The organism is Gandjariella thermophila (assembly GCF_005405885.1).
Classification (GTDB): Bacteria; Actinomycetota; Actinomycetes; order Mycobacteriales; family Pseudonocardiaceae; genus Gandjariella; species Gandjariella thermophila.
On sequence record NZ_BJFL01000009.1, the window covers coordinates 55,126 to 112,555 of the forward strand.

Annotated in this window: 51 protein-coding genes, 1 tRNA gene and 1 riboswitch (2 of these 53 running past the window's edge); of the genes, 27 read left to right on the forward strand and 25 right to left on the reverse strand. The window is 72.7% G+C overall.

From position 1 onward, the window contains the following. Positions 1-16, forward strand: partial view of a hypothetical protein gene (locus tag FFT21_RS11590; RefSeq protein WP_137813826.1) — the final stretch only. It extends 1,247 nt beyond the left edge of the window; 16 of the gene's 1,263 nt are visible here — the last part of the coding sequence; its start codon lies off the left edge, out of view; its stop codon occupies positions 14-16. Between the two features lie 92 nt (positions 17-108). On the opposite strand, the gene FFT21_RS11595 is transcribed toward FFT21_RS11590, so the two are convergent. Then, positions 109-1,005, reverse strand: a complete 897-nt coding sequence (locus tag FFT21_RS11595; protein ID WP_137813827.1) for a Gfo/Idh/MocA family protein — start codon at positions 1,003-1,005, stop codon at positions 109-111. Positions 1,006-1,083: 78 nt separating this feature from the next. Between FFT21_RS11595 and FFT21_RS11600 the strand changes: the two genes are divergently transcribed. Beyond that, on the forward strand, positions 1,084-1,956 hold the full coding sequence (locus tag FFT21_RS11600; protein WP_225978316.1) for an NUDIX hydrolase: 873 nt from the start codon (positions 1,084-1,086) through the stop codon (positions 1,954-1,956). Positions 1,957-1,975: 19 nt separating this feature from the next. After that, entirely contained in the window at positions 1,976-2,791 is an 816-nt protein-coding gene (locus tag FFT21_RS11605) for an MBL fold metallo-hydrolase (protein WP_137813924.1), read from the forward strand. A 24-nt stretch (positions 2,792-2,815) separates the two neighbouring features. On the opposite strand, the gene FFT21_RS11610 is transcribed toward FFT21_RS11605, so the two are convergent. From FFT21_RS11610 to FFT21_RS11625, 4 genes are all read right to left on the reverse strand, one after another. Then, positions 2,816-3,550, reverse strand: a complete 735-nt coding sequence (locus FFT21_RS11610) for a DNA polymerase III subunit beta family protein (protein ID WP_137813829.1) — start codon at positions 3,548-3,550, stop codon at positions 2,816-2,818. Then, entirely contained in the window at positions 3,547-4,857 is a 1,311-nt protein-coding gene (locus FFT21_RS11615; RefSeq protein WP_137813830.1) for an MFS transporter, read from the reverse strand. The genes FFT21_RS11610 and FFT21_RS11615 overlap by 4 nt, the downstream gene beginning before the upstream one ends. Before the next feature lie 697 nt (positions 4,858-5,554). Continuing rightward, positions 5,555-6,229, reverse strand: coding sequence for a Crp/Fnr family transcriptional regulator (locus FFT21_RS11620; protein ID WP_137813831.1), 675 nt, complete (start codon positions 6,227-6,229; stop codon positions 5,555-5,557). Positions 6,230-6,462: 233 nt separating this feature from the next. Beyond that, positions 6,463-6,723 carry a hypothetical protein gene (locus tag FFT21_RS11625; protein WP_137813832.1) on the reverse strand — a complete coding sequence of 87 codons (261 nt, stop codon included), beginning with the start codon at positions 6,721-6,723 and terminating at the stop codon, positions 6,463-6,465. 203 nt (positions 6,724-6,926) lie between these two features. Between FFT21_RS11625 and nth the strand changes: the two genes are divergently transcribed. The 4 genes from nth to FFT21_RS11645 all read left to right on the forward strand — a co-directional run bounded on the left by nth (position 6,927) and on the right by FFT21_RS11645 (position 10,520). Further along, complete coding sequence (gene nth, locus FFT21_RS11630) at positions 6,927-7,694, forward strand: endonuclease III (RefSeq protein WP_137813833.1); 768 nt, start codon at positions 6,927-6,929, stop codon at positions 7,692-7,694. Between the two features lie 109 nt (positions 7,695-7,803). Next, positions 7,804-8,433, forward strand: coding sequence for a TlpA family protein disulfide reductase (locus FFT21_RS11635; protein WP_137813834.1), 630 nt, complete (start codon positions 7,804-7,806; stop codon positions 8,431-8,433). A gap of 136 nt (positions 8,434-8,569) precedes the next feature. After that, the gene (locus FFT21_RS11640) at positions 8,570-9,349 is read left to right on the forward strand and encodes an NUDIX hydrolase (protein WP_137813835.1); all 780 of its coding nucleotides are present in this window, start codon (positions 8,570-8,572) and stop codon (positions 9,347-9,349) included. Continuing rightward, positions 9,336-10,520 (forward strand): MarP family serine protease, encoded by a 1,185-nt coding sequence (locus tag FFT21_RS11645; protein ID WP_137813836.1) that lies wholly within the window; start codon positions 9,336-9,338, stop codon positions 10,518-10,520. Before FFT21_RS11640 ends, FFT21_RS11645 begins: the two co-directional genes overlap by 14 nt. A gap of 52 nt (positions 10,521-10,572) precedes the next feature. On the opposite strand, the gene FFT21_RS11650 is transcribed toward FFT21_RS11645, so the two are convergent. The 4 genes from FFT21_RS11650 to FFT21_RS11665 form a co-directional block, all read right to left on the reverse strand. Next, a complete protein-coding gene (locus FFT21_RS11650; RefSeq protein ID WP_137813837.1) occupies positions 10,573-11,532 on the reverse strand; it encodes an alpha/beta fold hydrolase in 960 nt (319 codons plus the stop codon). A 28-nt stretch (positions 11,533-11,560) separates the two neighbouring features. Next, complete coding sequence (locus FFT21_RS11655; protein WP_137813838.1) at positions 11,561-12,061, reverse strand: phage holin family protein; 501 nt, start codon at positions 12,059-12,061, stop codon at positions 11,561-11,563. A 306-nt stretch (positions 12,062-12,367) separates the two neighbouring features. After that, entirely contained in the window at positions 12,368-14,353 is a 1,986-nt protein-coding gene (gene acs / locus FFT21_RS11660) for an acetate--CoA ligase (protein WP_137813839.1), read from the reverse strand. Positions 14,354-14,536: 183 nt separating this feature from the next. Further along, the gene (locus FFT21_RS11665; protein WP_137813840.1) at positions 14,537-15,160 is read right to left on the reverse strand and encodes an acetate uptake transporter; all 624 of its coding nucleotides are present in this window, start codon (positions 15,158-15,160) and stop codon (positions 14,537-14,539) included. Between the two features lie 349 nt (positions 15,161-15,509). Between FFT21_RS11665 and FFT21_RS11670 the strand changes: the two genes are divergently transcribed. Beyond that, positions 15,510-16,274, forward strand: a complete 765-nt coding sequence (locus FFT21_RS11670; protein WP_192909491.1) for a Fic family protein — start codon at positions 15,510-15,512, stop codon at positions 16,272-16,274. A 43-nt stretch (positions 16,275-16,317) separates the two neighbouring features. Here the strand turns inward: FFT21_RS11670 and FFT21_RS11675 are convergent, their stop codons facing one another. The 6 genes from FFT21_RS11675 to FFT21_RS11700 all read right to left on the reverse strand — a co-directional run bounded on the left by FFT21_RS11675 (position 16,318) and on the right by FFT21_RS11700 (position 24,943). Beyond that, positions 16,318-17,232 carry an N-acetylmuramic acid 6-phosphate etherase gene (locus FFT21_RS11675; protein WP_137813841.1) on the reverse strand — a complete coding sequence of 305 codons (915 nt, stop codon included), beginning with the start codon at positions 17,230-17,232 and terminating at the stop codon, positions 16,318-16,320. Then, on the reverse strand, positions 17,229-18,116 hold the full coding sequence (locus FFT21_RS11680) for a MurR/RpiR family transcriptional regulator (RefSeq protein WP_192909501.1): 888 nt from the start codon (positions 18,114-18,116) through the stop codon (positions 17,229-17,231). The genes FFT21_RS11675 and FFT21_RS11680 overlap by 4 nt, the downstream gene beginning before the upstream one ends. Before the next feature lie 287 nt (positions 18,117-18,403). Then, positions 18,404-20,140 carry a serine hydrolase domain-containing protein gene (locus tag FFT21_RS11685; RefSeq protein WP_371856774.1) on the reverse strand — a complete coding sequence of 579 codons (1,737 nt, stop codon included), beginning with the start codon at positions 20,138-20,140 and terminating at the stop codon, positions 18,404-18,406. Between the two features lie 83 nt (positions 20,141-20,223). Continuing rightward, entirely contained in the window at positions 20,224-21,513 is a 1,290-nt protein-coding gene (locus FFT21_RS11690) for an exo-beta-N-acetylmuramidase NamZ family protein (protein WP_137813843.1), read from the reverse strand. A gap of 8 nt (positions 21,514-21,521) precedes the next feature. Next, a complete protein-coding gene (locus tag FFT21_RS11695) occupies positions 21,522-23,426 on the reverse strand; it encodes a glycoside hydrolase family 3 protein (protein ID WP_225978317.1) in 1,905 nt (634 codons plus the stop codon). A 689-nt stretch (positions 23,427-24,115) separates the two neighbouring features. Then, positions 24,116-24,943 carry an HAD-IB family hydrolase gene (locus tag FFT21_RS11700; RefSeq protein ID WP_137813845.1) on the reverse strand — a complete coding sequence of 276 codons (828 nt, stop codon included), beginning with the start codon at positions 24,941-24,943 and terminating at the stop codon, positions 24,116-24,118. Positions 24,944-25,449: 506 nt separating this feature from the next. Here FFT21_RS11700 and ssd point away from each other — a divergent pair. From ssd to FFT21_RS11740, 8 genes are all read left to right on the forward strand, one after another. Continuing rightward, the gene (ssd, locus tag FFT21_RS11705; RefSeq protein ID WP_137813846.1) at positions 25,450-26,532 is read left to right on the forward strand and encodes a septum site-determining protein Ssd; all 1,083 of its coding nucleotides are present in this window, start codon (positions 25,450-25,452) and stop codon (positions 26,530-26,532) included. 94 nt (positions 26,533-26,626) lie between these two features. Further along, positions 26,627-27,796: a TadA family conjugal transfer-associated ATPase gene (locus FFT21_RS11710; protein WP_137813847.1), complete on the forward strand. Its 1,170-nt coding sequence runs from the start codon at positions 26,627-26,629 to the stop codon at positions 27,794-27,796. After that, a complete protein-coding gene (locus tag FFT21_RS11715; protein ID WP_225978318.1) occupies positions 27,790-28,608 on the forward strand; it encodes a type II secretion system F family protein in 819 nt (272 codons plus the stop codon). The genes FFT21_RS11710 and FFT21_RS11715 overlap by 7 nt, the downstream gene beginning before the upstream one ends. Next, the gene (locus FFT21_RS11720; RefSeq protein WP_225978319.1) at positions 28,605-29,375 is read left to right on the forward strand and encodes a type II secretion system F family protein; all 771 of its coding nucleotides are present in this window, start codon (positions 28,605-28,607) and stop codon (positions 29,373-29,375) included. Before FFT21_RS11715 ends, FFT21_RS11720 begins: the two co-directional genes overlap by 4 nt. Positions 29,376-29,478: 103 nt before the next feature. After that, the gene (locus FFT21_RS11725) at positions 29,479-29,757 is read left to right on the forward strand and encodes a DUF4244 domain-containing protein (RefSeq protein ID WP_225978320.1); all 279 of its coding nucleotides are present in this window, start codon (positions 29,479-29,481) and stop codon (positions 29,755-29,757) included. Next, entirely contained in the window at positions 29,757-30,185 is a 429-nt protein-coding gene (locus FFT21_RS11730; RefSeq protein WP_137813848.1) for a TadE family type IV pilus minor pilin, read from the forward strand. Before FFT21_RS11725 ends, FFT21_RS11730 begins: the two co-directional genes overlap by 1 nt. An 8-nt stretch (positions 30,186-30,193) precedes the next feature. Further along, a complete protein-coding gene (locus FFT21_RS11735) occupies positions 30,194-30,556 on the forward strand; it encodes an Rv3654c family TadE-like protein (protein WP_137813849.1) in 363 nt (120 codons plus the stop codon). A 252-nt stretch (positions 30,557-30,808) separates the two neighbouring features. Further along, the gene (locus FFT21_RS11740) at positions 30,809-31,453 is read left to right on the forward strand and encodes a bifunctional DNA primase/polymerase (RefSeq protein WP_137813850.1); all 645 of its coding nucleotides are present in this window, start codon (positions 30,809-30,811) and stop codon (positions 31,451-31,453) included. Here the strand turns inward: FFT21_RS11740 and FFT21_RS11745 are convergent. Then, complete coding sequence (locus FFT21_RS11745; RefSeq protein WP_137813851.1) at positions 31,414-33,819, reverse strand: DEAD/DEAH box helicase; 2,406 nt, start codon at positions 33,817-33,819, stop codon at positions 31,414-31,416. The genes FFT21_RS11740 and FFT21_RS11745 overlap by 40 nt on opposite strands. A 238-nt stretch (positions 33,820-34,057) precedes the next feature. Between FFT21_RS11745 and FFT21_RS11750 the strand changes: the two genes are divergently transcribed. From FFT21_RS11750 to FFT21_RS11775, 6 genes are all read left to right on the forward strand, one after another. Further along, positions 34,058-36,352 carry a sodium-translocating pyrophosphatase gene (locus tag FFT21_RS11750; protein ID WP_137813852.1) on the forward strand — a complete coding sequence of 765 codons (2,295 nt, stop codon included), beginning with the start codon at positions 34,058-34,060 and terminating at the stop codon, positions 36,350-36,352. Between the two features lie 137 nt (positions 36,353-36,489). Continuing rightward, a complete protein-coding gene (locus FFT21_RS11755) occupies positions 36,490-37,080 on the forward strand; it encodes a hypothetical protein (protein WP_137813853.1) in 591 nt (196 codons plus the stop codon). Between the two features lie 230 nt (positions 37,081-37,310). Further along, entirely contained in the window at positions 37,311-40,028 is a 2,718-nt protein-coding gene (gene topA, locus FFT21_RS11760) for a type I DNA topoisomerase (protein WP_137813854.1), read from the forward strand. A 107-nt stretch (positions 40,029-40,135) separates the two neighbouring features. Next, complete coding sequence (locus FFT21_RS11765; RefSeq protein WP_137813855.1) at positions 40,136-40,552, forward strand: hypothetical protein; 417 nt, start codon at positions 40,136-40,138, stop codon at positions 40,550-40,552. A gap of 168 nt (positions 40,553-40,720) precedes the next feature. Further along, positions 40,721-42,829 carry a bifunctional MFS transporter/dTMP kinase gene (locus FFT21_RS11770; RefSeq protein ID WP_137813930.1) on the forward strand — a complete coding sequence of 703 codons (2,109 nt, stop codon included), beginning with the start codon at positions 40,721-40,723 and terminating at the stop codon, positions 42,827-42,829. Between the two features lie 142 nt (positions 42,830-42,971). Further along, positions 42,972-44,174, forward strand: coding sequence for a DNA polymerase III subunit delta' (locus tag FFT21_RS11775; protein WP_225978321.1), 1,203 nt, complete (start codon positions 42,972-42,974; stop codon positions 44,172-44,174). Positions 44,175-44,188: 14 nt separating this feature from the next. On the opposite strand, the gene FFT21_RS11780 is transcribed toward FFT21_RS11775, so the two are convergent. Further along, the gene (locus FFT21_RS11780) at positions 44,189-44,950 is read right to left on the reverse strand and encodes an SDR family oxidoreductase (RefSeq protein WP_225978322.1); all 762 of its coding nucleotides are present in this window, start codon (positions 44,948-44,950) and stop codon (positions 44,189-44,191) included. A gap of 79 nt (positions 44,951-45,029) precedes the next feature. Next, a complete protein-coding gene (locus tag FFT21_RS11785) occupies positions 45,030-46,613 on the reverse strand; it encodes a hypothetical protein (RefSeq protein WP_225978323.1) in 1,584 nt (527 codons plus the stop codon). Between the two features lie 110 nt (positions 46,614-46,723). Here FFT21_RS11785 and FFT21_RS11790 point away from each other — a divergent pair. Beyond that, a tRNA-Thr gene (locus tag FFT21_RS11790) sits at positions 46,724-46,797 on the forward strand. A gap of 81 nt (positions 46,798-46,878) precedes the next feature. Here FFT21_RS11790 and FFT21_RS11795 read toward each other — a convergent pair. The 6 genes from FFT21_RS11795 to FFT21_RS11820 form a co-directional block, all read right to left on the reverse strand. Next, positions 46,879-47,613, reverse strand: a complete 735-nt coding sequence (locus FFT21_RS11795) for an SDR family oxidoreductase (protein ID WP_137813857.1) — start codon at positions 47,611-47,613, stop codon at positions 46,879-46,881. A gap of 690 nt (positions 47,614-48,303) precedes the next feature. Beyond that, positions 48,304-48,849 carry an RICIN domain-containing protein gene (locus FFT21_RS11800; RefSeq protein ID WP_137813858.1) on the reverse strand — a complete coding sequence of 182 codons (546 nt, stop codon included), beginning with the start codon at positions 48,847-48,849 and terminating at the stop codon, positions 48,304-48,306. Between the two features lie 558 nt (positions 48,850-49,407). After that, positions 49,408-50,226 carry a hypothetical protein gene (locus FFT21_RS11805; protein WP_192909492.1) on the reverse strand — a complete coding sequence of 273 codons (819 nt, stop codon included), beginning with the start codon at positions 50,224-50,226 and terminating at the stop codon, positions 49,408-49,410. A gap of 136 nt (positions 50,227-50,362) precedes the next feature. Next, on the reverse strand, positions 50,363-50,551 hold the full coding sequence (locus FFT21_RS11810) for a hypothetical protein (protein ID WP_137813859.1): 189 nt from the start codon (positions 50,549-50,551) through the stop codon (positions 50,363-50,365). Position 50,552: 1 nt separating this feature from the next. Further along, positions 50,553-50,792, reverse strand: coding sequence for a hypothetical protein (locus FFT21_RS11815; RefSeq protein ID WP_137813860.1), 240 nt, complete (start codon positions 50,790-50,792; stop codon positions 50,553-50,555). 192 nt (positions 50,793-50,984) lie between these two features. Beyond that, positions 50,985-51,446, reverse strand: coding sequence for a DUF4442 domain-containing protein (locus FFT21_RS11820; RefSeq protein WP_225978324.1), 462 nt, complete (start codon positions 51,444-51,446; stop codon positions 50,985-50,987). Between the two features lie 104 nt (positions 51,447-51,550). Then, a riboswitch (ZMP/ZTP riboswitch) is annotated at positions 51,551-51,637 on the forward strand. Positions 51,638-51,666: 29 nt separating this feature from the next. Between FFT21_RS11820 and glyA the strand changes: the two genes are divergently transcribed. The 3 genes from glyA (at position 51,667) to FFT21_RS11835 (ending at position 55,399) form a co-directional block, all read left to right on the forward strand. Next, entirely contained in the window at positions 51,667-52,929 is a 1,263-nt protein-coding gene (gene glyA / locus FFT21_RS11825) for a serine hydroxymethyltransferase (protein WP_137813861.1), read from the forward strand. Between the two features lie 150 nt (positions 52,930-53,079). Then, positions 53,080-53,613: a MarR family winged helix-turn-helix transcriptional regulator gene (locus FFT21_RS11830; RefSeq protein ID WP_137813862.1), complete on the forward strand. Its 534-nt coding sequence runs from the start codon at positions 53,080-53,082 to the stop codon at positions 53,611-53,613. A gap of 82 nt (positions 53,614-53,695) precedes the next feature. After that, complete coding sequence (locus FFT21_RS11835; RefSeq protein ID WP_137813863.1) at positions 53,696-55,399, forward strand: MDR family MFS transporter; 1,704 nt, start codon at positions 53,696-53,698, stop codon at positions 55,397-55,399. Between the two features lie 71 nt (positions 55,400-55,470). Here the strand turns inward: FFT21_RS11835 and FFT21_RS11840 are convergent, their stop codons facing one another. After that, positions 55,471-55,971 carry an inorganic diphosphatase gene (locus tag FFT21_RS11840; RefSeq protein WP_137813864.1) on the reverse strand — a complete coding sequence of 167 codons (501 nt, stop codon included), beginning with the start codon at positions 55,969-55,971 and terminating at the stop codon, positions 55,471-55,473. Between the two features lie 297 nt (positions 55,972-56,268). Here FFT21_RS11840 and dacB point away from each other — a divergent pair, with 297 nt between their 5' ends. Next, a protein-coding gene (gene dacB / locus FFT21_RS11845; RefSeq protein WP_137813865.1) for a D-alanyl-D-alanine carboxypeptidase/D-alanyl-D-alanine endopeptidase crosses the window boundary here: on the forward strand, positions 56,269-57,430 show its 5' portion. It continues 2,915 nt past the right edge of the window; 1,162 of the gene's 4,077 nt are visible here — the first part of the coding sequence; its start codon is at positions 56,269-56,271; the stop codon falls past the right edge of the window.

Sequence of the window (57,430 nt, forward strand, 5' to 3'; positions counted from 1 at the left end):
CCCGCCCGCCGGCTGAGGATGTCCCAGGCCGCGTGACGGGGTGCGCGCGGGGGAACTGGTGTGGCCGCCCGGGGAAGGCCGCGGGCCGCCACACCAGCATCCGTGGCATCAGTCCGCCTGCCCGGCCGCGCGGCGCGCGGCGTGCAGCAGGTGCTGCAGGTGCAGGCCGCGCCGGACGTCGCACGGGTGCGTGGTGGTGCCGCTCGCCACCATCGCGACGAAGTCGTCCAGCAGTGCGGTGAAACACTCCCGCGGCGGCGTGTTCCACCCGCCGAGCGCGCGGTGCCCGTGCTCGCCGTAGACGAAGAGCTCGGCCACCGGCGGCCGCAGCGGCAACCGCAAGGACAGCGTCACCGTGCTGGTCGCTCCGCCGGCGTGGCCGAGCACCAGGTGCCACAGGTCCTCGGGGGAGCGGTGCGCGGCCAGCACCTCGGTGATCTCGCCGAGCGCCGCGTCCAGCAGGTCGAGCGCGTGCGGGCCGACGTCGACGAGCGCGCCGTGGCGCCGCCGCCACGGCGACGCCGAGTACGGCCCGTCCAGCAGTGCGCCGTTCAGCCAGCGGGCGCCCCCACCGACCCAGGATCCGAGCCGGGCCAGCTCCTCGAGCCACCGCTGGGTCTCCGGGGCGAACCGGCGCACCAGGCCGACCAGCGACGCCACGCCGCGGTCGGCCACCGTGCCGGCGAGCCGGACGGCACCGTCCACAGTGGCCGCGATCGGCTTCTCCAGCAGCACGTGCCGCCCGGCCGCGGCTGCCTCGGTGGCCAGCTCCGCCTGCACGTCCGGTGGCACGGCGAACGCGACGGCGTCCACAGTGGACACCAGTTCGTCGAGGTCGTCGGCGACCTCGGCGCCGTGCGCGCCGGCGAGTTCCTCGGCCGCCGACCGGCGCCTGGCCCACACCGCGGCCAGCCGGGTGCCCGGATGGTCGGCGATCGACGGCGCGTGCACGGTGCGCGCCCACGGCCCGGCACCGACGAGACCCACTCGCAACTGCTCGGTCACGCTCCCATCCTGCCGAACACCGTTACCGCCATGTGGCACCGTTCCCGCGCACTTCCGGTAACGCCTAGGCTCGGTCGCGTGCCGGAACTGCCCGATGATCTCGTCCTGCCCGAAGGGTTCGCCCCGGGGCCGCCCGCCGGCGGGCCGGTGACCCCGAAAGACGCCGCCAGCGTGGTGCTGTTGCGGGACACCGCCTGCGGGCCCGAGGCGCTGCTGCTACGCCGCGCCGCCGGGATGGCCTTCGCCGCCGGCATGACGGCCTTCCTCGGCGGCGGAGTGGACCCGCGCGACGCCGACGTCTCGGTGGGCTGGACGGGTCCCGAGCCGGCCTGGTGGGCCCGCCGCTTCGGCTGCGAAGCCGGCCTCGCGACCGCGCTGGTGTGCGCGGCGGTTCGGGAGACGTTCGAGGAGGCCGGGGTGCTGCTGGCCGGCCCCGACGCGCACAGCGTGGTGGCGGACACCGCCGCCTACGGCGACGCCCGGCGGGCCCTGGAGACCAGGGAGATCTCGCTCGCCCAGTTCCTCGCTGACGCCGGGCTGGTGCTACGCGCCGACCTGCTGCGCCCGTGGGCCAACTGGATCACGCCGGAGGAGGAGGTCCGCCGCTACGACACCCGGTTCTTCGTCGCGGCCCTGCCGGACGGGCAGCGGGCCGACGCGGTGACCAGGGAGGCCGACGACGTCGCCTGGCGGCGGCCGGAGGACGCGCTGGCCGACTGGAAGCAGGGCCGGCGCTTCCTGCTCCCGCCGACCTGGACGACGCTGGCGGAGCTGGCCAAGTACCGCTCGGTGGCCGAGGCGATGGCCGCCGAGCGCACCATCACGGCGATCATGCCGCGGGTGGTGCGCCGGGGCGGCGTGCTGCGCGTGGTGCTGCCCGACGATCCGGAGTACGACGCCGCGGCGACCCACCTGGACGCCCGGCCCGATGACGACCTGGAGTCCCGATGACGCCCGCCGGGGCGACCCGATGAGCGCCGCCCGACCGCGCGGTGAGCGGGCCGAGCATCCGGCCTATGGGGTGCTGCGGCCGGTTACCGCCACGGCGTCCGTGCTGCTCGCGGACAACCCGTCGCCGATGACCCTGGACGGCACGAACTCGTGGCTGCTGCGGGCGCCGGGCAGCGCGGAGTGCGTGGTCGTCGACCCCGGCCCGGACGACGAGCGGCACCTGACCCGGCTCGCCGGGTACGGGCCGGTGGCGGTGGTGCTGCTCACCCACGGGCATCCGGACCACGCCGACGGCGCCCGCCGGTTCGGCGAGCTGGTCGGCGCTGAAGTGCGGGCGCTGGACCCGGCGCTGCGCCTCGGCGGCGAGGGGCTGACCGGCGGCCAGGTGGTGTCCGCCGCCGGCCTGGACATCCGGGTGCTCGCCACGCCCGGGCACACCGCGGACTCGCTGTGCTTCCTGGTGGAGCACGACGAGCCGGCGGTACTCACCGGGGACACCGTGCTCGGCCGGGGCACCACCGTGGTCGCCCACCCGGACGGCCGGCTGGCGGACTACCTGGAGTCGCTGCGCCGGCTCGCCGACCTGGCCCCCGGCACCGCGGTGCTGCCCGGGCACGGCCCGGAACTGCCGGACGCCGGCGTCGCCGCACGCGGTTACCTGGCGCACCGGGAGCAGCGGCTGGCGCAGGTGCGGGCCGCGCTGGACCGGCTGGGCCCGGACGCCACGGCGCGGGACGTGGTGGAGGTGGTCTACGCCGACGTGGACCGCGCGCTGTGGCCGGCCGCTGAGCTTTCCGTCCGCGCGCAGCTCGAGTACCTGCGCGAGCACGGGTGACACCGCCGCCCGCGTGCCGGCCGGTCAGCGTGTCGGCGGTGTGATCGTCTGCGCGGCCACGTACTCCAGTCGGGCGCCGGGCGCGTCCCGCTCCGCGGGCTCCTCGGCCCGGGTGAACACCGTGCGGCGGGCCTGGACGTCGAGCCGGACCCGGCCGCCGGCGAACGGGCGCAACGCGTCGGCCAGGTACCGAGCCTGGTAGCTGGGCTGGGCCCGGCCGCCCCGCACGTCCGCCTTGACCACTTCCGCCGGGGCGGGTCGGCGAGGTGGCGGCCGAGCCGTTCGCCTCGGCGCTCGCCGTGGTCGCCGCCACCGCATCGTGGGACGGCGCGCTGCCGCTGTGCACCGGGGTGCACCTGCGCGGCGACGGCGATCGGCTGGTCCTGCTGGCACCGGCACGCCAGGATGCAGGTCGACGTCCAGCAACGGCAGCGCGAACCGCGCCCCCGGGGTGCGCACCGCGAGCCTGCCGCCCTCCATCACCAGCCGCACCTGCTCGGCGTCCAGCGCGCGCAGTGTCTCGGCCAGCGGGCGGGCCGGAACCAGCACCCGACCGTCCACATGTGACACCGCGGGGCGGGCCAGCCGGACGGCGCGCTCCCGGTCAGTGCCGGCGAGTACCACGCCGTCCCGCCCCGCCGCCACGAGCATCCCGGCGAGCACCGGGTCGTACGGGCGGCCGGGCAGCAGCCGCGTCACGTCCATGGCCGCGGCCGCCAGTGCGGCCGTCGCGCCGGTCAGATCCAACTCGGGCGTCATGACCGGGACGCTAGCCGCGACCCCCGACGGAATCCCGGCGCCGATCGCGAGCGGCCAGCGCCTGCGGATCCCGCGCCGGCGGCGACCGTGTGCCGGGCCAGCCACACCGCGCCGGCGACGAGCAACCCGCAGGCGGCCGCGGCCAGGAGCGCCCAGGGCGGCCCGAACCGCTCCACGATCTGCCCGGCCAGCGACTGCCCCGCGGCCAGGCCCAGCATGATGGCCGTGATCACCCAGCCGAACGCCTCCGCCATCGTGCCGGCCGGCGCGACCTGCTCCAGCGCCGCCGAGTGCGTGGTGGTCTGCGGCGCGATCATCGTGCCGGCGAGCAGCATCGCGACCGCTAGGCCGGTGAGCGTGGTCGGCGCCGCGAGCAGCAGCACCAGCGCGGCGAACGCGGCCAGCAGCGCCGGCAGCCGCAGGTGCAGCGGCCGCGGCCACGGGCGTCTGCCGTACAGCACGCCGGCCAGTACCGAGGTGACCGACCACAGGCTGAGCAGCAGGCCGCCGGCGGCCGGCTGCCCCGCCCGGGTGGCCGCCGCGGGCACCGCCACCTCGATGAAGCCGATGACCGCGCCCATGCCGAGCGCGGCCAGCGCGACCGTGCGTATCCCGGCGCCAGCCAGCGCGCCGAGCAGCCCCCGGCCGCCGCCCCGGTGCTCACCCTGCGCCGCTGCCCGGTCCCGCTCGGTGGAGCCGCGCCAGGAACGCACCGTGCCGGTGAGCGCGAACACCAGGCTGCCGGCCGCCATGCCGGCCGCACCCACCACCACCCCGGTACCCGGCCAGGGAGCCGTGAGCAGCAGCCCGGACGCGGCGGGCCCGAGAACGAAGAACACCTCCATGCTGATCGCCTCGTAGGCGTACGCGGCGTGCCGGGCCGGCCCGGGCGGGAGCACCCGGGACCACATCGCCCGGGACGCGGAGCCGACCATCGGCTCGGTCAGGCCCTCGGCGAACGCCAGTGCGAGCAGCACCGGCTCGGCCGCCCGCGCCTCCACCGCCACCACCGTGGCCGCGACGACCAGCCCGAACAGCGCCGCCGCCACGATGATCGGCCGGCTGGGACCCAGCCGGTCCATCAGCCGGCCCTGCACGACCGAACCGACCGCGAGGCCGACCAGGCCGGCCGCGGACACCGCACCGGCGACCGCGAACGAGCCGGTGGTCCGCTGCACGTACAGCAGCAGCGACAGGCCCACCATGGCGATGGGGAATCGGGCGACCGCCGCGGCGATGACCGGGCCGCGCGCGGCCGGGGTGGTCAGCGCGGTGCGGTAGTCGGCGAGCCGGGCAGATTGGGACATGCGTACCAGTGTGGCAAACTCTGGTACGGGCGTACTAGTTGTTTTCCGCGGCCCGGCGTGGTGTCCTCTCCGGGCCGGTCGGATCCGTGCTCGCCGCCGCCAGTACAACCCCGCGCTAAGGTTGCGATTAGATAACGACGACGCGCCCTCAGCGTGCTCAGAGGCAACCCGGATGCGACTGGTGGAGTCCTAGAGGGTGACAGTCCTCGCAGGATGTGGCCGGCAAGGTGTCATCGGGGCAGGCATACCGCCAACCTGATGACCCAGCGTGTAGAAAGTCGCGCAACGCGTAGCTGTTGATCGACGGTCCAGGGCCGAGCTTTTGCCGCCCCGGCGTTTTCCCGGGAGCAAAAGAGGGGAACAATCGGAGACGACAACCACACAGGCCTCCCTCCGGTGATCAGGTCGGGGCCTTGAAGACCGGAGGAGAGCGTGGCGCCGTCGGGGGACGCGTCACGCGGAACACGAGGGGACCGGAGCGCTTTTCGGGGTGGCGCCCGGTCCTCTCGTGGCGTTCGGGGACGTTTCCGGTTGATACGCGGGCCCGCGGGCGCCGGTTCGGCCGGCCGGCGTCACGAAGGGGACCGCCCGCTGTGGTGCTCGCCGGCACGGCCGGGGGCACGCCGGGCGCACCCCGGCCGTGCCGGGCCCGTTACCTGCCTGACCTCGCCGGCGGCGTGGCGTTACGAGTCGTGGCTCAGCGCGCCCGGCGGGCCAGCCGCTCCGGGTCGAGGATGAGCACGCTCTTGCCCTCCAGGCGCAGCCACCCGCGGTGCGCGAAGTCGGCCAGGGCTTTGTTCACCGTCTCCCGGGAGGCGCCGACGTACTGCGCGATCTCCTCCTGGGTCAGGTCGTGGGTGACCCGGAGCAGGCCCGCCTCCTGGCTGCCGAAGCGCTGGGCGAACTGCAGCAGTGCCCTGGCCACCCGGCCGGGCACGTCGGTGAAGATCATGTCCGCGAGCATGTTGTTGGTCCGGCGCAGCCTCCTGGCCAGCACCCGCAACAGTTGCTCGGCGATCTCCGGCCGCTTGCCGATCCACTCGCGCAGCGCCGCCCGGTCCATGCACACCGCGCGCACCTCGGTGACCGTGGTCGCGGTCGAGGTCCTCGGGCCGGGGTCGAAGATCGACAGTTCGCCGAACATGTCGGCAGGGCCCATGATGGCCAGCAGGTTTTCCCGGCCGTCCGGGGACTTGCGGCCGATCTTGACCTTGCCGGACTGGATGATGTAGAGCCTGTCGCCGGGCTCGCCCTCGGCGAAGATCACGTGGCCGCGCGGGAACTCCACGGTCTCCAGCGACTGAGCGAGAGCTTCCGCGGCAGCCGGCTCTACGCCCTGGAAGATGCCCGCGCGGGCCAGGGTCTCGTCCACCTCGTCTCCTCCTGTCGAGACGCGGCGGCCGTTCGTGGAGCCGACCCCGCACCAGCGGGTGTCGACGCCGTGCCGCCGATCATTTGGTGCAGTCTATGACGTGCGCTACAGATCGCCCGATGGGCGGCCGCCACCGAACGCTCCGCACACGCACGGCAACGTCTCGCACAGCCCGCGGGAACGCGTCGCGCCGTGCGCCGCGCTCGCGGGCGTTCGCTCGGTGCCCGTCTCCGTCAGCCGACCGGCGCCCGCTTGCGCTTCGGGCGAACCCTACTTGCCCGCCCGCCGAGCCGCCGCAGCCGGAACAGCTCCAGGGCGCGACCGATGCCGTGGCCGTACAGAGCCTTGACCTCGTCCGGTCGAGCCTGCTCCAGGAACTCTTCCACCTCGTCCTCCTGCACGGCGACGTGCCGGAGTCGAGCCTCGACGCGCTCCATGAAGAGCGCGAAGAGCATGATCACCAGCGGTACGGCGATGACGAACCAAGGAGTCATGATGGGGCCGATCCTCGCGCATCGGGTCAGGGGTCGCACATCCGGGGTGCCGTCTCGGCTGTCCGACCGCCGGACGTCGAGCCTACGCCCGCCCGTACGCTGGACGCGTGCGACCCGTCACTCGCCGATCCGCGGGGGCTCCGTCCGCGGCCTCCTCGACCGCCCAGGAGAGTCGGACCGCGCTGGTCAGGCGCGCCCGCAGGATGGTGAGGGCACTGGCCGAGGGATACCCGGGAGCGCACTGCGAACTGAACTTCACCAACCCCCTGGAGCTCGTGGTCGCGGTGATCCTCTCCGCCCAGTGCACCGACAAGCGGGTCAACGAGGTGACGCCGAAGGTGTTCGCCAGGTACCGCACCGCCGAGGACTACGCCGGCGCCGACCGTGCCGAACTGGAGGAGTTGCTCCGGCCGACCGGGTTCTTCCGGAGCAAGGCCAACTCGCTGATGGGGCTCGGCGCCGCGCTGGTGGAACGGTTCGACGGCGAGCTGCCGGCCCGGATGTCCGACCTGGTCACGCTGCCCGGAGTCGGCCGCAAGACCGCGAACGTGGTGCTCGGTAACGCCTTCGACGTCCCGGGGATCACCGTGGACACCCACTTCGCCCGGCTGGTCCGCCGCTGGCGGTGGACCGCCGAGACCGACCCGGTCAAGATCGAGCACGCGGTCGGCGAGCTGGTGCCGCGCAAGGAGTGGACAATGCTCTCGCACCGGGTGATCTTCCACGGCCGGCGGGTCTGCCACTCGCGCCGGCCAGCCTGCGGCGCCTGCTTCCTGGCGCCGGACTGCCCCTCCTCCGGGGAGGGCCCGGTCGATCCGGCGCAGGCCGCCAGGCTGGTCAAGGGGCCGGAGACGGAACACCTGCTGGCGCTGGCCGAGCGGGTCCGCGCCGGAGAGCGGCTGGGCCGGGCCAACAACGGCGGCAACGCGGACGACGGCGGCCGGGGCGGCAGCGAGGCGGCTCCCCGATGACCGCGGTCGCGCGCGAACGCACGGAGACGAGCACCTCAGGCGGTGGTACCGAGAGCGACCGTCTCCGCGCGTCCCGGCCCCGCGGCCGCGCGGAAAAGGAGGCGATCGGTTGAGTTCACGGGCGCGCTGGGCCCTGGTGGCCGCCGTCGTGGTCGTCGCGGCGGCGGTCGCGCTATGGCCGTGGCTGCACCGGGGCGGCGGGGGCACCGCGATCCCGCCCGCGCCCACCGCGCCCTCGGTGGACACCGCCCCGCTGCGCGCGGCCGCCGCGTTGCGGCCCTGCCCGCGGCCCGCGCCGGGCGCCCAGACCGGCGGGCCGCTGCGCGACGCCACCGGCACCTGCCTGGCCACCGGTGACCCGGTGGACCTGGGCGCGGCACTGGCCGGACACCCGGCCCTGGTCAACGTGTGGGCCTCCTGGTGCCAGCCGTGCCGGGAGGAACTGCCCGCGCTGCAGGCCTATGCGGACCAGCCGGGCACGGTGCCGGTGGTCACCGTCCAGGTGCAGAGCACCCCGGCGGACGGCCTGAAGCTGCTGACCGACCTCGGCGTGCACCTCCCCACCGTGGCCGACTCGTCGGGAGCCGTTGGCAGGGCCCTGCGGCTGCCCAGCTACCTGCCGGTCAGCTACGTGGTGCGGCCGGACGGCTCGGTGGAGCAGGTGCGACCACCCACCCCGTTCGGCTCGCCGGACCAGGTACGCCAGGCGGTGTCCAGGTACCTGGGGGTGGCTCCCTGATGCGTGCGTCACGCCGCGTCAGCCAACGTGACCACGACGCGCGCGAACTCGCGGAATGGGCGGACGCCGTGAGCGGCGGTGCGGGATTCCCGGGCGACGCGGTCGCGGCCGCGCGCGGACCGGCGGAGCGAGCAGCATGAGTTCGGGACCGCTGGCCGCCCCCGACGACGTCCCGGAGTGGCTGTCCGGGCTGGTGCGGTTGTCCGGTGAATTGGACGCCCGCACCTTCACCAGATTCGCGCCGCCCCGAGCCGACCGGATCCGCCCGGCATCCGTGTTGGTGTTGTTGGGTGAGGACGGCGCCGGCCCCGGCTCGGGCCCGGACGTCCTGCTGCTGCGCCGGGCCGACACGCTGCCCTCGCATCCGGGACAGGTGGCCTTCCCGGGGGGAGCCGCGGAGCGCGGCGACGCCGGTCCGGTGGCCACGGCGCTGCGCGAGGCGGAGGAGGAGGTGGGCGTGCGACCGGACGGCGTGCGCCCCGTCGCGCTGCTTCCCGAGCTGTACATCCCGGTGTCCGGGTTCCTGGTGACCCCGGTGCTGGCGCACTGGCGGGAGCCCTGCCCGGTGCACCCGGTCGACCCGGCGGAGACCAGTGCGGTGGCCCGGGTGCCCATCGCGGACCTGGCCAACCCGGCGAACCGGTTCCGGGTGCGGCACACCAGCGGCTACTACGGCCCGGCCTTCGCCCTGCCCGGGATGCTCGTCTGGGGCTTCACCGCGGGCCTGCTCACCGAACTACTCTCGCTTGCCGGCTGGGAGCGGCCGTGGGACGACACGGACCTCCGAGATCTCGACGCGGCTTGGCGTGCCGCCGAGGAAATGGGCCGGCGGCAGTCGCGGGACGGCGACACCACCGGCCCCGGTGCCGGAGCGGATTCGCCTTCAGACTCGGAGGTGCGGCGTGAACTGGGTTGACCTGCTGGTGATCACCCTCGCGGTGCTCGCCGCCGTCTCCGGCGCCAGGCAGGGCATGGTTACCGCGCTGCCCGCGTTCGCCGGCGTGCTCGGCGGCGCGATCCTCGGTGTCCGGGTGGCGCCGCTGGTGGTGGACCAGTTCTCCTCGGTCGCCACCCGGGTGTCCTTCGCGGTGGCCATCGTCGTGCTGCTGGTCGCGCTGGGCGAGACGCTCGGCGTCTATGTCGGCCGGGCGATCAAGCGGCATGTCAACCGCACCCCGCTGACCGGGGTGGACAACGCGCTGGGCGCGGTGGTGCAGGGCGCGGTGGTGTTCGTGGTGGCGTGGCTGATCGCGCTGCCGCTCACCTCCGTGGTCGGCCTGCCCGGGCTGGCCGGCGCGATCAACCGGTCCGCCGTCCTCGGCACGGTCAACTCGATGATGCCCGCCGAGGCCCAGCAGTTGCCCGGCGAGCTGCGGCAACTGCTGGACGTGTCCGGCTTCCCCGCCGCGATCGACCCGTTCGCCCGGACCCCGATCGCCGACGTCAGCCCGCCGGACACCGCGTTGCAGAACAGCGCCGTGGTGAACCGGGTGCGGCCCAGCGTGCTCAAGGTGCGCGGCCGCGCGCCGTCCTGCTCGCGGGCCCTGGAAGGCAGCGGGTTCGTCATCGCGCCGCAGCGGGTGATGACCAACGCGCACGTGGTCGCCGGAACGGACGAGGCCCTGGTCGAGGTCGGCCGCGGTGAGCTGGAGGCGCGGGTCGTCTACTACGACCCCGAGGTGGACGTGGCGGTGCTCGCCGTCCCCGACCTCACCGCCGCGCCGCTGACCTTCGACGACCGGGCCGCCACCAGCGGCGAGAACGCCGTGGTGCTGGGCTACCCGCTGGACGGCCCGTACACGGCGTCGCCGGCGAGGGTGCGCGAACGCATCCAACTCCGCGGCCCGGACATCTACGACGCCAGGACCGTGACCAGGGACGTCTACACGGTGCGGGCCACGGTGCGCAGCGGGAACTCCGGAGGGCCGCTGATCGACCCGCAGGGCAGGGTGCTCGGCGTGGTGTTCGGCGCAGCGGTGGACGACCCGGAGACCGGGTTCGTGCTGACCGCCAGGCAGGTGGCCGCCGCGGCGTCCGCGGCATCGGACCTCAACCGGAAGGTGTCCACCGGCAGTTGCGCCACCTGACTTGCGAAACCTCGGGTTGCTGTCGTCGGTGTCTGATTCGGGCCGGACGGGGTCAGCTCGCGTCTGGGTCGGGGCGGTGCGCGAGGAACTCCACGAGCAGCCGGCTGACCGTGTGCGGGTCCTCCTCGTGCGGAAAGTGGCCGACCTCGGCCAGCGGTTGGTAGCGGGAGTGCGGGCCGCGCCAGCCGGCCGAGGCCTGCGCGGTGGCCGGCAGCATGCACCGGTCCAGCGCGCCGTGCAGTTGCAGCACGGGCACCGTGAGCCGGCGTTCGATCGCCTCGGCGAACCGGCGCCCCTCGCCGCGCAGCTGCGAGCGCACCGCCCAGCGGTAGTACTCCAGCGCGCTGTGCGCGACGCCCTGGACCAGCATCGCCTCCCGGTTCCGCCGCGCCACCTCGGCGAACTCCGGATCCAGCGGCCACTTCGGGCCGGACCAGGCGCGCATCAGCCGCTCCACCGCGGCGGCGCGCTCCCGGGTGAGGTGCCGTTCCGGCAGCAGCGGTGCCTGGAACCGCAGCAGGTGGCCGGCCGCCCGCGCCTGGCTGTGCCCGTACCGCCGGGCCGCGGTGCGCCAGAACGCGCTGCGCAGCGCGAGCGGGTGCGGCGCGGCCAGCACGGCCAGCGAGCGGACCAGCCGCGCGTGCATCGCGGCCACCGTCCAGGCCAGCATGCCGCCCCAGGCGTGCCCGACGAGGTCCGCCCGCCGCTCGCCCAGCGCCTTGATCAGCCCGGCCACGTCACCGGAGAGCGTCCAGCCGTCGTAGCCGCGCGGCGGCTTGTCCGAGTCGCCGTAGCCGCGCAGGTCCACCGCGACCGCCCGGTAGCCGGCCTCGGCCAGCGCGGTGATCTGGTGCCGCCACGCCCACCAGAACTCCGGGAAGCCGTGCAGCAGCAGCACCAGCGGACCGTCGCCGGCCTCGGCCACGTGCAGCCGGATGCCGTTCGCGGAGACGTCGCGGTGGCTCCACGGGCCGCTGATCCGGACCGTGGACGGGTCGGGGGGAACTCGCACGCCTGCCCGCCGCGCCGGCTGCCCGCGGTCAGGACTCCGGGGCGCCGGCGGTGTGGTCACCCCGGTGCCGCAGCGCCGCCGCGGTGTCTCTGACGCTGCTGATGGTGCGTTCCGGAGCCCGGATACGGCGCACCTTGCGATAGCCGAGCAGCGCGAACAGGCCGGCGGTGAGCAGCATCACACCGAACACGATGCCGAACGACGCCGACCGGTACAGCCCCAGGTCGGCGAGCAGCTCGGCGATCGCGAAGAAGAAGAAGAACGAGCTGAACACCAGGACGGCCAGCGCGATGGTGAAGTAGACGCTGCCCCGGAGACCCTTGCGGAACTCGCCGGCGATCTCCGACCGTGCCAGCTCCACCTCGGCCCTGATCAGCGTGGACAGGTGGGTGGTGGCGTCACGGACCAGCTCGCCGATCGACTGCTCGCCCGGATCGGTCGAGTTGTCGGCGGACAGCGGAATCGACGGAATCGGGGGAACCCCGTTCCCCCCGTGGCTGCCGTTGGAATGGTGCTGGGCGCGGGTCACCGGGTCATCGTGCCATGCACGCTTCCGGCCGTTCGGCTGGCCGCGCCATCGGAGCCTGTTCGGAAGGTGCGCCGCGATCACGTCGCCGGGCTCGGCATGGCATGGCCCGGCGGGTCGGGCCGGTGCGGAGCCCCGCCGCCGCGTTCCCTGGCTGGTCCTGCGGTTTCCCCTGTTCCGGAACAGGCTGTCAGCACGAAGCGGCCCCCGGTGCCTGGGCACCGGGGGCCGCTCCGCCCGCGCGACAGTTGGCTTCCGTGCCTGTTCCCGCCCGGCGGTGTCGCCACGTCCGGCCGGGCGAACGGGCGGTCAGTCGTCGCCGCTGGACTTGGCCAGGCCGCTCTTGATCAGGTCCATCACGGAGGAGTCCTGCAGCGTGGTGACGTCGCCGAGCTGGCGGTTCTCCGCGACGTCGCGCAGCAGCCGGCGCATGATCTTGCCGGACCGGGTCTTGGGCAGCTCCGGCACGACCATGATCTGCCTCGGCTTGGCGATCGGGCCGATCTCCTTGGCCACGTGGTCGCGCAGTTCCTTGACCAGCGCGGCGCCCTCCTCCTCGGAGCTGGCGCCGCCGCGGAGGATCACGAACGCGACGATGCCCTGGCCGGTGGTCGGGTCGGTGGCGCCGACCACCGCGGCCTCGGCCACCCTCGGGTGCGAGACCAGCGCGGACTCCACCTCGGTGGTGGAGATCCGGTGCCCGGACACGTTCATCACGTCGTCCACTCGGCCGAGCAGCCAGACCGCGCCGTCGCTGTCGTACTTCGCGCCGTCACCGGCGAAGTAGAAGCCCTGGGCGGCGAACCGCGACCAGTAGGTCTCCCGGTAGCGCTGCTCGTCGCCCCAGACGCCGCGCAGCATCGACGGCCACGGCTTGTCCAGCACCAGGTAGCCGCCGCCGCCCTTGCCGACCGGGGTGCCGGTGTCGTCGACGACCCGGGCGGAGACGCCGGGCAGCGGCGCCATCGCGGAACCCGGCTTCGCCGCGGTGACACCGGGCAGCGGCGAGATCATGATCGCCCCGGTCTCGGTCTGCCACCAGGTGTCCACGATCGGGCAGCGGTTGCCGCCGATGTGCTCCCGGTACCACATCCACGCCTCGGGGTTGATCGGCTCGCCGACGCTGCCCAGCACCCGCAGCGAGGACAGGTCGAACTTGGCCGGGATGTCGTGGCCCCACTTCATGAACGTGCGGATCAGGGTGGGCGCGGTGTAGTAGATGGAGACCTTGTACTTCTGCACGATCTCCCAGTGCCGGCCCTCGTGCGGGGTGTTCGGCGTGCCCTCGTAGACGACCTGGGTCACGCGGTTGGCCAGCGGGCCGTAGACGATGTAGGAGTGCCCGGTCACCCAGCCGATGTCCGCGGTGCACCAGTACACGTCCTGGCCGGGCTTGTGGTCGAAGACCACGTTGTGGGTGTATGCGCACTGGGTGAGGTAGCCGCCCGAGGTGTGCAGGATGCCCTTGGGCCTTCCGGTGGTGCCCGACGTGTAGAGGATGTACAGCGGGTGTTCGGAGTCGAACGCCTGCGGGGTGTGCTCCTCCGACTGGCCCTCCACGACGTCGTGCCACCACAGGTCGCGGCCCTCGGTCCAGTCGACCTCGGTGCCGGTGCGGCGGACCACCAGCACGTTGCGCACCGTCGGGGTCTTGGCCACCGCCTCGTCCACCGCGGGCTTCAGCGGCGCCGGGTTGCCCCGCCGGTACTGGCCGTCCGTGGTGATCACCAGCTTGGCCTCGGCGTCCTCGATGCGGGAGCGCAGCGCCTCCGCGGAGAAGCCGCCGAAGACCACGCTGTGGGTCAGGCCGAGCCGCGCGCAGGCGAGCATGGAGAAGATCGCCTCGGGGATCATCGGCATGTAGATGGCCACCCGGTCACCGGTCTCCAGGCCGAGTGACAGCAACGCGTTGGCGGTCTTGCTCACCTCGCGCTTGAGGTCGGCGTAGGTGATGGTGCGGGTGTCCCCGGGCTCGCCCTCCCAGTGGATCGCGACCTGGTCGCCGTGGCCGTCGTCGACGTGCCGGTCGACGCAGTTGTAGGCCACGTTCAGCCGGCCGCCGACGAACCACTTCGCGAAGGGCGCGTTGGACCAGTCCAGCACCTGGCTCCACCGCGTCTCCCAGTGCAGCCGCTCGGCCTGCTTGGCCCAGAACGCCTCACGGTCGGTGGCTGCCTCCTCGTACAGCGAGGCGTCCGCGTTGGCCTGCTTGGCGAACTCCTCGCTGGGTGGAAAGGCCCTGCTCTCGGTGAGCAGGTTGTCCAGAGCGGTGCTCTGGTCCGACGGCTGGGTCATCTGCCGACCTCCTGATACGTCATTACTCGTCGCGAGGGCCTCCTCGGGCCGGTTCCAGACCGTAGTGCGATCCGCCCCGCCCCGACAGGCCCCTTGCCCAAAAAGGTCCAGACCATTACGTGGCCCTGGTCGGCGGCCGTCAAGACCGCCGACCAGGGCCGCACAAGGGCGCGGTGGTGCGGGTTAGGCGGTCTTCGGCGTCAGCGGAACGACCGGAAGCACGGTGCGCTTGAAGGTGAAGTTGGTGACTCCGGCGAACGAGGTGTACCAGGCGAGCACCGCGGTGATCAGACCGAGGTACCCACCGACGTGCGCGATCGACTTGGTCCCGGTGAACTCCCCGACGGTCAGCGCCAGGAAGGTCAGCGTCAGGAACACGAAGACGCTCAACACCGCACCGTTGACCTGCACCGCCGCCACGGTCATGTAGGCGGTGAAGATGGTCCAGCCCAGCAGGTAGATCCCGGTGGCCTTGGCCGAGTTGGCACCGAGCGACGGCTCGATGTACTTGGCGTAGGCCGCGAAGGACAGCCAGAACGCGCCGTAGGAGGTGAAGGCCAGCGCACCGAAGGTGTTGGCCTTGCGGAACTCCCACATGCCGGCCATGAACTGGCTCAGCCCTCCGTAGAACAGCGCGAGCGGCAGCACGACCGCCTTGAGCTTCTCATCGGCGACGAGTCCCGAGTTGAATGCGCTCAACACGAACGTCGTCATGGCGAACGCGGCGAGGCCCAGCGGCCCCGGGTCTGCGATATGCGCGGTGGGATCAGCCTGTGGGGTCTCGCTGACGACGTCCTTGGTTGCCATGTCCTTCTCCTCCCCGACCTTTCCAGGGTTCGGCTGCGGTGGTGACCTGTGCGGTCCACGGCGCTGCGACGGTCACTCGTCCGACCGCCAAGTTGCGGCGCAGTGGTGACCCACTGCACTCCTGGCGTAGTCCCTCCGGGTGGATCATGTGAACAACTGATCGATGACCGGAGAGTTGTGTGCGGTAAGCGGTACGTTCGGCCGCATAGGTTCACCTGAACGGCTCAGTCTGATCTCCGTTTGAGTGGGTATCGAGAGAGTGATCGGGCCGTGCGTGTTGCCGGCGGGTTACGCCGACCGGCCGAGGTGGTCGGCGGAGGTCGGGGGCGCACGGGGTACTGTCGTGACCGTGAGCGACCAGGCTGCGCCCACGGATCCGTTGCACCCGCTGCTGGACCTGCCGGGTGTCCCGGACGCGGTTCGCGCCGCCCGTACGGCGGTCGACGAGGTACACCGGCATCCGGCCAACCGGAGGGGGTGGCCGGCCACCGCCGCCGAGGCTTCCGTCCGCGCCGCCCGGGCGTCCGCCGCGCTCGACGGGGGTGACCCGGAGATACCGGCCGCGGGCGAGGTCACCGACCCGGTGCTGGCCGGCGCGCTGCGGGTGGCCGAGTCGATCGGGCTGCTGCTGACCACCTGGCAGCGGGCCCCGCTGCAGGCGCTGGCGCGGCTGCACGTGCTGGCCGCGGCCGATCTGGTCCCGGTGGCCCAGGCCGACTCGCTGGGCCGGCCCCGGCCGGCCGCCGGCGTGTCCGCCCGGCTGGACCTGCTGGCCGGGCTGGTCGCCGGCAAGACGGAGGTACCGGGTCCGGTGCTGGCCGCGGTGGTGCACGGCGAACTGCTCGCGCTCGCCCCCTTCGAGGCCGGTAACGGGGTGGTGGCCAGGGCCGCGGCCCGGCTCACCGCGATCGCGACCGGGCTGGACCCGAAGGGCCTCGCCGTGCCCGAGGTGTTCTACCTGCGCCGGCGCGACGAGTACCTCGAGGCCGCCCGGGCGTTCGCCACCGGCGACTCCGACGGGGTGCGCCGCTGGCTGCTGTTCTGCTGCGACGCGGTGCAGGCCGGGGCGAAGGAGGGCGCCGGCATCGCCGACGCGGTGGCCAGCCCGGCCTGAGGGTCGAGGACCAGCCGGCTCCCCCGTTCGGGGCGCGCTACGGTCAGCCGGCGAGCACGCGCAGCGCCTGTCGGACGTGACCGCCGGTGTGGGCGAGCGCGTCGGCGGAGCGCCGCGGGTCGGCACCGGAGAGCAGGTGCACCAGGGCCACCTTCAGGTCGCCGCCGGCCTCCGCCAGCGCGGCCGAGCACTCCGGCTCCGCCAGCCCGGTGGCCTCCCGCAGGATGCGCAGCGTGCGACCGCGCAGCTTGGCGTTGGTGGCTCGCATGCTGACCATCAGGTTCGAGTAGGTGCGGCCGAGCCGGACCATCACCGCGGTGGAGAAGGCGGTCAGCACCAGCTTCTGCGCGGTACCCGCCTTCATCCTGGTCGAGCCGGCGATCGCCTCGGGGCCGGTGTCCACCGTGACCAGCACGTCCACGTCCACGCTCGCCGCGGGGTTGTTGGCCACCAGGGCGGTGCCCGCGCCGATCGACCTGGCCGTGGCCAGTGCGCCGAGCACGAACGGGGTGCGGCCGGACGCGGACAGCCCGAGCACGAAGTCGCCGGGGGACACGTACCGGCGGATCTCCGCGGCGCCGGCGTCCTCGTCGTCCTCGGCGTCCTCCACGGCCGCCTTCAGCGCCCGCGACCCGCCGGCGTTGTGCGCGACGAACCAGTCGGCCGGCGCGTTGAAGGTGGGCACCAGTTCGGCGGCGTCCAGCACGGCCAGCCGGCCGGAGGTGCCCGCGCCGACGTAGTGCACCCGCTTACCGGCCTGCAGCGCGGCGACGGCGAGGTCGACCGCGATGGCCAGCCGGGGCAGTGCGACCGCGACCGCGTCCGGCACGGTGCGGTCCTCGGCGTGAATCATCCTCAGGATGTCCACAGTGGACACAAGATCGATGTCGGTGGTGTTCGGGTTCCGCCGTTCCGTCGGCGAGTCGACCTGCACCGAGGCGCCCGGCCGCGGCGTCATCTGCCGGTCTCCCGCGGCCGGCGCCGGCCGTCCGGCCGCACGCCGAGCCGGTGCCCGCCGACCGCGTCGTAGGTGGCGGCGAGCGCGGCCCGCGCGGTGTCCAGGTGCCGCTGGGCCACTCCGATGAACAGGCAGTCGATCACGGTGAGTTGGGCGATCCGGCTGGCCATCGCGCCGGAGCGGAAGGTGGTCTCGCGGGCCGCCGTGGTCAGCACGTGGTCGGCGACCTCGCTGATCGGTGAGCGGGGGAAGTTGGTCAGCGCCACGGTGGTGGCGCCGCGCTCGGCGGCCACTCGCAGCGGTTCCACGGTGTCCACGGTGGCGCCGGTGTGCGAGATGCCGATGGCCACGTCGCCGGGCTGCAGCACCGCGGCCGAGGTGAGCGCGATGTGTGTGTCGCTCCACGCGAAGCACACCCGGCCGATGCGGTGCAGCTTCTGCTGCAGGTCGGAGGCGACGAACGCGCTCGCGCCCACGCCGTACACGTCCACCCGGCCGGCCCTGGCCACCGCGTCGACCACCCGGCCGAGCACCTCGGCGTCGAGCTGTTCCGCGGTCTCCTCGACCGCGCGCGCGTCGGCGAAGGCGACCTTGGCGACCACCTGCCGCAGGTCGTCGCTGGGGGTGATGTCGCCGCCCAGGTCGCGGTCGGAGCGGGCCGCGCTGCGCGCGGTGTCCGCGGCCAGCGCGATCCGCAGCTCCGGGTAGCCGCTGACGCCGATGGCCTTGCAGAACCGGGTCACCGTGGTTTCGCTGGTCCCCGCCGCGTCGGCGACCTCGGTGATGCTGCGGTGCGCGACCGCGGCCGGCTCGTCCAGCACCACCTTGGCCACCCGCTGCTCGGCGCGGGCCAAGCCGGGCAACAGCGACCGGATGCGGACCAGTGGTGAGGATTCGCTGGGATCTGCGGGCCCGCCGGCGCCGGAGGCTGTGGTGGCGGATTTCTCGCTGGGCACGTGGGAAACTTACTAACCGCCAGGATGACGGTCAACGCGCCGGCGGTCGACCGCAACGCAACCGTGTCCGATCCTGCCGGCGGCCCGCGATTCGGCCGGACGGGGCAACGCTGGGTGGCTGAACCCGTCCTGGATGCCGGTTTTGCCGGCCTGCCCGGCGCTCGCGCCGCGCCGGGCAGGTTACGGACGGTAGGCCGTTCTGATCACGCGTTCGGTCAGCGCGTGGCGAGCCGCCAACCGCTCGCGGTCAGCGCGTCTCGGTCGCGCTCGGCGTCCAGCAGCGTTCCCGCCGCGTCGCCGACCCGGATCGCGTCCAGGTAGACGCCGCGGCCGGCGTACTCGTCGCCGGCGGTGTACCGCCAGCGCAGCCGCAGCGGTCCGCTCGCCGGTAGCTTGGCGCGGACCGTCCACCAGCAGCGGTCGCCGTACCCGGTCAGCGCGTTCACCTCGCCGCCCGGCGCGCCGCATCCGTTGGCCCGCACCGGAACCGCCCGCCAGCTCACACCGTCCGAACTGGACTCCAGCAGGAGCTGGTCGGCCGGATCGGCGTCCACGAACGCGTCGAAGGACACCGTGAGCCGGTCCCCGCGCGGCGCCAGCGGCACGGTGGTCAGCGTGGCCGAGGCGCCGTTCGTCGTGGTGTCGCCGATGATCGACGCCCACGCGTCCGGTCCCCGCCTCGGCCGTACCGCCAGCGACCGGGCCAGCCCGTCGGCCACGGCACGCCGCGCCGGGTTGATCGACCCCCAGTTCCGGTTGGGATGCACCCGGTTGGTGAGCAGGATGGCGATGGACCGGGAGGCCGGGTCGATGACCAGGGTGGTGCCGGTGAACCCGGTGTGCCCGGCGGTGCGCGGCCCGGTCAGCGCACCCATGTACCAGCGCTGGTCCAGTTCGAAGCCGAGGCCGTGGGCATCGCCGGGGAAGGCCCCGTTGTAGTCGGTCAGCATCTCCCGCACGGTGTCCGGCCGGAGGATGCGGTGCCCGGCGTAGCTGCCGCCGTCCAGCAGTGCCTGCCCGAGCACGGCGAGGTCGTCGGCGGTGGAGAACACGCCGGCGTGCCCGGCCACCCCGCCCAGCGCCCACGCGTTCTCGTCGTGCACCTCGCCCCACACCAGACCGCGTGGCGGGTCGCTTTCGAACTCGGTGGCCGCGATCGAGGCCCGGGCGGACGGCGGCGGGTTGTAGCCGGTGTGCGCCATGCCGAGTGGCCCGGTGATGCCGTCGCGGACCAGCAGGTCCAGCCGCCGGCCGGTGACCTGCTGCACGAGGAGTTGCAGCGCGATCATGTTGAGGTCGGAGTAGAGGTAGGTGCTGCCCGGCGGGTTGACCGGTGCGACGTCCAGTACGGCCTTGAACCGGGACGGGATGTCCGGCCAGTCCCGCCACAGCGGCAGGTCGGGTTCGAGCCCCGAGGTGTGCGTGAGCAGTTGCTCGACGGTGATCGCGCCCTTGCCGCTGGTGGCGAACTCCGGCAGGTAGCGGGCGACGGGTGCGGTCAGCTCGATCCGGCCGGCCTCGATCTGTTGCAGCGCGACGATCGAGGTGAACAGCTTGGACAGGGACGCGAGGTCGAAGACGGTGCCGGTACGCATCGGGATGCGCCGGTCCTCGGCCAGTTCGGTGCCGGCCGCGTCGGCGTAGCGCAGCGCGTACCCGCTGGCGCGCCGGGCGACCACCACGCCGTCGTGGGCGAGCAGGGTGACCGCTCCGGAGAACATCGGGTGCCCGGTGCCCGGGTCCGGCTCGGTCCACGACCGCACGCGGCGGAGCGCGTCGTCGATCGGCCCCGGGTCCAGGCCGGCTTCCGCCGGGCTGCCGTCGCGGAGCAGCGTCGACGGCGGGGCGAAGCCGCGGTATGGCTGGTCGAACCGGCCGTGCGGCGGCACCGGCGGCACCTCGGCGTCGGCCGGGTCCGCGAGTGCGGTCAGCACCGCGAGCAGGACGGTCACGCTGGCGAGTCTGCGCAATCGGGCACCTCACGGGTTCGGGTGGGGCGGCGGGGGCGGTTCACGGTGCGCGGTGGCGCAGGGCGCTACGGGTAGCGCAGGTACGGCTCTCGCCGGCGGCGGAACTCGGCCAACTCCTGCTGCCAGGCGGCGACCACGTCGTCCGCGCCCGCGCCGGCGTCGACCATGGTGCGCAGCCGGGCGGACCCGGAGAGCCTGTCGATCCAGTTGTCCGGGCGCCAGCCGAAGGCGGCCGGGTAGCACCGCCGCGCGGTGACGATCATGGTGACCGCCGTGCGGATCGCGTCGAAGCCGCCGGCGCCGGTGCGGTGCAGTTGCACGCCGCCGCAGGTGGTGCCGGTGAACCTGGCGAAGGTGGGCACGAAGTAGGTCTCCCGGAAGCGCACACCGGGAAGGCCGGCGGCGTTCAGTCGCTCCGCCCACCGCCAGTCCACGCCGGGTGCGCCGATCGTCTCGAACGGCCGGGTAGTGCCCCGGCCCTCGGTGAAGGTGGTGCCCTCGAAGAGGCACGTTCCCGGGTAGACGAGGGCGGTGTCCTGCGTCGGCATGTTCGGGCTGGGCGGCACCCAGGGCAGGCCGGTGGAGAGTTCGTCGCGCCGCCAGCCGCGCACCGGCACGACGTCCAGTGTGGACACTCGTCCGCCGTCGGCGGGCAGGAACTCGCCATTGAAGAGCAGCGCGAGTTCGCCGACCGTCATGCCGTGCTGCTGCACGATCGGCTTGCGGCCCACGCCGGAGGCGAACGCCGGGTCAAGCTGCGGGCCGAACGCCCGCCCACCAACGGGATTCGGGCGGTCCAGCACGACGAACGCGGCGCCGGTCGCGGCGGCCGCCTGCATCGCCGTGTACATCGTCCAGACGTAGGTGTAGAAGCGCGCCCCGACGTCGGCGATGTCGAACACCACGGTTTCGACCCCGGCGTGCCGGTACATCGCGGCGAGCGCGTCCGCGGTGGCCCCGTAGGCGTCGTACACCGGGATGCCGGTGCGCGGGTCGGTCGCCGTGCCCTCGGAGCCGCCGGCCTGCGCGGTGCCGCGGAAGCCGTGCTCGGGCCCGAACACCGCGACCGGCGGATGACCGTCCGCCACCATGGCGTCCACGATGTGCGTGAGGTCGCCGAGCACGCCGGTCGGGTTGCTCAGCACGCCGACCCGCCGACCGGCGAGCCGCCGCCAGCCCTCCTCGGCCAGCACATCCGCGCCGGTGCGCACTGGCCCGGCGGTCGTCGCCGAGCCGGGGCCGGCTGCCGGTCCGGTGTTCCGCGGTCCGGGTGCGGGGCTCGCGGCCGGCACGGAGGAGCCGGCCAGCGCCGGCCCGGCCAGTGCCGCCGTGGCCAGGAATCGCCGCCGGTTCACCGGGTTCCTCACCACGTCAGCCCGTAGCCGAACGGGTACCGGATCCGGCTGGGATCGCCCGCGTCCGGCACGTCGACCGGCAACCTGCCGGCCGGGGCGACCTCGCCGAACAGCACCCTGGCCAGCGACGCCATCGCCACCGCGGTCGGCGAGTAGGTGGCCAGCCAGGTCGGCTCGGTGTCGATACAGGCCACGTCGTACGGGTTCTGCACCGCGACCGCCACCACCGGCCGGCCGGTCGCCACCAGCCGGCGCAGCAGATCCTGCTGGGCCGCCGAGCCGGAGAGCCCGTTGGTCAACGCGACCACGAGGTCGGCGTTCCGCGCGGCGGCCACCGCCGCGGCGATCTGCTGCTCGCTCGGCGCCGTCCCGGTCACCGCGGTCGAGGTGGTCGGGCCGCGTGCCGCGACCCGGGCGGCCAGCGCGGGCACGGTGACCGATCCGGCGCCCGCCACCAGCACCCGGTGCGGGGCGGCCCGCAGCGGGAGCAGCCCGGCGTCGTTGCGCACCGCGGTGGTGGTGCGGTCGGTGATCCGGGCTGCGGCGGCCAGGTGGTCGGCGGTGCCCACCACGGCGCCCACCCGGTTCTCGTCCACCAGCGGGTGGGCCACGATGCCGCGCCGCCACTTCAACCGCAGGATGCGGGCGACGCTGGTGTCGATCCGCCGCTCGGTGAGCCGTCCCGCGTGCACGGCGTCCACCACGCTGTTGATCGCCACGTTCAGGTTGGCCGGCATGAGGAGTTGGTCCGCGCCAGCCAGCAGGGCGAGCACCGGGATCTCCGCGTCGGGATGCTTCGTGCGCACGCCCTGCATCTGCAGCGAATCAGTGATGATCACGCCCTGGTAGCCGAGTTCGCCGCGGAGCAGGCCGGTGAGCACGGCGGGGGAGAGCGTGGCCGGCTCGCCCGACGAGTCGAGCTTCGGCGTGACGATGTGCGCACTCATGATCGTGTCGGTACCGGCGGCGATGGCGGCGCGGAACGGCGGCGCGTCGATCCGCTCCCAGGTGTCGTGGTCGTGGTTGATCATCGGGAGTCCGGTGTGGCTGTCCGTGTCGGTGTCGCCGTGCCCGGGGAAGTGTTTGACCGCGCTGGACACCGTGCCGGCCGGATCGGTGCCGTCCTGGTAACCGGCGACCTGCGCGGCGACCATGCCCGCGACCAGGTTCGGGTCGGAGCCGAACGAGCGAACCCCGATCACCGGATTGGCCGGGTTGACGTTGACGTCGGCATCCGGGGCGAAGTTCTGGTTGACGCCCATCGCGCGGAGTTCGGCGGCGGTGATCCGGGCCGCCTCGGTGGCGTCCTCGGGGCTCCGCCCCGCGCCGAGCGCCATGCCGCCGGGGAACTGGGTGGCCGGCGGCCCGATCCGGGTGACGATGCCTTCTTCCTGGTCGGTGCCGATGATCAGCGGCACGCCGGAGCCCGAGGCCAGCGCGGCCCGCTGCAGGCCGTTCGACAGGCCGGCCACCTGCGCGGGGTTGGCGATGTTGTTCACGGCGGAGTTGTGGAAGTAGATGACGCCGCCGAGGTGGTAGCGCCGCACCACCTGCGCGGGCCTGTCCACGCCGAACTCGCGCTGGTTGGCCGGGTCCGCGGTGTCGGCGGCGAAACCGTGCACGTACGTGACGAACAGTTGGCCGACCTTCTCCGGCAGGCTCATTCGGTGCAGGGTGGCCGCCACCCAGCCGTTCATCGCGGCCTCCCGTGCGGGCGAGGGTCGCGCCTTGCCTCCCGGCGCGGCGGGCACCGGGCCGTCGCTTCGCAGGGAGCCGGTGTGGGGCTCCGGGTTGGCGGTCTGCGCGGCCACGGCCGGGGTGGCGGCGCCGACGGTACCGGCCAGGCAGGCGGCGGCCAGCAGTGCCGGCACGGCGGGGAAGCGGCGATGGGTGCTGGAACGAACCGTTGACACGCGGCCTCCCTTGCGGGCAGCGTGGAAATATTCCCACCGCATCCGATGGTCAGAGGCAAGTTACTCACATAGCTGCCCTGAGTCAACGGTTGTGCGCGCGTCGTGAAGAAGTGCGTCCCCGGTCGGTTTCCGCGCCGAGCGAGATGATCCGCGGCGGAATGCCGGTATCGACCGGTATTTGTTGCCACGGCTGCGATGCGTGCCGGTACTGACGCACCGGCAGCGACCCGATCCGGCCTCGCGCGAGCCGCGCGGTCCCGCGGCCGGCGGACTTTCCTGCCCCGAACACGCGCGAACGGCGCCCACCGGCTGAAACCGAAGGCGCCGCCCGCCCGGGTAGACCGCCGGGTTACCAGGCGTGCAACACAAGTCGTCCCTGGTGGGGACTCGGCGTCCGGCGTCCCGGTACGCAGTCCCTCGACGACGTGCCTCCCGCGGCGTGCTCAGCGTGGGTGCCCGGTTGTCTACCCACGGAGTCCGGTTGGGGTGGATCATGCTTCCCTTCGCATGACCCCTGGCCATTCCGAAGTCCGCAGTTCTGTTCTACCTAGTGTGCTGGGTCACAGCAAGGCCCGTGCCGGGTGCACCGTTCAAGCCGCGGCGCCGCGCGGCCGGAACCCCGTCGTGACGCCAAAAGCGCAGGTCGTCGGTTGCCTGCAAGGCTGCGGCGCCGACCCGGCTCCTGGCTGTCAGCCGCGCCGCCGGCGCCGCAACCCGTACCAGGCGAACCCCGCCGCGGCGACCGCTCCGATGCCGACCGCGGCCGCCGCGACGGCGGTGCCGGACGGGGTCGGAATCCTGGCGCGCAGCGAGATCGGGTCGGAGAAGGTGAGCACCGGCCAGCCGCGCTGTGCGGCGATCTTTCGCAGTCCACGGTCCGGGTTGACCACGGTCGGGTGGCCGACCACCTCCAGCAACGGCAGGTCGGTGATCGAGTCCGAGTACGCGTGGCACTCGGCCAGGTCGTACCCGTTCTGCTCGGCGAGTTGCTTGGCCGCGATGGCCTTGTTCTCGCCGTAGCAGTAGAAGTCGATCTCGCCGGTGTACTTGCCGTCGTTGACCACCATGCGGGTGGCAATACTGTGGGTGGCACCCACCATCTTCGCGATCGGAGCGACGATCTCCGCACCGGAGGCGGACACCACGACCACGTCGTGGCCCTCGTGCTTGTGCTCCGCGATGAGCTGGGTCGCCTCCCGGTAGACCAGTGGATCGACGATGTCGTGCAGGGTCTCCTCGACGATCGCGCGGACCTGCTCGACGTCCCATCCCTCGCACAGCGCGGTGAGATGGGCGCGCATACGATCCATTTGGTCGGCGTCCGCGCCGGCCTGCATGAACACGAACTGGGCGTACGCGCTCTTGAGCACCGCGCGCCGATTGATCAGGCCCTCCTGGAAGAAGGGACGGCTGAAGGCGAGTGTGCTCGACTTGGCGATGACCGTCTTGTCCAGGTCAAAGTACGCGGCGACGCGGCTGCCGGAAGAGGGCGCGGCGCCGCTGCTGGGCTCGGTCACACAGACAGCATAAGTGCCGTTACGCAATTGTCGGCGTGTCCCTCGAAAGGACAGGGCGCATCACCCGGCTGCGGGGAGATACAGTAGACGCCGTCCGGTGGTTACCGGACGGGTTCAGCTCGACCCCCCGGGGCTGAACCTGATGACGACCCCCGTCCCTCCCCCCTGGCGGGGGTCGTCCCATATCCAGCGGCGGTGACCCGCGCCGACGCAGGTCCCGGAGGCCACTCGAAGCCCGCGGGTCCCCGCAAGCCGCAAACCGGGATCGGGTCGCGCGGAGCCGAGACAACCCGCGCCCATCATGCCGGGCCCCACCGACATTTCTCGGCCTTCGTGGCGTGCCGCCGCGGCCCTGTCCACAGCCTCACCGGTTGTCCACAAGTTGATCAGCGGCCGTTGCCGCCGGCTCGGGCCGGCGGGAGCGTGGTCGCGGATCGGCGGAGGGCCGCCCGAGCGCCTCGCCGCCGGAAGGCGGCTGCTGATCAGGGTCGACAAGGGGGGACACGATGGAGACGAAACGACCACTCGTGCTGGCCGACGACGAGGCGGTGCTCGACGAACTGCTGCGGTTGGCCGCCGCGGCCGGCTGCGAGTTACACCGCGCACCGGATGTCGCCGGCGTGCGCGCGAAATGGTCGACCGCCCCGCTGGTGTTGCTGGATGAGACCGGCGCCGTGCGGTGCGCCGGGGCGGGGCTGGCCCGCCGCCCGGGGGTGCTGGTGGTTTGCCCCGGGGACCCGCCGCCGGAGGTGTGGCAGGCGGCCGTCCGGGCCGGTGCGGAACACGTCCTCGCGCTGCCGCTCGCCGAGGACCTCCTGGTCAACGCGTTCGCGGACGTGGTGGAGGCGCCGGCGCATGCGGTGGGGAGGGTGCTGGCCGTGCTGGGCGGCCGGGGCGGGGCGGGTGCCTCGGTGCTGGCCGCGTCCGTCGCCCATGCCGTGCTACGCGGCGGCGGCCGCGCGCTCCTGGTCGACTGCGACCCACTGGGCGGTGGCCTGGACCTGGTGCTCGGAGCGGAGGGCGAGGCCGGCCTACGGTGGCCCGAGCTTGCCCTGGCCAGCGGAAGGGTTTCGGTTGCCTCGCTGCGCTCGGCGCTCCCCGGGCGGCGGCACGGCGGCGGCTCGCTGACCGTCCTCTCCTGCGACCGCGACGGTCCCGGCCCGGTGGCGGAGGCGGTGGCCGCCGTGGTGGAGGCGGGGCGGCGAGCCGGTGAGACGGTTGTCTGCGACCTGCCGAGGCACCTGCCGGAGCCGGCGTGCGCCGCACTCGACCGGGCCGACCTCGCGGTTGTGGTGGTGCCCGCCGAGGTGCGGGCCTGCGCCGCGACCAAGCGGGTCGCCGAACGCGCCCGCGAGCGCGGCGTCGAACTGCACGCGGTGGTGCGCGGGCCGGCGCCCGGCGGCCTTTCACCAGAAGACGTCGCCGCGGCCGCCGGGGTGCCGCTGCTCAACGCGATGCGACCGGAACCGGGGCTGTCCCGGGCCCTGGAACGCGGTCGGGTGCCGGCCCGGCCACGCGGCCCGCTGGTGGCGACGGCCAGCGCGGTGCTGTCCGCGTTGCGTTCGGCGGGCGCGGAGCGGCGGCCGTGACCGGCCGTCAGCCACGCGGCCTGCCGCAGGTGCATCTGGTGCGCTCTGGCGACGCGATCGCGGTCGCGTGCGAACTCGCCGAAAGGGAGGGGCGATGAGCGCGGATCTGGTGGAGCGGGTGCGGCAGCGGCTGGCCAGCACCGGCGCCGGCGTGACGTTCGCCGCGGTTGCCGAGGCGGTGCGCGCCGAGGCCGGTGGTGTCGTCGGCGACGCCGACGTGCTCGACGCACTGCGCGTGCTGCGGCAGGAGTTCGTCGGCGCGGGTCCGCTGGAGCCGCTACTACGCGATCCCGCCACCACCGACGTGCTGGTCACCGGCCCGCACGAGGTCTGGGTGGACGGCCAGGACGGCCTGCGGCGCACCGGTGTGCGGTTCCGTGACGACGACGCCGTCCGCAGGCTCGCGCAGCGGCTCGCGCTGGCGGCCGGCCGGCGGTTGGACGACGCCCAGCCCTATGTGGACGCCTGGCTGCCGGGCAGCGGCCCTGCCGGGCGGCTCCGGCTGCACGCCGTGCTCCCGCCGATCGCCGCCGGCGGCACCTGCCTGTCACTCCGCGTACTGCGGCCGGCCGTGCATGATCTGGACGAGCTGGCCCGGTTGGGCACCTTCGACGCGGCGACCGGGGCGTTGCTGCGGGCAGTGGTACGCGCCCGACTCGCCTTCCTCGTGGTCGGCGGCACCGGCTCGGGAAAGACCACGCTGCTGGCGGCGTTGCTCGGCTGCGTGCCGGCACACGAGCGGGTGGTGTGCGTCGAGGACGCCGGGGAACTGCAACCTCGGCATCCGCAGGTGGTGCGGCTGATCGCCCGGCTACCCAACATCGAGGGCGCCGGGGAGGTCACCGTTCGCGACCTCGTGCGCCAGTCGCTACGCATGCGGCCGGACCGGATCGTCGTGGGCGAGGTCCGTGGCGCCGAGGTGTGTGAGTTGCTGAACGCCCTGAACACCGGCCACGACGGCGGCGCGGGCACGTTGCACGCCAACTCCCCCGCGGAGGTGCCCGCCCGGTTGGAGGCGCTGGCCGCGCTGGGCGGGCTCGGCCGGGCGGCGCTGCACAGCCAACTCGCCGCGGCCATCCAGGTCGTGCTGCACGTCCGCAGGGAGTCCTCCGGTGCGCGGCGACTGGTCGAGATCGGCCTGGTGGAGCGGTCCGCCGACGAGATCCGCGTGCGGGCGGTCTGGCGGTACGCGGACGGTTGGCAGCCGGCGCGGCCCAAGCTCGCCGCGCTGCTCACCGAGCGAGGGGTGAGCGCGCCATGGTGAGCATGGCTTTCCTCGCGCTCGCCGGCTCCGTGCTGGTCTGGCCGCGCGGTACGGCAAGCCACCGGTTGCGCGCACTGCGGCCGGAGCCGGACGGTCGGCGCCGCCGGCCACGAAGGCCCGGCCGGCTCGGCGGCACGCTGGCGGTGGCGTGCTGCGGCGCGCTGGGGGCCGCACTGCTCGGCGTCGGCGGCGGGATCGCCGCCGGATTGCTGGGCGCCACCGCTGTCGGCCGGTGGCGGGCGCGGGCCGCCCTGCGGGCCCGGCTTCGGGCCACCGCCGCCATGGCGAGCGCTCTCGGCGCCCTCGTCGCGGAACTTCGTGCCGGAGCGCACCCGGCTTCGGCCGCCGAGCGAGCGGCCGCTGACGCCGAACCGATCGCCGCCCTGGCGATGAACGGCATCGCCGCTGCCGCCCGCCTCGGTGGCGACGTGGCGGTCGCACTGGCCGGCGCGGCCGCCACGCAACCGGTGCTCGGCTGGGCCTTGACGCAGGTCGGCACGGCATGGACGGTCGCGGACCGGCACGGCGTCCCGCTCGCCGGCGTGCTCGACGCCGTCCGGCGGGACCTGCGGCAGCGGGTTCGGTTCGCCAAACAGGTACAGGCGCGGATGGCCGGTCCTCGGGCAAGTGCCGCGGTACTCGCTTCGCTTCCGGTCGTCGGCCTTCTGCTGGGCGAGGCGATGGGCGTCCGCGCGCTGCACGTGCTGGCCACGACCGGCGTGGGCCAGGCGCTGCTGGTGGTCGGTACCACGCTGCTGTGCGCCGGTGTCCTGTGGAGCGCTCGACTCACCGACCGGGCGGTGTTGCCATGACCGGCTACGCCCTGTCCGTCCTGCTGACGGCGGCCGCGATGCTCATCGCGCCGGTACCGGACGACGCGCGAGCGAGGCTGGGCCGACTCGCCGTTGCCCGGCCCGGACCGCACGGTGCCGCGCCGGCGACCAGGTCCAGGGGTTGCGGCCCGCCGGCGTGGCCGTTGCCGGTGGTGGCATCGGTGGCGATCGCTGCCCTGCCCGTCGCCCTGGTCGGCGGGCCGGTCGGTCTCGTCGCCGGTATCCCACTGGGGCTGGCCACGTTCGCCGCCGTCCGGCGTGCCCTGCGCGCGGAACGCGCCGCTCCCCGGCGCCGAGCCACTTCCGACCCGCTGCGCCTGGCCGCCTGCTGGGACCTGCTGGCCGCGTGCCTGCGCGCCGGACTACCCGTGCCGGTCGCCGTGCGCATCGTCGCCGAGGAACTGCCCGCAACCCCTGCCGTCGTGTTGCGCCGATCCGGCGAGCTGATGGCGCTCGGCGCCGACCCGGTCGCGTGCTGGGCGCCGGCACTGGCCGATCCCGACCTCGCTCCGCTGGCCAGGGCGGCGCGCCGGACCGCCCGGTCCGGCACCGCGCTGGCGGGGACGGCGACCGAACTCGCCGAGGAGGTCCGATCCGGTGCTCGCGACCACGAGGAGGAACGGGCACAACGGGCCGCCGTGCTGATTACCGGGCCACTCGGCCTGTGCTTCCTGCCCGCGTTCCTCTGCCTCGGTGTGCTGCCGGTGGTGATCGCGCTGGCGAGCCGGCTGGTGCCGGCATGGTGACCGGTCGGCGGCCCGGTGACCGGCGCCGTCCCACCCGAGATCGTCCGGATACGTCCGGATCGAGTTGTCCACGCATGGCTCGTGCGAGCCGAAAGGAGTCTCAATGATCGCCTCAAGCTGCGGCATCCGGCCCGACCACGATCTCCGCCCGCGCCGGTCCGGCGGATCCGCGAAGCGGAACGGGTTGACCATGTCCGCGCGGCTGTGGGCACGGATCGTCACGGGATGGCGGGACGACGCCGGCATGAGCACGGTGGAGTACGCCATCGGCACGATCGCGGCCGCCGCCTTCGCCGCGGTGCTCTACGCGGTGGTGACCAGCGGCGGGGTGAGTTCGGCGCTCACCAGCCTCGTCGAGCGAGCCCTCTCGGTGCGCTTCTGATGTCCGGCGCCAGCCGTGCCTCCCTCGCGGCCGGCGTGCGGCCGGCACCTTGCCCGCGGGATCGCGGCGCGGTCACCGTCGAGGCGGCGACCGCGCTCGGCGCGGTCGTTCTGGTCCTTGCGGCGGCCCTGTCGGCCGTGACGGCCGTGCTCGGGCAACTGCACTGCACCGATGCGGCGCGGGAGGCGGCCCGGCTGGTGGCCCGGGGCGAGTCGGAACGGGCGCGGGAAGCCGTGGACCGCATCGCGCCGAGCGGCGCCAGGCTGACCGTGCTGGTCAGCGGTGACACCGCGCAGGTGGAGGTCACGGCTGACCCGCCCGGCGGCTTTCTTCCCGGCATCCACCTCCGGGCGGACGCCTACGCGGTGCTGGAACCGACCGCCGCCGATGCGTATCCGCCGTCAACCGGCCAAGCAGCCGCGGGGTGAGGACGAGCATGGGCAGGTCAACCGAACCCGGCGACCGGGGCTCCGCCACCGTCTGGGTGGTCGCCGTGATCGCCGCCGTGCTGGTGGTGACCACGGCCGGTGTGTACCTCGGCGCGGCCGTGGTCACCCGGCACCGGGCGGCGGCCGCGGCCGACCTGGCCGCGCTCGGCGCGGCGGTGGACGGTGTGTCCGGGGAGAGCCCGGCATGCGAGCGCGCCGCCTGGGTCGCCGAGCGAATGGGCACCGCGCTTGTCAGCTGTCACCTGGACGGCTGGGACGCGCTGGTCGAGGTGACCTCACGACCACCGGAGCCGCTCGCCCGGTTCGGTACCGCGCGCGCCAGGGCCCGTGCCGGGCCCGCGGAGAACTGATCGGCTCCGGCTACGACGAGCGGTCGGCCCAACGCGTTGAGTGGAGTTCGTCACGTGCTGGCGTGCGAGATCGACCGGGCCACCAGGACGTCGAACGTTCGGCCCTCCGGCGAAGGCGACCTCGTTCGCCGTCTCACACCGACCGGTTGCCGACAGGGAGTTACCAACTCCCCCCTTCGTGCCGTTTGGTTTGGTTGAGGGCGCCGGTGCGGCGCCGCGGCACAAGGATTGAGGCGACGAGGAGAGTTGGCGATGGACTGGTCGGATAGCTGGCGCGGGGCGTTCCGCATCGAACTGCGGGCGGAGGCGATCGGCCTCGCCTGGCGCGGTTGGCCCGTGTTGCCCGGTACCTATCCGACGGGTTCGCGCTGGGCGGGGCGCGAGGGCGCCCACCAGGACGGTCCGGTCCCGGTGCACGACGACTGGCAGCAGCGGGTCGGCGCGGACGCGGAATCGGTGGCCGCATGGTGGAGCGGCGGCGTGCCATACAGCCTGCTGGTCGCCACCGGCCACCTGCTCGACGCGGTCGAGGTGGGCGTCGAACTCGGTCGCCGGGCCGCCAGGGCGCTGCGCGGAATCGGCGTCCCGGTCCCGATCGCAGCCACCCCGTCCGGTCGCTGGCTGTTCCTGGCCGAGTCCGGCCGGCGGCTGCGCCCCGAGCTGGCCGAGTGCGCCGACGTGCGACTGCACAGCACCGGTAGCTGGATCCCACTGCCGCCCACGCCGTTCGAACACGGCGTGGTGCACTGGCGGGTCAACCCCGAGGTGTGCGGCTGGCGCCTCCCGGCGTCGGACGTCGTGCAGGACGCCCTGGTTTCGGCGCTGCGCGGCGATGTGCTTCCCGAGCTGGCCACGGCTCAGCCGCTGGTCAGCGCGCACCGCTCGCCGGTCGCCTGATCCAGGACACGGCCGTGCTGGACGCCGCCATCCTCCCGTATCACCCCGAGTACGGCGTCCAGCACGGCCACCGCACCCGCCTTGTCCAGCGGCTCGTTGCCATTCCCGCACTTGGGCGACTGAACGCAGGACGGGCAGCCAGCCGGGCAGTCGCAGGAAGCGATCGCCTCCCGAGTAGCGACCAACCAGGGGACCAACGCGGCGAACCCGCGATCGGCGAAGCCGGCTCCCCCGGGATGACCATCGTGCACGAACACCGTCGCCTCCCCGGTGTCCTCATGCAGCGCGGTGGACACCCCGCCGATGTCCCACCGGTCACAGGTCGCGAAGAGAGGTAGCAGGCCGATCGCCGCATGCTCGGCGGCGTGCAGTGCGCCGGGGACGCGCGCCGGATCCAGCCCGGCGCCCCCCGGCGCACTGCCGTGCAGCAACTCGTCGGACACCGTGTACCAGACCGCCCGGGTACGCAGCGACCGCTCCGGCAGGTCGAGCGGCACGTGGTCGAGCACCTCACCGGACGGCAGCCGGCGCAGGTAGCCCACGACCTGCGAGGTCACCTCCACCTCGCCGAGGCACGCCGACACCCCACCCGGGTGCTTCTGCTTGGTCAGCGTGCGCACCACGGAGATGTCCACCACGTCGCGCGGGGATGTGCTCCACTCCGGGTCCTCGGCGTGTACGAGCGCCAGACCGTCGGTCAGGTCCAGCGCGTCGACCACGTATGAGGAGCCCTGGTGCAGATAGACGGCGCCCGGATGGACCTGCCAGCACGCCGCGCCGGGGTCCACCGTGCCGAGCAGCCGGCCGGTGTCCGCCTCCACCACGCAGACCTGCTCGGCACCGGAGCCGCGGATGCTCACCGAGGCGTGCGGGCGTTCCCGCGCCACCCAGTACCAGCCGGTCGCCCGCTGCCGCACCACGCCGTCGGCGACCAGGTCGTCCAGCACCGCCCGCGCCTCCGCCTCGCCGAACAACGCCAGGCAGCGCGGCGTGAGCGGTAGTTCGGCCGCCGCGCAGGCCAGGTGCGGGCCGAGCACGTACGGGTTGGCGGGGTCCAGCACGGTCGCCTCGACGGGCCGGTTCAGCACCGCGTCCGGGTGGTGCACCAGGTAGGTGTCCAGCGGATCGTCCCTGGCCACGAACACCACCAGGGCGCCGTCGCCGTCCCGCCCGGCGCGCCCGGCCTGCTGCCAGAACGACGCCAGCGTGCCCGGGTATCCGGCCACCACCACGGCGTCCAGCCCGCAGATGTCCACGCCGAGTTCCAGGGCGTTCGTGGTGGCCACGCCCAGCAGCTCACCGCTTGCCAGTGAACGCTCCAGCGCCCGCCGCTCCTCGGGCAGGAAGCCCGCGCGGTACGCGGCGACCCGCCTGGCAAGCCCGCCGTCCACCTCGGCGAGCACCCGCCGGGCGCCGAGCGCGGTCAGCTCCGCACCCCGCCGCGAGCGGACGAACGCCAGCGTGCGGGCACCCTCCACGACCAGGTCGGCGAGGATCCGGGCGGCCTCGGCACCCGCCGACCGCCGCACCGGCGCGCCCTGCTCGCCGGCCAGTTCGTCCAGCAGCGGCGGCTCCCACAACGCCACGGTGCGCGCTCCACGCGGCGAGGCGTCCTCGGTCACCGCCGCACACTCCAGGCCGGTCAGCCGGCCGGCCGACGTCGCCGGGTCGGACACCGTGGCCGATGCGAGCACGAACACCGGAGAGGCGCCGTAGCCTCGGGCCACCCGGCGCAGCCGGCGCAGCAGCAGGGCGACGTGCGAGCCGAACACGCCGCGGTAGGCATGGCACTCGTCGACCACCACGAACGCCAGCCGGCGGAAGAACGTCGCCCAGCGCGAGTGGGCCGGCAGGATGCCGCGGTGCAGCATGTCCGGGTTGGTGAACACCCAGCGTGAGTGCGCCCGCACCCAGTCCCGCTCGGCGCTCGGCGTGTCGCCGTCGAACACCGCCGGCCGCACCCCCTCGACACCGAGCCTGGTGACCGCCGCCAACTGGTCCACGCCAAGCGCCTTGGTGGGCGCGAGATAGAGCGCCGTTGCCCTGCGCTCGCTGGTCAACCGGGACAACACCGGAAGCTGGTAGGCCAGCGACTTACCGGACGCGGTACCCGTGGCGAGAATCACATGCTGCCCCGACCAGGCCCGGGACGCGGCCGCCACCTGGTGCTGCCACGGCCGTGTTACGCCGACCGAGCGAAAGGCGGACACGACCGGGTCCGGCGCCCACTCCGGCCAGTCGGCGGTTCCGGCGTCCCGCTCGGGCAGTTCGGCGACGTGGGTGAGCGGTGACTCTCCCTCGGGGACCCCGGCGAGTACCCGGTCCAGCAGCCGGCTGCCACGGCCCGTTACGCGCTGTTTGCCCACGTCACACAGCTTGGCACAACGCACCCGGACAGCCGAATTCGTTCACTGGATCGATCACGGACCTCGACCTGCGGAGATAACGGACGGTGAACAGACTGGACGGGGCAACTGGCACTGTTTGCCTGACCAATAGACTCCGCCGCTATCACACCGCTGTGGCGGTGGACACGTCGCGTCGGGGCCGACGCAAGGGTCGCCGGCTCCGTCGCCGCAAACCGGTAGATGCACAGGAGGACGGATGTCCCGGCACTTCCTCGCGGCGAGCCTCGAGCTCTCCGGAGGTGACCGCGGCGTGGTCGCCGTGGTCGCTGTGGTCGCCCTCGCTGCCCTCGCCGTCGGGTATGTCCTGCTCCGGGAGGTGCTGGCCGCTGGCCAGGGCACCTCCAAGATGCAGGACATCGCCAGGGCGGTGCAGGAAGGCGCGTCGGCCTACCTCAACCGGCAGTTCCGCACGCTCGGCGCATTCGTCGTGATCGTGTTCGTGCTGCTCTTCGCGCTCCCCGCGGACGACATCGGCGAGCGGATCGGCCGCTCGGTGTTCTTCGTGATCGGCGCGTTGTTCTCGGCCAGCATCGGCTACCTGGGCATGTGGCTGTCCACCCGGGCGAACGTCCGGGTCGCGGCGGCGGCCAGGGAGGCCACCGGCGCCCGGGAGAAGGGTATGCGGATCGCGTTCCGCACCGGTGGCGTGGTCGGCATGACCACCGTCGGCCTCGGCCTCTTCGGCGCCTCGCTGGTGGTGCTGGTCTACGCCGGCCAGGCGCCCAAGGTCCTGGAGGGCTTCGGCTTCGGCGCCGCCCTGCTCGCCATGTTCATGCGTGTCGGCGGCGGCATCTTCACCAAGGCCGCGGATGTGGGCGCGGACCTGGTCGGCAAGGTCGAGCAGCACATCCCCGAGGACGACCCGCGCAACGCGGCGACGATCGCCGACAACGTCGGTGACAACGTCGGCGACTGCGCCGGCATGGCGGCGGACCTGTTCGAGTCCTACGCGGTGACTCTGGTCGCCTCGCTGATCCTGGGCACCACCGCGTTCGGCGCGCAGGGCCTGCTGTTCCCGCTGATCGTGCCGGGCATCGGCGTGCTCACCGCGGTCATCGGCGTGTACGTGACCAGGGCCAGGGCCGGCGAGAACGGCCTGGTCGCGATCAACCGGGCGTTCTACATCGCGGCGCTGATCTCGGCGGTGCTGTGCACCGTGGCGGCGTTCACCTACCTGCCCAGCTCGTTCGCGGGCCTGTCCGGCGTGTCCGACGACGTCAAGGCCACCGCAGGCAGTCCGGCGCTGATCGCCGCGATCGCGGTGCTCATCGGCATCGTGCTCGCCGGCATCATCCTGTGGCTCACCGGCTACTTCACCGGCACCGAGCGCAAGCCGGTCCAGGACGTCGGCCGGACCTCGCTGACCGGTGCCGCCACCGTGATCCTCTCCGGCATCTCGGTCGGCTTCGAGTCGGCGGTCTACACCGCGGTCGTCGTCGGCGCCGCGGTGTACGGCGCGTACCTGCTCTCCGGCTCGGTGATCGTGGCGCTGTTCTCCATCGCGCTGGCCGGCTGCGGCCTGCTCACCACGGTCGGCGTGATCGTCGCGATGGACACCTTCGGCCCGGTCAGCGACAACGCGCAGGGCATCGCGGAGATGTCCGGCGACGTCGAGGGTGAGGGAGCGCAGATCCTCACCGAGCTGGACGCGGTCGGCAACACCACCAAGGCGATCACCAAGGGCATTGCCATCGCCACCGCGGTGCTCGCCGCCACCGCACTGTTCGGTTCCTACAACGACGCCATCAAGCAGGCGCTGGCCAAGGTCGGCGGGGCGTTCCGGGACGCCGACTTCGCGGTGTTCGTGCCGAGCACGCTGGTCGGCGTGGGTGTCGGCGCCGCGGTGGTGTTCCTGTTCTCCGGGTTGGCGATCAACGCGGTGTCCCGGGCCGCCGGCGCGGTGGTGTACGAGGTGCGCCGGCAGTTCAAGGACAACCCGGGAATCATGGACGGCACGGTCCGCCCGCAGTACGGCCGGGTGGTGGACATCTGCACCAAGGACGCACTGCGCGAGCTGGCGACCCCGGGCCTGCTGGCGGTGATGGCGCCGATCGCCGTGGGGTTCGGCCTCGGCGTCGGACCGCTGGCCGGCTACCTGGCTGGCGCGATCGCCACCGGCACCCTGATGGCGATCTTCCTGGCCAACTCCGGTGGTGCCTGGGACAACGCCAAGAAGCTGGTTGAGGACGGCCACCACGGCGGCAAGGGCTCCGACGCGCACGCCGCCACGGTGATCGGTGACACGGTCGGCGACCCGTTCAAGGACACCGCCGGCCCGTCGATCAACCCGCTGATCAAGGTGATGAACCTGGTGTCGGTGCTGATCGCGCCGGCGGTGGTCACCTTCTCGGTGGGTGCGAGCGCCTCGCTGGGCATCCGGCTGGCCATCGCGCTGATCGCCTTCGCTGTGATCATCGCGGCGCTGGTGGTGTCCAAGCGGCGCAGCAGCATGATCGCGGAGACGCCGGCGGAGACGGTGACCACCGGCTGAGTTCCGTCACGTGTTCGCGGCCCCGCCCCGGCCGGCCCGGCGGCGGGGTCGCGGCATGTCCCGGGCGCCGTGGTTCGGGAACAATCATGGCCGCGGAAGCATTGGTCACTTCGAACGTCTGTTCTACGCTGACCGGCGTGGGGCAGCTCTCGTTCTACTCCGCCGAGGCGCGCACGCCCCGCGTGGCCGACCTGGCCGGGTTGCTGTGCGGGCCCGGGCAGGCGGTGAGCTTCGGCCGGGGGACGGCGGCCAGGGTGTCGGTCGTGGTGCCCGAGCGGTGGCGCGCGGCCGCGCTGGCCGGCGCCTTCGCCGAGCGCGGCATCGAGGCCGAGGTGGGCACCTCCGAGGAGGGCCACGTGCTGGTCCGCACCGCCTTCCGGGTGGACCTCACGGTGCTGGCCGCGTCCTGGTTACGGGGTGCGGTCAAGGCGGTGCCGCCGGGGTTCGACCTGGACGGCCCCGCGCTGCGGCTGTGGGCGCTCACCGCGGGGCATCCGGTCGACTCCGGTTACCTGCTCGGCCTGGACCCGCACGCGCCGGACACGCATGAGCCGCTGCGCGCCGCGCTGGCCATGGCCGGGCTGCCGGCCGCGCTGCTCGGCGTACGCGCCGGTGGGCCGGCACTCCGGGTGGCGGGTCGGCGACGGATCGGCAGGCTGGTCGAGTTGATCGGTCCACCGCCACGCGGCGCGGAAGCCTGCTGGCCGGCCGTCGCCGTGTCACAGTGATCTGAAACACACCGCCGAAGCGTCCGATTGGGTGAACTCCGATGGGCAGGTGACCCCGTCGTCGCCACTGTCGGGCGAGCATCTCGTCCGTCCAGCGGGGTACAACCGGGGACGGGCCTGATGTGACTCCGGCCGTTTTCGGCCCCATGGGCGCACCATGTGGCGCACGCTCGACGGAGTTCGGTGCACACTGGCGGGCCGAGGTACCGGGAGAAAGAGAGCAGGACAGCGTGGCAGGGACGACACGGACGAAGAAGAGCGGCGGCGGAACGGGTGGTTCCGGCGGTCGCCGGCTGGTGATCGTCGAGTCCCCGGCGAAGGCTCGAAAGATCGCCACCTACCTGGGTGGGGACTTCGTCGTGCAGTCGTCCCGTGGGCACATCCGCGACCTGCCGCGCAACGCCGCGGACGTCCCGGCCAGGTACAAGGGCGAGTCCTGGGCCCGGCTCGGCGTGGACGTGGACAACAACTTCGAGCCGCTGTACGTCGTCGTCCCCGACAAGAAGGCCACCGTCAGCGAGTTGAAGGAGGCGCTGAAGGGCGCGGACGAGCTCTACCTTGCCACGGACGGTGACCGCGAGGGTGAGGCGATCGCCTGGCACCTGCTGGAGACGCTGAAGCCGAAGGTGCCGGTGCGCCGAATGGTGTTCTACGAGATCACCGAGCCGGCCATCCGGGACGCCGCGGCCAACCCCCGCGACCTGGACCAGCACCTGGTCGACGCGCAGGAAACCCGGCGCATCCTGGACCGGCTGTACGGCTACGAGATCAGCCCGGTGCTGTGGAAGAAGGTCATGCCGAAGCTGTCGGCGGGCCGGGTGCAGTCGGTGGCCACCAGGATCGTGGTGGAGCGCGAGCGCGAGCGGATGCGCTTCGTCTCCGCCTACTACTGGGACATCTCCGCGACAATGGACGCCGGCGAGGGCGCCGAGCCGCGCACCTTCGGCGCCCGGATGGTCGCCCTGGACGGCACCCGGTTGGCCACCGGCCGGGACTTCGGCCCGGACGGCCGGCTCAAGGCCGGCGCCGACGTCCGCCTGCTGGACGAGGCCGAGGCGCAGCGACTGGCCGACGCGCTGGCGAACGCCACGTTCACCGTGTCCAGCGTCGAGGAGAAGCCCTACACCCGGCGGCCGTACGCGCCCTTCATGACCTCGACGCTGCAGCAGGAGGCCGGCCGCAAGCTGCGCTTCTCCGCCGAGCGCACGATGCGCACCGCGCAGCGGCTGTACGAGAACGGCTACATCACCTACATGCGGACCGACTCCACGACGCTGTCCGACACGGCGATCGCGGCGGCCCGCGCCCAGGCCACCGAGCTGTACGGCGCGCAGTACGTGGCGGACAAGCCCCGGCAGTACACCCGCAAGGTGAAGAACGCCCAGGAGGCGCACGAGGCGATCCGCCCGGCCGGCGAGGTGTTCCGCACCCCCGGCGAGGTGGCCCGCGAGCTGGAGTCCGACGAGTTCAAGCTGTACGAGCTGATCTGGCAGCGCACCATCGCCTCGCAGATGGCCGACGCGCGCGGCACCACGATGAGCGTGCGCATCGTCGGCACCGCGGCCAGCGGCGAGGAGTGCACGTTCGCCGCGTCCGGCCGGACCATCACCTTCGCCGGCTTCCTCAAGGCCTACGTCGAGTCGGTGGACTCCGAGGCCGGCGGCGAGGCCGACGACGCCGAGTCCCGGCTGCCTCGGCTGGTCAGGGAGCAGTCGCTGACCGCCGACGACCTGGCCGCCGACGGGCACTCGACCAGCCCGCCGCCCCGGTTCACCGAGGCCAGCCTGGTCAAGACGCTGGAGGACCTGGGCATCGGCCGGCCGTCCACCTACGCGTCGATCATCAGCACCATCCAGGACCGCGGCTACGTGTGGAAGAAGGGTTCCGCGCTGGTACCGTCCTGGGTGGCGTTCGCCGTGGTCGGGCTGATGGAGCAGCACTTCGGCCGGCTGGTCGACTACGACTTCACCGCCGCGCTGGAGGACGAGCTGGATGGCATCGCCGCCGGCCGCCAGGAGCGCACCAACTGGCTCACCGGCTTCTACTTCGGCGGCGACGTCGGGCCGAACGGCTCGATCGGGCGGGCCGGCGGGCTGAAGAAGCTGGTCGGGTCCAGCGTCGAGGAGATCGACGCCCGGGAGGTCAACTCCATCCCGCTGTTCGCGGACGACGCCGGCCGCACGGTGTACGTCCGGGTCGGCCGGTACGGGCCGTACCTGGAGCGGGAGGTGGACGGCTCGTCGCAGCGCGCCAACCTGCCGGAGGACCTGCCGCCGGACGAGCTGACCGTGGAGATCGCGGAGAAGCTGTTCGCCACCCCGCAGGAGGGCCGCTCGCTGGGCGTCGACCCGGTCAGCGGCCACGAGATCGTCGCCAAGGAGGGCCGGTTCGGCCCGTATGTCACCGAGGTGCTGCCCGAGGGCGTCAAGGACAAGCCCCGGACGGCCAGCCTGTTCAAGTCCATGTCGCTGGACACGGTCACCCTGGACGACGCGCTGAAGCTGCTCTCCCTGCCCCGGGTGGTCGGCACCGACCCGAACACCGGCGAGGAGATCACCGCGCAGAACGGCCGGTACGGGCCCTACCTGAAGAGGGGCACCGACTCCCGCTCGCTGGCCAGCGAGGACCAGATCTTCACGATCACCCTGGACGAGGCGCTGAAGATCTACGCCGAGCCTAAGAAGCGGGGGAGGGCCGCGGCCGCCTCCGCCCCGCCGCTGAAGGAACTGGGCAAGGACCCGGTGTCCGGCAAGCCGATGGTGGTCAAGGACGGCCGGTTCGGGCCGTACGTGACGGACGGGGAGACCAACGCCTCGCTGCGCAAGGCGGACAGCGTGGAGTCGCTGACCGACGAGCGCGCCGCTGAACTGCTCGCCGAGAAGCGGGCCAAGGGGCCGGCGTCCAAGCGGTCCCCCCGCCGCAAGTCGCCGGCAAAGTCGAAGTCCTGAGCGCCCCGCCGGCACGTCGCCGGTGAGGCGGAAATCCTGACGGCCGGATCCCGAACCTTCTACGCTGGAGGGGTAGCCCCGCTCGAGCGAAGGGGGTGGCCGACACCGTGGCGGACGATGCCTTGTTCGGCCCGGACGGCACGCAGGACCCGCCGCCTCCGCCGGCCTTCCCCGACCCGCTCGCCGGGCTGGTCACCGGTGCGGCCATGGTCGGCGAGGCCGCCTGGGCGCGGCTACCGGTGGCCGAACCCACGAAGCCGCCCGAGGTCGACTCGTCGATGCGGGAGGCGATCAACGCGGCGCTCGCCGAGCCACGCCGCCGCGGCCGGCAGGTCGGGGGGCAGCCACGCCCCGGAACGCCCCCGGTCCGCCGTCCGTCGGCGCAGCCCGCGCAGGGAACTCCGCAGCGCCGCCCGGCGAACGCGGTGGCGGGCTGGCTCATCGCCGGCCTGATCCTGCTGGCGACCATCCTGGCCACCGCTGGCCGGGCGATCATCGACGCGCTCTCACACGCCTTCCACTGACGGCCCCACCGAACTCCCGATACGTGGAATCCGAGAGATCGCGCCGCGCGGTGGACAACCAACACAGCGCGACCCTGCGGGATCTCCCGATTCGTCGCGGTTACGCTTGGTGCCGGTGCGGGGGTGCCTGGCGGAAGTGGGGTGGACTGCATTCTGGACGGCATCGGGATGACGTCCGAGGCCGGCCACGGGCCGGCCGAGTCGGACGCGTCCAGCGCGCACCGGATTCGCAGCGTCCTGGCGATTCGGCCGTTCCGCCGGCTGTGGGGCGTCACCTACCTCTGCACCATCGGTGACTGGCTGTCGCTGCTCGCCCTCACCGGTCTCGTCGCCAAGCTGACCAGTAGCTACCAGGCACAGAGCTTCGCGTTCAGCGGTGTGGTGCTCACCCAGCTGCTGCCAGGCATGCTGTTCGCCCCGCTCGGCGGGGTGCTCGCGGACCGGTTCGACCGGCGCAAGGTGATGGTCGTCTGCGACCTGTTCCGCTGCGGGCTGTTCCTGTCCATCGCCATCGTCGGTTCGCTGCCGTGGCTGTTCGCGGCCAACTTCCTGGTCGGATGCTGCGCGCTGATGTGGATTCCGGCCAAGGACTCCTCGGTGCCCAACCTGCTGCGCCGCCGGGACCAGGTGGAGACGGCGAACCAGCTCGGCCTGGTGATGACCTACGGCATCGCGGTGGTCAGCGGCGCCGGACTGTTCTCGGTGATCTCCGCGATCGGTCCCACGCTGCACCTGTCGAACAGCGGGCTCGGCATCGCCAACATCATCGTGATCATCAACGGGCTGCTCTACCTGACCTCGGCGATCGTGGTGGCCACCAGGATCCCGGAGATCTCCGGTCGGCCCACCACGCACCGGGCCCGACCGGTCGCCGGGGGGCTGGGGCTGTTCGGCATGTTCCGCGACGGGCTGCGGTACGTCGCCGGCAACACCCTGATGCGCGGCCTGGTCATCGGCATGACCGGTGCGTTCGCCGCGGCCGGTGCGGTGGTGGGTACCGCCCGCCTGTACGCGGCCAGCCTGCTCGGCGGGGACACCGCGTTCGGCATGCTCTTCGTCGCGGTGTTCGTCGGCCTGGGCACCGGTATGGCGTTCGCGCCGAAGGCGGCGGCGCGGCTGACCCACAACCGGCTGTTCGGCGTGGCCATCGTGGCGGCCGGGCTGTCGCTGGTGCTGGTCGCCCTCGCGCCGCACCTGTGGACCGCGCTGGTCACGGTGGCCCTGGTCGGCGCCTCCGCCGGGGTGGCCTTCCTGACCGGCCTGACCATCATCGGCTCGCAGATCGAGGACCGGATCCGCGGCCGGATGGTGTCGCTGGTCCAGGTGCTGATGAAGACCATCGTGTTCGGCTCCACCGCGGCCACCCCGGCTCTGGTCGGTCTGGTCCAGGTGCACACCGTGACGGTGCTCGGTCACCAGATGCGGGTCGACGGCACCCGCCCGGTGCTGCTCGGCGCTGGGGTGGTGGCCGCGCTGGTCGGCGTGATCGCGTACCGGCAGATGGGTGACCGCCGCAAGGAGCCAATCCTGGCCGACCTGTTCCGCGCGCTGCGCCGGCGCCCGCCGCGGCGCGCCGGCCTGCTCGTCGCGGTGGAGGGGGACACCGTCGAGGACACCTCCGCCCAGGCCAGGCGGTTGGCCGAGTGGCTGCGCGGGCACGGCAAGAAGGTGCTGCTGGCCAGCGATCCCGCGTTGGACGAGAGCCGGCTGCACAGTGTGCTCGCTGGGGCCTCGCTGTCTGGGGCGCGGGCGCACGCGCTGGTGGCCGCCGCTGTCCGGGCGGACGTGGTGGAGCGCCGGGTACGGCCCGCACTGGACGCGGGCGAGCTGGTCATCATGGAGCGCTACGTGGACAGCCCGCTGGCTCACCTGGGCGCTCTCGGCGGGCTGGACCAGGCCGAACTGGAGCACCTGGCCGACTGGGCGACCGGCCGGCTGCGGCCTGACCTGACCGTGCTGCTGGACCGCGACCCGGCGACGCTGCCTCGATCCGCGGTCGGCCAGCCGGGCAACCCGACGCCCGTCGAGCCGCCGGACAGTGGCGACGGGCAGGTCGCCGGCGGCATCGGCACCCTGGAACACCACTGGCGGGTGCAGAAGATCCTCACCGAGGTGGCTGCCGCCAATCCGGACCGCTACGTCGTGGTGGACGCCGACGGCGCCGAGGAGGAGGTCGCCGAGCGGGTACGCGCGGCCGTGTACTCCGTCCTGGCCGCCCGCATCGGCTTGTCCGAGTCCCCGGCCGAGCAGCCGGTCGTCACGGTGGATGCTCCCTGATGCGTGTGTCGGGCCGGGAAAGAGGAGGCTCCCTCATGCGGGCGTCAAGCCGCGGCAGCCAACGTGGCCACGGCGCGCCCCATGTTCCTGCCGGCGTTCACGTCGTGCGCCGGTCGAGCCCCGGCTTTCGGGGGGACCACCGGTGACCGGTGGGGTGTGGGCGGACGTGGTCGGCCAGCCGGCCGCGGTGGACGAACTCGCGGCCGCGGCCGACGCGGCGGCCGCGCTGGTCGCCGGCCGGCCAGCGGTGCGCGGCGCGATGACGCACGCCTGGCTGTTCACCGGCCCGCCCGGGTCCGGCCGCTCGGTCGCGGCCCGCGCCTTCGCCGCAGCCCTGCAGTGCACCAGCCGCACCGGGCCGCCCGGCTGCGGCGCGTGTTCCGGCTGCCGGACCACGCTCGCCGGCACCCACGCCGACGTGCGGCTGGTGGTGCCGGAGGGGCTGTCCATCTCGGTGGCCGAGATGCGGTCGCTGGTGCAGGCGGCGGCCCGCCGGCCGACCACCGGGCACTGGCAGGTGGTGCTGATCGAGGACGCCGACCGGTTGACCGAGGGCGCGGCGAACGCGCTGCTGAAGGCCGTGGAGGAACCGCCGGCGCGGACCGTGTTCCTGCTCTGCGCCCCGTCCGACCACCCCGAGGATGTCTCGGTCACCATCCGCTCCCGCTGCCGGGCGGTCTCCCTGCGCACACCGTCCGCCTCGGCCATCGCCGAGGTGCTGCACCGCCGGGACGGCATCGACGAGGACACCGCCCGCTGGGCCGCCTCGGTGTGCGGCGGGCACGTCGGCCGGGCCCGCCGCCTGGCCACCGACCCGGCCGCCCGGGAGCGGCGGGCGGCGGTGCTGCGCGTGCCACTCGCACTGCGCCGGCTCTCCGATGTGTTCGCCCTGTCCGACGAACTCGTCAAGGCGGTGGAGGACGAGGCGAGCACGGTGAACGAGGCGCGCGACGAGGCCGAGCGGCAGGCGCTGGAGACGGCGATGGGCGCCGGTGGCACCGGCAAGGGCACCGCCGCGGCCAGCCGGGGCGCCAAGGGCGCGATCCGCGAGCTGGAGCGCCGGCAGAAGTCGCGCAGCACCCGCACCCAGCGCGACACCCTCGACCTCGCCCTGGTCGACCTGGCCGGCTTCTACCGGGACGTGCTGGTCACCGCGGCCGGGGCGAACGTGCCGCTGAACCACCCGGACCGGGTGGAGGACTCGGCGCGTGCGGCGGCGGCCTGGACCCCGGAGTCCACGCTGCGCCGGCTGGAGGCCGTGCTCGCCTGCCGGGAGGCCATCGAGCTGAACGTCAAGCCCCGGGTGGCCATCGAGGCCATGGTGACCACGCTGCACCACGGCTGAACCCGGTCCCGGATCTACCGGGCCAGCCAGCCGCCGTCCACCACGAGCAGGTGGCCGTTGACGTAGTCCGAGGCGCGGGAGGCGAGGAACACCGCCGCGCCGACCAGGTCCTCCGGGGTGCCCCACCGGCCGGCCGGGATGCGTGCGGAGATGGCCGCGCCGCGCTCCGGGTCGGCGCGCAGCGCGGCGGTGGCGTCGGTGTCGATGTAGCCGGGCGCGATCGCGTTGACCTGGATGCCGTGCGCCGCCCATTCGTTGGCCAGCGCCCTGGTCAGGCCGGCGACCGCGTGCTTGCCCGCCGCGTAGGCGGGCACCAGGATGCCGCCCTGGAAGCTCAGCAGCGAGGCGATGTTCACGATCTTGCCGGAGCGCCTGGCGAGCATCTGCCTGCCGACCACCTGGGACAGCGCGAACACCGAGTCCAGGTCCACGGCCAGCACCCGGCGCCAGTTCGTCAGGTGGACCTCGGCGGCCGGCTCGCGGTGGATGATCCCGGCGTTGTTCACCAGCACGTCGATCCGCCGCTCGTGCAGCAGGCCGGACAGCGCGGGCGCCACCGCCTCCGGATCGCTGAGGTCCACCGCCATCGGCGTCACGCGGGCGCCCAGTTCCCGCGCCGCGCTGGTCACCTCGTCGAGGTTGTCCAACCGGCCTAGCAGTACCAGGTCGGCGCCTGCGAACCCGAGCGCGATCGCCCGACCGATGCCGGTGCGCGCCCCGGTCACCAGCGCGGTCCGGCCGCGCAGCGAGAACAAACCACCGTCCGATGTGGACACTGTGACCCCCAAAATCCGAGTTGCCTCGGGTATACCGGTCGCACGCGGACCAAACCACGCCCGCGCGGGGGATCACCGGTCAGGGGGTTGGGCGGCGGGGGCGCCGGCTGGGCAGCGCGGCGACGATGATGCTCCCGGCGAGCAGCATCGCGGTGCCAGTCAGGAACATCGGCACGGCCTGGTACGCGGCGGTGGTGTAGGCCAGCGGCGGTGCGGCGTACCCGCCGGGACCGCCAGGCGTCACCCCGCCGGCCGCCGCGGCGCAGACCACCCCGCCGGTCGGTGCGTACGCCCTGCTGATCTGCTCGCCCAGCGAGACCTGGGCCAGCGCCGAGGGCAGGTTGGGCAGCCCGAGCGCGTCGGTGGGTAGCAGTTGCAGGTCGAGCAATCGGGCCACCGCGGAGAGCTGGAACCCGGCGAACGGCTGGGTCATCGCCGCCTTCTTGATGTCCAGCTCGGCGTTCTGCAGCCGCAGCACGCCGACGTCGATCTTCGGCAGGTTGCCCGGCGCCGGGCTGCCGTTGGGCAGCAGGCCGCCGACGACCGGCAGCTTCGGTAGCTGCGACGAGTTCGGACCGGGGATCGGGATACCGATCGGCACGTCCAGCTTCTGGTTGGCAGCGTCCAGCGTGCCCAGCACCTTGCCGCCCTGGCTGACCCGCAGCACCGGCGCGGTGTAGTCCACGGTTGAGGTCTTCTCGTCGCCGGTCGAGGTCACCGTGAGGGTCGGCGGGGTGACCACGTCGATCCGGATCTCCATCGGCGTGCCGGCGAGCAGCCGGATGCCGGCCACCTGCAGCGTGGAGGTGGAGCGCACCGCCTTGTTCGCCGAGCCGGGCAGGTCGACCAGCCGGACCGTGGAGTGCGCGAGCATGGTGTCCGGCACGCTCAGCAGCGACCCGGTGGCGTCCGCGGTCGCCTTGCCGGAGAGCAGCCCGCCGAGTTGGCTGAGCGGGCCCGACATCTGGTTTAACCCGTCGACCAGCGGCTTCGGGTCGGGCAGCCGGGGCGTCGGGCCGAGCTGGCCGCTGAGGTTCTGGTTGGACGGCAGTGACGGGATCGCGTTGAGCGCGGACAGGCTGGCCATGGAAATCCGCGCGTCCGCGATCGGGTCGACGCAGGGGCCCGTGCGCTCGTCCCACCGCGCCTGCGCGCTTCCGTTCAGCAGGCCGACCTTGACCAGCGCGTCCAGCGGCGAGGACGGCGGGTTGATCCCACCGGTGGTCGGCGTGGGGTTGTCCGGCAACGCCGTCTGCACCACCGCGCCCGGCGGCGTCGGCGCCCGGCCCTCGACCGCCGCCCCACCGGGTTCCGCCTGTGCCACCGCGCGCTCGTAGCCCAGCGCCGCCTCCGAGTTGGCCTGCGCGCTGGCCAGCCCGAAACCGATCTCGGCCAGCGGCTGCTTGGGCAGTTGCTCCGACTCGCCCGGCATGATCGACTGGGTGGGCACGGCGCCAGGCAGCGCCCGGATCAGCGACAGCCCGGTGCCGGCGTCACCCACCGCGTGGCCGGGCGGCCGCGGCGCCTCGGTCGGCGCCTGGCCGGGGTTGACCGGGGTGGGTGTCGGCGTGGTCGACGGCGTCGCGGCAGCCGGGGCGGCACACAGCGCGAGCAGAACCGCCACGGCCAGCATGGCCATGCTCAACGGCGGCCGTCCGCGCATCGGGTGAACCTCCTCGGCGCGCGACCTGAGATGCATGTCACGCGCCTAACTTCAACGATCGGCCTGCTTATCGGTGACGGCGGGCCAGCAGCTACACTATGCCCCGTCTTGCCGCCTTAGCTCAGTCGGCCAGAGCGACGCACTCGTAATGCGTAGGTCGAGGGTTCGATTCCCTCAGGCGGCTCAGCGCCTACCAGGCACGACGGGGGTCTCCTACCCGGGAAGCCCCCGTCGTGGTCTTGGGGGCCCGCATCACGCAGCCGAGTCAGCGCGTGAGCCACTCCCGATACGCGGTCTTGGCGATAACGGCGCCCTCCTTGGCGATGAGGACGTCGCCCGAGGCGGCGGCGAGCATCCCGGCGCTGTTGTCGGTGACGACGACGCGATGGTCACCACGGGCGGCGAGGGTGATCCTGCCCAGCTCGTCGAGCGCGAAGACCTCTGGTCCGGCGATGTTGCGGGTACCCTGCAGCGGAGCGCCCAGGCCGACGTCGGCCACGGCCTGGGCGACGTCGACCGCGGCGATGGGCTGGACGAGCGTGGCGGGCAGGCGGACAGTGGTCTCGTCGGCGGTCTCGGTCAGTACCGCGTCAATGAACTCGAAGAACTGCGTGGCGCGGACGATCGAGTACGGCACGGGGCCGGCCTTGAGGATGTCCTCCTGCAGCACCTTGGCGCGGTAATAGACCAGGCTCGGCACCTGGTCGGCGCCCACGATCGAGAGGATGACCGCGTGGCCGACGCCGGCAGCCTCGGCGGCCGTCAGCAGGTTGTCCATGGTCTCGTGGAAGAACCCGAGCGAGGCTTCGTCGAAGGTCGGCGAGTTCGTCAGGTTGACCACGACGTCGGCTCCCGCCAGCGCGTCGCGCAGGCCCTGCCCGCTGAGCAGGTCCACACCGGTGGACAGCGAGTGCGGCACCGCCTCCTGCCCGCTCGCGGTCAGAATCTTGACGACCTGCGATCCAATGAGCCCCGTCCCCCCGATGACGGCGATCTTCATTTCTTTGACCTTTCTTGTTCTCGGAGATGAAATGTCCGAGCACGACGGGGTGCGGCTGAGCTCGCCGTCAGTTTTCGCGCGGGCCCGGCGGTTCGGTCGTGGCTTCCACCGGTGGTCGTCGACTCGATGTCCGACATCGAAAGACCTCTCCGAGGATGGGCTGCGGAGAGCCCGCTCACCTGCCAGGACCGGACGGCCGTACGGGTTGTGACACCTCGCTTGGCTTTTTATTCAGCAGCCCCGCCCCTGGCACAACCGGCGGCATGCGAGCACCCCGTCAAGGTCGAGCATGCCGTTGACGGTGGCGCATCAACCTGGGGCTTTGGTCCTCACGACGGAGGGCTGCCGCGCGACCATTGCCGGAGAGCTCCCGGAGTTCTGCCGCACCTCAGCCACCACACCCGAGGAGTTCCGGCGCCGCCGAAGCGCCGGCAGACCTCAAGATCGCCCAGGCAAGAGACGCCCGCAGCCGCTGGGTCGGCCTCCTGCGCCAAGCGCCCCCTGACCGCATACGCGCAGGCCAGGGGGCTTCTGGCGGCGGCTCGTCCGCTGGCCCACCGGCGAATGCCCGTCCGCCGGCCGTCATCCGGGTGCGAGCGTCCGCGAGGGTCCCATGTCACGCCTGGCCGGCGCGCTGATCACGAACATGGGCCCGTCATCGATGCTGCCCGGCTGGCACCGTCAACCTTTTCAGCCGACGAAGTTCCACAGCCTGTCGGTGGAGTACCACGCCTTCTCCAGCCGCAACTCGGTCCAGTCGTCAGTACCGGCCGATGCGAGTGCGACCGCCAGGGTCGGTTCATTCAACGGGCTGATCAGAAAGCTCGTGTCGGCCGCCCGTGTGATGAGCCATCGCTGCGCGCGTGAACCGTTGCAGGTGCGGACCACGACCTGCTGGTGGAGTGTGAAGCTCGCGTTCAGCGGCTCCAGGCACTTACCGCCCTTGGCATTCTGAATAGTCACACCAGCAAGGCCCGTGCCGATGATGTTCCACTGGTCGCTGGTGAAGCTGTCCCAGGCGGGGGCGCGCACGGCGCGGGCGTTGGCGTCCCCCGCGGAATCGAGTGCCGTGACCCAGCGACTGCCGTTGTGCCGGCTCACGATCTGGTACGAGCCCGGCTGCGGGACCACCTGTTTCGGCTGGGGGGCCGCCGTCGCCGCGCACGGGGCGAAGATGATCCCGATGGCCGCCGCCGTTGACGCCACGGCAACTTTCAGACCCTTGCTGATCCGCATTCTATTCTCCTATCCGCATACCCAGAGCTTCGACTGTCATTGAGGAATGCCGGCGAAGCCATGGGTACCTTGCTCGGCAATCCAAGGCGAGAAAACGAAGATCAACAGAAACGGAAGATAGGTAACTCGCCCGCGCTCCGTGCGCAAGCAGAATCGAGCTAGCCTCTCTCCTCTCGGGGTATCGCAGATGCGTCGTCGCACCATGCGAGCGGCTTTCCCGGCAGCCCAATGCTATTCGCAGGCATGTTTGCATCAAGTTGCTGACAGGGTGATTCGCGGGCTCGTCAGAGTGATGTCACCGCATCGAGTTCCGCCCCAACGCAACTACTGATAGCAGAAGGAATCTTGCAGCGACAGCGGTTCTCCGGCTGCTGGTCCCGACTTGGCTCGCGTTGGTGCGCACGCCCGAGGTCGACACCCGCGCGACGGGCACTCATCGCGCGATTCGCTGGGCACGTGCGCGGTGTTCCGCGCCTGCCCGTACGCGCTGGCGTGTGTCGTGGCGGCCAACGGGGACGACGCGGTGGCTGAGCCTCTGATGGTTCCAGAGGCCGCCGCTCAGTTCTGACCGCTTCGTCCCTGCCGGGGACCGTCGAGGCCACGGCGGGGAGCGTTCGCCACGGGTGCGGTCGGGGTGGCTGCCCTGGCCACGGATCCGGTGCCGCGCTGGGTCGCGGCGTCCTGAGACTCCGGGTTCGTGGTCAGGCTGTCGCTGACGGCGCGTTGCAGGTGGCGGTGCGCGCCGGCGAGTTCCTGACCTGTCTGCTGCGCCTGCTTGGCCAGCGGGTCGGTGTCGCTCACGGTGTTGGTTTCGGCGGCGCGGAGCAGCACGCCGATGTGGCCGTGCAAGCGGTGGTGCACGCCGGTAAACGTGATCACCTGGTGTTGGAGCTCGAGAGTGGGCGAGGTACGGGCCAGTGCTTTGATCACGGTTTCCTGCCACCACTGGCAGACCTGCCCGTAGTGCCGTTCAGCGGCCAGCCGGTAGTGCGGGGCCACCTGAGCGTCGAGTGCGACGCGAATCAGTTCCTGGCTGCAGTCGACCAGTTCTCGGGCGGTCGTGGTCATCGCGTAGGCCCATTCCCACTGCTCTCGCTGCGTGCTGGCCCGGCGCTCCTGCCGGGCCTCGGCAAGCTGGTTGGCGGCCAGCTTGACCTGTTCCCACGCCCACCGCGAATGGGAGTGCGCACCCTGAGCGGCCCCGGCCGCCTGCTCGGCATGGCTCTCGGTGGCCCGGGTCAGTTCGCGGACTCGGCTTGCGAGCTGCTCGGCCTGCCGGGCTCGGCGGTGAGCCAGCCACAGCTGCCACGCGGCGACCCCGACGGCGATGATCGCCACGCCCGCGGCGATCCACGTGGCAACCTCCACCGTCTGCATGGGGGCAGACCCTGACACATGGTGGCCCGTTGCGACGACCGGGTGAGCAAGATTTCACCATTCACGACCACCGCGACGGCCACCATCGAGACGCCCGAGCAGCAGTCGTGCGGGAACGAGGCGGGCGGCCGTCGGATCAGTGGGCGGGCCGGGTGAGGTCGACCAGCGCGTCGTGGACCCGGAGCAGGTGATCCCGCTGCCGGCGCAGATCGCGCCGGTAGGCCGGGTTGTCGGTGTGCGAGATCTCGGCGGAGAGGTCACCGAGCCGCGAGGTGAGGAAGTCGCGCAGCGCGACGGCCTCGTCGTCGGACAGTTCGAGCAGCATGTCACGCCAGCGTGCGCAGTGCGCTGACCAGCCGGGGAAACCGCACCGTGCGGTGCGCCCGGAGCCGTTCCGCGAGGGCACCGCACTTGCGGCAGCGCCGGCTGGTCGCGGCCATCCAGGTGTCCTGGCCGCACGGGCCGGAGCAGCGGCGGAACACCATCCGCACGCGTAGCTGCCGGAGTTCGGCGTAGGGATCGGCCTCGGGCCGCCCCGGGCGCCAGCCGAGCAGCCTCATGGTCACCACTTCCCCTCCGGGACGACGGACTCGTGCTGCCGGCCGCCCCTCCGAGAGCCGGCGTTACCGCTGGTCGCATCGCCTGTCAGGAATGTCGGCCATTCGGCGCCAGCCGTGCAGCATCTTCACCACCTTGTGTGAGCCCGACCCGCGTCACGACTCGCCAGCGTGGGTGTCGAAGGCCCGGATGCGGCCGGTTCAGCGATTGGGGCGCAATGTCCAGACCACGGTCAGTTCCGCTGTGGTCACCCCGTCCGCGTTGCCGACGATCACCGGGACCGGAAACTCGGGGCGCTCGCCGGCGTCCAGTTCGGCGACCACCTCCTCCGCCGGCCGGCCCAGCACGGCCTCCGCGCGCAGCGGCCCGAGCGCGAGCTTGCGGTACTCGACCTCGGCCCTGGCCACCAGCGGGGTGGCCCGGTCCAGGCAGTGCCCGAACGCGGCGAGCACCACCGCGCCGGACGCCGTCTCGCCGAGCCCGAAGATCATCGCCGCGTGCGGCCCGCCGACGTGGTTCCGCTGGTCCGGATGGTCCGGCAGGGTCGCCACCACCCGCCCGGCGGCGACCTCGACGAACTCGACGCCGGTCGTGCGCACCCACGGCACGGTTTGCTTCATCAACTCGCCCAGCGACTCGCGCTCGGCATCCGTGGCGCTCATGGCGGGCATGTTACTCGTCAGTAGAGCACTGATACCAGCATCGGTTCCGGATCATCACGGGAACGCGGAAAGACTCGAACCGGGGACCGGAGTGGCCTAGCATCGGGATCAGTCGCGACTGGCGCGTTCGGGTGGAAATGACCACCGGGGAGCGATCGAGCGGAACGGCACCGTGCGCCTGGGTGCGTCCGCCCGGACCACCAGTCCCCAGGAGGAACCGATGCACCAGCCACCCGTCCCGCACCTGGCCCAGGCGGACCCCGAGGTCGCGCGACTCGTCGAAGCGGAGGCGAAGCGCCAGTACGAGAAGATCCGGCTGATCCCCTCGGAGAACTACGTGTCCGCCGCCGTGCTCGAGGCCACCGGCACGGTGCTCACCAACAAGTACTCCGAGGGCTACGCCGGCCGCCGGTACTACGAGGGCCAGCAGCTCATCGATCCGCTCGAGACGCTGGCGGTGGAGCGGGCCAGGGCGGTGTTCGGCGTCGACCACGCCAACGTGCAGCCGTATTCCGGCTCGCCCGCCAACCTGGCCGTGTACCTCGCGTTCTGCCAGCCGGGCGAAACGGTGATGGGTATGGCCCTGCCGATGGGCGGCCACCTGACCCACGGGTGGAACGTCTCCGCCACCGGCCGATGGTTCCGTAGCGTGCAGTACGGCGTGCGCAAGGAAACCGGGCGTATCGACATGGACGAGGTTCGCGAACTGGCCCTGCGCGAGCGCCCGAAGCTGATCTTCTGCGGTGGCACGGCGATCCCGCGCACCATCGACTTCGCCGCATTCGCGGAGGTGGCCCGCGAGGTGGACGCGATCCTGGTCGCCGACATCGCGCACATCGCCGGGTTGATCGCGGGCGGCGCGCATCCCTCGCCGGTCGGCCACGCCCAGGTGATCTCCACGACCACGCACAAGACGCTGCGCGGCCCGCGCGGCGCGATGCTGATGTCCGACGCGGAGCACGCCAAGGCGCTGGACAAGGCGGTGTTCCCGGGACTGCAGGGCGGCCCGCACAACCACACCACCGCGGCCATCGCGGTCGCGCTGGGCGAGGCGGCGCAGCCGGCGTTCCGGGACTACGCGCACGCCGTGGTGGCCAACGCCAGGGCGCTGGCCGAGGCGCTCCTGGAACGCGGCTACGACCTGGTCTCCGGCGGCACCGACAACCACCTGATCCTGGTCGACCTGACCAACCGCGGCATCGGCGGCAAGCCGGCCGCCCAGGCGCTGGACCGGGCCGGCATCGAGCTGAACTACAACACCGTCCCCTACGACCCGCGCAAGCCGTTCGACCCCTCCGGGATCCGGCTCGGCACGCCGGCGATCACCACCCGTGGCCTCGGGGTCGAGCAGATGCCGACCATCGCGGGGTGGATCGACCGGGCGATCCGGGCCACCGCCGAGGAGGACGAGGCGTCGATCGAGCGGATCGCCACCGAGGTGCGCGAGCTGCTCGACGCGTATCCGATGCCCGGCTGGGCCTGAGCGCCGCGGCGCCGGCCTCTGACGTAGCCGGGTGGCTACGGACCGTCCTGCGACCGTTGTCACAGGTATTTCGCTTGGTCAACGACGTCGCCGTGGCCCATGCTTGTAGTCACCAACTACTTGGATGATGCAAGCAACGGGGATCCGTCGATGGCTGATGAACACCGCCTGGCCCTCGCCGGCGCCGAGCCGGACGCGCGGGATCTCGCCCTGGCCGACGGCGTGGCCATGGCGATGGTCCGGCTGTTCCGCATGTCGGCGTGCGTACACGCGCAACTCGCCAAGGCCGGCATCGACCGCGCCGCGTTCGTACTGCTCGCCACCCTCGTCGCCGAGGGGCCACGGCGGTTGAGCGCGCTCGCCGACGCGGTACACGCCGACGCCTCCACGGTGAGCCGGCAGATCACCCAACTCGTCAAGGACGGCCTGGTGGAGCGGCGGGCCGACCCGAGGGACGGGCGGGCGGCCGTGCTGGCCGCCACCGCCGATGGTGTCGCGCTGCTGGAGCGGCAGCGGCACCGGCGCAACGTGGCGATCGCGCAGGTGCTGGCGAACTGGCCGGTCGAGGACCGGAAACGGCTCGCCGAGCTGTTCGAACGCTTCACCGCCGACTACGAGCGGCACCTGCCGGCGCTGCTCGAGGAGTGCGCGCGTATCGCGCGCCCCGACGAGGACTTCCAGTGACCAACTCAACGGGCGGCACGTGGCACCACCACGGCGCGCGCGCCGGGACGGGCCCGCGCGAAGCCGCAAAAGGGGAGATGTGATGTCAACAACGGCCGAAAGAGCCGTGCCGTCGCCGGCGACCGGCGGCGACGGAGCGTTGAGCCACCGTCAGATCCTGACGGTGCTTTCCGGTCTGCTGCTCGGCCTGTTACTGGCCGCGCTGGACCAGACCATCGTGTCCGCGGCGATGCGGACCATCGCCGACCAGCTGCACGGGCAGACCATTCAGGCCTGGGGGACCACGGCTTACCTGATCACCTCGACGATCAGCACACCGCTGTACGGCAAGCTGTCCGACATCTACGGCCGCAAGCGGTTCTTCATCACCGCGATCTCGCTGTTCCTGGTCGGCTCCGCGCTGTGCGGGATGTCCCAGTCGATGTACGAGCTGGCCGCGTTCCGCGCGGTGCAGGGGCTCGGCGCCGGCGGGCTGTTCTCGCTCGCGCTCGCGATCATTGGCGACATGGTGTCGCCGCGGGAGCGGGGCCGGTACCAGGGCTACTTCCTCGCCGTGTTCGGCCTGGCCAGCGTGCTCGGCCCGGTGGTGGGCGGCTTCTTCGCCGGGCTGCCGAGCTTCCTCGGGGTCACCGGCTGGCGCTGGGTTTTCCTGGTAAACCTGCCGATCGGGCTGGTCGCGCTGACCGTGGTCAGCCGGGTGCTGAACCTGCCGCACCGGCGGATCGAGCACCGGGTCGACTACCTGGGCGCGCTCACCCTGGTGACCGGGGTCGTGCCGCTGCTGATCGTGGCCGAGCAGGGCCGGGAGTGGGGATGGGCGTCCGGCCGGTCACTGGCCATGTTCCTGATCGGCGCCATCGGCCTGGCCCTGTTCTCGTTCACCGAGCGCAGGATGGGCGACGAGGCTCTGCTGCCGCTGCGGCTGTTCCGTAGCTCGGTGTTCAGCCTCGCCAACGTGCTCAACTTCATCGTCGGTATGGGCATGTTCGGCGGGATGGCCTCGCTGCCGCTGTACCTGCAGATCGTCAAGGGTTACTCGCCGACCGAGTCCGGTCTGCTGTTGCTTCCGCTGATGATCGGGATCATGGCGGCCAGCACGCTCAGCGGCCAGGTCATCGCCCGGACCGGGCGGTACCGGGTGTTCCCGATCATCGGCACGGCCGCGATGTCCGCGTCACTGTTCCTGTTCAGCCGGATCGGCGCGGACACCCCGCTGTGGCCGACGCTCTCCACCGCGCTGCTGATGGGCTTCGGGCTGGGCCTGTGCATGCAGACCCTGGTGCTGGCGGTGCAGAACGACGTGCCGCCCGGGGACATGGGCGTGGCCACCGCGTCCGCCACGTTCTTCCGTCAGATGGGCGGCACCGCTGGCACGGCCGTGTTCCTGTCCATCCTGTTCGGGGTGGTCGGCGACCGGATCGCCGACGCGTTTCGCGCCGCGGTCCCGACCGCGTCGTTCCAGGCGGCGCTGCACGATCCGGCGCTGCTGGCCAACCCGGACAACCAGGTGGTGCTGACCGCGTTGCGCGGCGGTGGCGGCGGAAACGCCGACCTGAACAACACCTCGTTCATCCAGCACCTGGACCCGCGGCTGGCCCAGCCCTTCCTGGACGGGTTCTCCAGCGCGATGGACACGGTGTTCCTGGTCGGCGGCGTGGTGATGCTCGTCGGTTTCGCGCTGGTGTGGTTCCTGAAGAACCAGGAACTGTCCAGCAAGTCCGGCATCCAGCGGCAGGCGGAGGACGCGGCGGGCGCGACGCCGGAGCCGGCCCTGGCGCTGGACTGATCACGCGGCACCGACGCCGCGAGCGTCGGCGAGGGCCCGCACCATCCGGTGCGGGCCCTCGCCGTCCACGCTCAGTGCTCGCCGCGCTCCTGGGCGTCCTTGAGACGCTGGTAGGACTTGGCGATCTCCGCCTCGGCCTCGGTGCGGCCGACCCAGGTCGCGCCCTCGACGCTCTTTCCCGGCTCCAGGTCCTTGTAGACCTCGAAGAAGTGCTGGATCTCCAGCTTGTGGAACTCGTTCAGGTGGTGGATGTCCCGCAGGTGCTCCAGCCGAGGATCCTCGGTGGGCACGCAGATGACCTTGTCGTCGCCGCCCTTCTCGTCGGTCATCCGGAACATCCCGATGGCCCGGCACAGGATCAGGCAGCCCGGAAAGGTCGGTTCCTGGACGAGCACCATGGCGTCCAGCGGATCGCCGTCCTCGCCGAGCGTGTTGTCGATATACCCGTAGTCGGCCGGGTACTGAGTGGCCGTGAACAGGGTGCGGTCCAGCCGGATGCGCCCCGTCTTGTGGTCCATCTCGTACTTGTTGCGCTCCCCCTTGGGGATCTCGATCGTGACGTCGAACTCCACGGGTCCTCGCTCGTCTGGGGCTTTCTTCGGCAACCGACACTCGTGCACCGGCCGCGCCTACATTGCTGACTCGTCTACCCCACTAGTGTGGACCAGGAGGTCTGTTCTGCCCGCACGCCGCGGTGTGTGACCTTTACCCTTGCAGCCCTTGAGCGCGCTGGAGGAGGACGCGTGCCCGGACCCGGCGAGGCCCGTGCAGGTGCCGGAGCGGCCCAGCCGAACGAGGCCGACCAAGCGGCAGCCCGTACTTCCGGCCAGAGCCAGGGCTCTGAGCAGCGAGGATTCTCCTGGCCGTCGGTGGACGACGACGAGCTGAGCGGTGCCGCCCCGGCCGCCGACGGCGCCGCCAGCACGCCCGGCGGCGCGGACGGCGAAGCCACCGGCGCGCGGTCGAAGCGTGACGAGGCCGACTCCGCGACCGCCACCGGTTCGGCGACCGCGACCGGCACCGCCGGTGCGGACGACGGCGAGTCCGCGAGTGGACACACAGCGTCCGCAACCACTGGCGATTCCGCCGGCGAGCACGGGGACACCGAAGACGGGCGCGCGGTGACGGCGGATGCGGGTAAGGCCGGTGGTGGTCGGGAATCCACCGAATCCACGCCGGGCGGACCGGAGGGTGCGAACGGCGCCGCCGAGACCGGGGAAGCGCCGGCCGGCAAAGAGAAGTCGGCCGACGAGACGGTTCGTATCCGAACCGACGCTCCGGAGTCCGAGGCCGGAGGGGACCTGGACGCCGAAGCCGCTGGCGATGACGGCGCCGCCGCCGGTGATGCCGACGCTGCCGACCCGGCAACGGACGACGGTCCGAAGCGGATGGACGACGCCGAGGACAGCAAGGATGCCGGTGCCACCAAGGCCAGTGCCACCAAGGAGGCTGGCGACGCCGAGCAGGCGAAGGACGCCGAGCAGGCCGAGCACGAGCAGGACGCAGAGCCGCCGTCGGTCGGCGAGGAGTCCGGTGATGAGCGGCCGACCACCGACGCCACCGCGGGTGTGGCGGCCGAGCAGGGGGAGCACGCCGACGACATCGAGGCGGACGGCGAGAACGCCTCGACGCCGGCGGAGAGCGCCGAGGAATCGAGCGCGGAGCCACAGACCGACGCGTCCGTCAGCCCTGCGGACGGCGACGCCGAGCACGCCAGTGGGCCGGGCTCCGGCGACGGCCGAGCGGAGGCGACGGAACGCCTTCCGGTCCAACCCACGCCCCCGGCGGCCACCCGCCGGGAGTGGCCGACCGAGGATGGTGACGCGCAGGAGGCCGCGCCGTCCGAGACCGCCGGCAAGCCGGAACAGGACCGTTCCAACGCATCCGTGACCGCCTCGGACATCGATGCGGGGGACGCTGGGGTTTCCGCGGCGGGCGACGAGACGCCTTCCGGCCGGGTCGAGCGGAACGAGAGGACGGCGCCCGCGGAACCGGAGACGGTCCGGGCCGACCTGGCTGCCTCGGCCGAGA

Excerpts from the sequence above, each read along its gene's own strand:
- FFT21_RS11605 (WP_137813924.1), top strand. The coding sequence starts at position 1,976 with ATGAGCGCCGCCCGACCGCGCGGTGAGCGGGCCGAGCATCCGGCCTAT.
- FFT21_RS11610 (WP_137813829.1), bottom strand. The coding sequence starts at position 3,550 with ATGACGCCCGAGTTGGATCTGACCGGCGCGACGGCCGCACTGGCGGCC.
- FFT21_RS11615 (WP_137813830.1), bottom strand. The coding sequence starts at position 4,857 with ATGTCCCAATCTGCCCGGCTCGCCGACTACCGCACCGCGCTGACCACC.
- FFT21_RS11625 (WP_137813832.1), bottom strand. The coding sequence starts at position 6,723 with ATGACTCCTTGGTTCGTCATCGCCGTACCGCTGGTGATCATGCTCTTC.
- nth (WP_137813833.1), top strand. The coding sequence starts at position 6,927 with ATGGTGAGGGCACTGGCCGAGGGATACCCGGGAGCGCACTGCGAACTG.
- FFT21_RS11640 (WP_137813835.1), top strand. The coding sequence starts at position 8,570 with ATGAGTTCGGGACCGCTGGCCGCCCCCGACGACGTCCCGGAGTGGCTG.
- acs (WP_137813839.1), bottom strand. The coding sequence starts at position 14,353 with ATGACCCAGCCGTCGGACCAGAGCACCGCTCTGGACAACCTGCTCACC.
- FFT21_RS11665 (WP_137813840.1), bottom strand. The coding sequence starts at position 15,160 with ATGGCAACCAAGGACGTCGTCAGCGAGACCCCACAGGCTGATCCCACC.
- FFT21_RS11675 (WP_137813841.1), bottom strand. The coding sequence starts at position 17,232 with ATGACGCCGCGGCCGGGCGCCTCGGTGCAGGTCGACTCGCCGACGGAA.
- ssd (WP_137813846.1), top strand. The coding sequence starts at position 25,450 with ATGGAGACGAAACGACCACTCGTGCTGGCCGACGACGAGGCGGTGCTC.
- FFT21_RS11710 (WP_137813847.1), top strand. The coding sequence starts at position 26,627 with ATGAGCGCGGATCTGGTGGAGCGGGTGCGGCAGCGGCTGGCCAGCACC.
- FFT21_RS11715 (WP_225978318.1), top strand. The coding sequence starts at position 27,790 with ATGGTGAGCATGGCTTTCCTCGCGCTCGCCGGCTCCGTGCTGGTCTGG.
- FFT21_RS11720 (WP_225978319.1), top strand. The coding sequence starts at position 28,605 with ATGACCGGCTACGCCCTGTCCGTCCTGCTGACGGCGGCCGCGATGCTC.
- FFT21_RS11725 (WP_225978320.1), top strand. The coding sequence starts at position 29,479 with ATGATCGCCTCAAGCTGCGGCATCCGGCCCGACCACGATCTCCGCCCG.
- FFT21_RS11730 (WP_137813848.1), top strand. The coding sequence starts at position 29,757 with ATGTCCGGCGCCAGCCGTGCCTCCCTCGCGGCCGGCGTGCGGCCGGCA.
- FFT21_RS11735 (WP_137813849.1), top strand. The coding sequence starts at position 30,194 with ATGGGCAGGTCAACCGAACCCGGCGACCGGGGCTCCGCCACCGTCTGG.
- FFT21_RS11740 (WP_137813850.1), top strand. The coding sequence starts at position 30,809 with ATGGACTGGTCGGATAGCTGGCGCGGGGCGTTCCGCATCGAACTGCGG.
- FFT21_RS11750 (WP_137813852.1), top strand. The coding sequence starts at position 34,058 with ATGTCCCGGCACTTCCTCGCGGCGAGCCTCGAGCTCTCCGGAGGTGAC.
- FFT21_RS11770 (WP_137813930.1), top strand. The coding sequence starts at position 40,721 with ATGACGTCCGAGGCCGGCCACGGGCCGGCCGAGTCGGACGCGTCCAGC.
- FFT21_RS11785 (WP_225978323.1), bottom strand. The coding sequence starts at position 46,613 with ATGCGCGGACGGCCGCCGTTGAGCATGGCCATGCTGGCCGTGGCGGTT.
- FFT21_RS11795 (WP_137813857.1), bottom strand. The coding sequence starts at position 47,613 with ATGAAGATCGCCGTCATCGGGGGGACGGGGCTCATTGGATCGCAGGTC.
- FFT21_RS11800 (WP_137813858.1), bottom strand. The coding sequence starts at position 48,849 with ATGCGGATCAGCAAGGGTCTGAAAGTTGCCGTGGCGTCAACGGCGGCG.
- FFT21_RS11805 (WP_192909492.1), bottom strand. The coding sequence starts at position 50,226 with ATGCAGACGGTGGAGGTTGCCACGTGGATCGCCGCGGGCGTGGCGATC.
- FFT21_RS11810 (WP_137813859.1), bottom strand. The coding sequence starts at position 50,551 with ATGCTGCTCGAACTGTCCGACGACGAGGCCGTCGCGCTGCGCGACTTC.
- FFT21_RS11820 (WP_225978324.1), bottom strand. The coding sequence starts at position 51,446 with ATGAGCGCCACGGATGCCGAGCGCGAGTCGCTGGGCGAGTTGATGAAG.
- glyA (WP_137813861.1), top strand. The coding sequence starts at position 51,667 with ATGCACCAGCCACCCGTCCCGCACCTGGCCCAGGCGGACCCCGAGGTC.
- FFT21_RS11830 (WP_137813862.1), top strand. The coding sequence starts at position 53,080 with ATGGCTGATGAACACCGCCTGGCCCTCGCCGGCGCCGAGCCGGACGCG.
- FFT21_RS11835 (WP_137813863.1), top strand. The coding sequence starts at position 53,696 with ATGTCAACAACGGCCGAAAGAGCCGTGCCGTCGCCGGCGACCGGCGGC.